Here is a 57,671-nt window from a genome sequence, read left to right on the forward strand (position 1 = left end):
TAAATTTCCAAATGGATGGGGCCACCTTTGATTGGGTATTTACTTTTTTGCCTCTAAACAGGGAAGGTGAGTAAACTGAAAATTATGACACTATTTATGCAACACTAGTGATAATATCTAAATCTATTTCTAGCATTCTTATTTAACAATAAGAACGGGACAGTCCACTCTTTTTACTACCTTATGACTCACGCTACCTAATACCATTTCTTGCAAAGAGTTTAAACCCCGACTACCTATAACGACCAAATCGACTTTTTCTTCATTAGCATATTCAATAATTGTCGGACCAGGATATCCATGTAATATTTTAAGCTCATAGTCTATATTTTTCGATTTTATTTTTTCCTCTACAGGATAGAGTCTTTTGCGACGTGAGTATGCCAATTCTTCTTTTCCTTGCGAATGAAGTATCTCATTCTTGGATTTTGAAAAATCAGCAACATATACGACTTCAATTTTACATTTTGGAATTAAAGAAGCAATTTTCACTGCTTCTTCAGTTGCCCGAATTGAATTCTCAGATCCATCTACAGCCAATAATATTCTTCTGTACATTTTTCTACCTCCAAATTTCATTTAATGTGACGCCTGTTTTGAATTCACATTATTATAAATAGCTAGCTTATCTAAGATTCTTTTGCTGGATGAATCTAACCCTATGATGGTAACAGTATTGTTTTTCTCACGATATTTAATAACAGTTTTATCTACAGCACCTACAGCAGAATCATCCCAAATATGTGCATTTGAAAAATCAATTATTATATCTTTATTCTCAACGCTAAAGTCAAATGACTTTAAAAAGTCTTCAACCGAGGCGAAAAATAGTTGGCCTTCTACTTCAAAAATTATTTTGCTATTTTTGTAATTGCTTCTCACTTTCAAACTTGAGATTTTAGCGACAAAGAAAATGGCACTTAGAATGACACCTGCAATAACTCCTTTTGATAAGTCATGGGTTGCCACAACGATACCAACGGTTATTAACATAACAGCAGCATCCGTTTTTGGTGCTTTTCTAAGATAGGTAAATGAAGACCAATCAAATGTACCAATTGAAACCATAATCATAATTCCTACAAGAACAGGCATTGGTATTTGTACGACTAAATCACCTAATACAATGATTAAAAATATTAAAAACAAACCTGCGATCAAGCTGGATAATCTACCACGTCCACCAGATTTCACATTTATAACGGATTGTCCAATCATTGCACATCCTGCCATTCCACCAAAGAAACCTGTAATGATGTTCGCAATACCTTGTCCTCTTGATTCTTTGTTTTTATCGCTCTCTGTATCTGTCATATCATCTACGATGGAAGCAGTTAGTAATGACTCTAATAATCCGACAATCGCTAATGCGAAAGAAAAGGGAAATACTATTGCTAAAGTTTCAAACGTAAATGGAACGTTTGGTATGAAAAACTCTGGCAGTGTTCTTGTAATGGCTCCTAAATCACCTACTGTCCGCAAATCAAAGTTTGTATAAAGAGCAACTGCTGTCAAGGCAACAATTGCAATTAATGGGGCCGGAACAATCTTGATGAATCTCGGGAGTATATATACTATTACTAAAGTGACTGCTACAAACACATACGTCATATTAGAGATTCCAATAAAATGGGGTACTTGAGCCATAAAAATTAAGATCGCTAACGCATTTACAAAACCAATCATGACTGCTCTAGGTATGAATTTCATTACTTTGGCTACTTTAAAAATGCCAAACAGCACTTGGATTACACCAGTTAAAACCGTTGCTACTAATAGATAATCAAGGCCATGTTCCTTTACTAATGGAACCATTAGCAATGCCATTGCACCTGTTGCAGCTGAAATCATTCCAGGACGTCCACCAACAAAGGCTATGATAACGGCAATACAAAAGGAAGCATACAATCCTACCATAGGATCGACTCCTGCAATAATGGAGAATGCAATTGCTTCAGGAATTAATGCTAACGCAACAACAATTCCAGCAAGGATATCCCCTCTTACATTTGAAAACCATTCTTTTCTAATTTTTTCTACCACTTAAGTCTACACCTCTTCTACATAAAATTTTATGGCTTTTAACTCTCATAAAAGCCGGGTTCGAATAGAATAAAGTCAGTTTATCACTTATCGTCCCAAAATGGAACCTTTTCGGAACGAAAAATGATGAAACTTATGCTATGATATAGGCAAACTTCTTTATATTTAAGGGGTGTCTAATATGTTAATCGGTTATATGAGACCTAATGATGATGATTTAACTTGTGATATACAAATAACGGAATTAAGAAAATTAAAATGCGAAAAAATAATCGCAGAGGAATACTCTTCCGCAAAGAAAAGAACGCAACTGAAAAGCATGATTGATAACCTCAAACCGGGGGACAAAGTAATAATCGCAAAACTCTATTCACTGGCAGATTCAACACGTCATCTAGTGGAGCTATTGCAAGCGATTGAAGAAAAAGGAGCTTGTATCCAATCGATTAAGGAAGGAATCGATACAAGTAATGGAAGTAGGTATCAATTTAGCCATATCGTGAAGCATCTTGTCGAATTTCAAAGCGATGTAATCAGTGAAAAGACTAAAAAGGGGGTACGTAATGCACAGAAAAAAGGCGTTACTACAGGACGTCCAAGAAAACCTGATGAAAATGTACAGCAAGCAATTATCATGTATGAAAGTAAAAAATACAGTTTAGCTGAAATAGGGGTACGACCGAGATACATGTAAAAAAGGGTCATAGTATGGTATTGTTTACCATTTATAACCCTTTCTTGCTCTTTACTTTCTTATATACTATACAGGAATATCTCCCTCGATTGGTTGTGGAATATTTTCTAAATCGATCATATAGTCTCCGAAACGTTTTATATGCCTAGTCAGATAAGGGCTAAGCATGACAATATCTTCTTTTGAAAATACATAGCCTTCTTTAGAAAGTTCCCACAAAATAAGTGTTATATCACATACATTTTGGAATATTACTGCGTTGGCAACTAAATCATTATATTTAATTCGCTTTTCTTGTTCTTCTGGATCATTTTCTGAAATGATCCCATCGCCACCAAAAAATAGCCATTTGGAAAAGCCGTTATATGCTTCGACTTTGTTTGTACTAGCACCAATTTGCTCTCTTAGTTTTATATCAGAAATATATTTAAGCAAAAATACAGTTCTTACAATCCTTCCTAATTCCCTAAAAGCTTGATATAATCGGTTTTTTCTACTATAGTTACTTAGTTTTCTAAGTAGTGTAGAGGGTAATATTTTACCAGCTTTTATAGAAAGAACCACTTGGAGCAGATCTTGCCAGTGTGTTTCAATTAGGTCCCAGTCAACGGTATCACTAAACAACTGATCAATGTGGTGATATTTTGTGTCCTTATCAGCCCTGTAAAATTTTAAATCCTTCCAATTTCGAATACGAGGCATTAAATTAATCCCCAATAAATGTGCAAGTGCAAAAACAGGCGTTGATTGACCTTGCGTATCAGCATGTAACGTATCGGGCTGAATGTCTGATTTATTTTTCAGCAAACCATCAATAATATAAACTGCTTCCCAAACTCCACATGGAATGAAGTGACTAAAGAGTGCAATATAAGTATCTGAAACATGATGATATGCAATCCCCCCATAACCTCCGTATCGAATGTGGTATTCAGAGATTAAGTTTTCTTCGTAGAGATCAAATTTTGTTCCATCTGCAGCAGCCGTTTTTCCATCACCCCATAGTCTAGGCAAACTAAATTGATTGTATTGATTTAAAATATTACGAATAGCTTCGTCTATTTTAGATGCATTAATATGTCGCCGATTTACAAATGAAATCATGTGTGGGGTTACTGCTTTTTTCATGTGCTTAGAAGTCTGTGTTGGTCCTAAATTACATCCGTATCCAAAAGAAGTAATGATATAACGTTCCATTGCATTTTCAAGCTTAGGATCTGAACCAGATAATGGTCCAAAATGCCGTGTCCAATTTGTCCAATGTTCTACATTACAAAGAATATCTAAGACATTTCGTTCAGGTAACCGTTGAGAAATAACTACCTCTAACGCCTTACTTGTCTGAGGTTGTTCTTTTCTCATTATTTTTCTCAACGTTGGTTCTCCATTTTCATTAATGATTACCTGGCCGTTATCAGGGTAGTTTAAATCTACTTTTTGTGCAGTATCTCCTAGCCAGAGCTTTAATTGTTGAACAAAATCCCCTGAATTTGAAGAAAAGCCAAGTTCCTTACAGTATTCATCTACCATAGGTTTACACTCATCCCAAGAAAGGAGCTGTTCACGGTAATCAGCAAAATTCTCTGATCCTTTTACACAAAGGTCTCCCGTTTTTAAATCGCTTGCAAGATAGGAAAAAATACAGATTTCAAGGTGTTTACGATGGATTAAGTTATTTTCTTTAGGTACATAAATCGTTTTTTTCCACTGTTCACTAGCAAATGAAAGATCCAAATCTATTTGTAGATTTTCAATTTTTCGGTTCTCATTATCACGTAAAAATTGTAAAGCTTCTAAAAGTGATTGATCCTGTGTGGTTGAATTAATTTCAATCATACTAATCAATCTAAAAAGAGTTTTCCTGTGGCTTTTATAGAACTTCCATAAAAGAGGAAGGTAGTTATTGCCATTATATGATGAAATTGATTCACAATCTTCTTTTAATGCGTCGATACCACCTCTTCTCCCTAATAACTCCCTTATTTTCTGACCAGTCAAGGTATCGTTCTCATTTATACTTGTGGCATTTAAGACTTCCGCCAAAACAGATATAAGATTTTCAGTTTTTGATCTATGTTTTTCTCGAAGAAGTTCTAGCTCCTCTTTGCCTTTGTTATGTATTGTTCTGACTCTTTTGAGAAACATCTCTACCAAACTATCTATAGCTGAAATTTTTGAGCGATAAATCATACAAAGTAGCAGCATATATCTTTTAGCTAAATTAAAGTCTTTTAATTCTGATGCATCAAGCGCTTTTGCTTCTAAAGCGAAGTGTTTAATTTTTAAATTTGGAATATCCTCTAGTAAGCTATCAATTTCTTCTATAAAATCAGTTAACAGAAGTAACCTATTTTGTATTTCTTTCATATGCGAAAGTGTTGCGCTTTTTGGAATTTCTTTTAATAAGTTATATTCAGAAGTCCGATTATCATTTTTAGTAACTAGTAATTGATCTAATTTTCGCTCAATTTCAGGAGTCAATTTTGAAAATACTGAATTAAATAACTGGTGATTCACTAATGTTCTTATACGACGAGCCAATCGATCTAATGTACTAAAAGCAGGTAATTCACACCTTTCTTTTATTAATATTTCAATGGATACGTTGATAAGATCGGCTGGATTGTCCATTACCTGTGTAGCCTTATAAATTGAAGTAGTTGCAATATGTAAGGCTTCTTTTCCATAAGGACGTACATTGAGGTAATCTCTAATTGCTTTTTGATGTCGGTAAATTGATTTACTATTGTAATTCGGTTCAACACTAGCAGAGAGATTCAAACAGGTCCGAATATGAATCATGATCTCTACAGGAATATCTTTCGGTCGAGGAAAGTAACCAAGTCGTTGGAAAGACTTTAACATAACTAATAGACTTAGAACTGAAACAGGTCCTCTAGCAACTTTATGCGCAAATTGGTTTTCTTCAGGTGTAGGGGAGTAAACATCACGAAGTTCTTTTGAAGTAGGACGTTTTTTAAATCTTGGATAAGCCGTACGTTCTATAGATGCCAAATTACCAACTCCATTCAAATTAAGTTGGGGGTGGTGACAGAGTAGCTGCCCTAGTCCGTCACATAATTCCCTAAAAATATAAGAGATTATTAATTTGCTTCTACTAGTTTTCTTTTATTAATCGCTCGATATAATGATCCCTGTGAAAGTCCTGTACCTTCTACAATTTCTTTTACCGAGTATTCTTTACTGTCATACATCCTCAAGGCTATTTCAATTTTCCCTTGATCCACTTTAGGCCTTCCTAGTTTTTTTCCTCTTCTTTTACTCGCTTCTAACCCTTCTTTAACTCTTTCTACAATTAAATTTCTTTCTAACTCTGCGATGACACACATCATTTGAAACATGGCTTTTCCCGTTGATGTTCTTGTATCCATGTTCTCCTTAATAGAAACGAACTTTACACCAGTATCCTCGAATTGCTGAATAATAGAAAGAATATCAAGTGTTTTTCTCCCTAAGCGTGAAATACTTTCTACTACAACGGTATCACCTTTCCTTATTACATCTAGCAATGAGTTAAGTCCATCTCTATCCTTTGTAGTCCCAGTAAATTTCTCTTGAACCATTTTTTCACAGCCGTACTCAGAAAGTAATATAATTTGTCGGTCTAAATTTTGGTCAACTGTCGAAACTCGAGCATAACCGATTATCATAAAGAAGCCTCCTGCACAATTTAATAATCTAATTGTACAAGAGACATCATTTTTGTAAAAGTATTTGGTAAAACTTTTGGTAATTATTTTTGGTAACCTATAAAATTAGTAAAATCAAGCATCAGTATTTCTCATAAATATTGTTACAAAAAATATGGTTTTTGGTAACAATCTTTTTATTAATACAAAACCAATCAGATATAATTATTTTGATAAACGCTCCATGAGAGTAGCTTTTTCTGCTTCAAAACCAGGTTTGTCAAGTAAAGCAAACATATTCTTCTTGTATGCTTCGACTCCAGGCTGGTCAAATGGGTTAACTCCTAATAGATGGCCACTAATCCCACATGCCTTCTCAAAAAAGTAAACCATCTCACCGTAAGTGTATTCATTCATTTCATCCAGTTCAATCACGAGATTAGGTACTTCTCCATCTATATGGGCCATAAGGGTACCCTGAAATGCACTTTTGTTGACTTCATCCATCGTCTTACCTGCCAGGAAGTTTAATCCATCAATATTTTCTGGATCCTCCTGAATAGTCACTTCAATTCGAGGTTTCTTAATCTGTAAAACCGTTTCTAAAAGGTTTCGTCGACCTTCTTGTACATATTGCCCCATGGAATGCAAATCCGTTGAAAAATCAACGGAAGCAGGGAATAGCCCCTTTTGATCTTTTCCTTCACTTTCCCCAAACAGCTGCTTCCACCATTCCGATACGTAGTGAAGGGAGGGCTCATAGTTAACAAGCACTTCAATTGCTTTTCCCTTATTGTAGAGTACATTTCGGACCGCAGCATACTGATAGCTCTCATTTGTCAATAAATCAGGATTGTTGTATTTACGGGCTGCTGCTGCTGCCCCTTCCATCATATGATCAATATCAAGTCCTGCTACGGCAATTGGTAAGAGACCAACTGCTGTTAGCACAGAATACCTTCCACCTACATCATCCGGAATAACAAACGTTTCATATCCTTCTTTGTCCGCGAGCTTTTTTAATACGCCTTTTTCCTGATCAGTAGTGGCAAAAATACGTTTTCTCGCCTCTTCTTTTCCGTATTTTTTCTCCATATAGTCACGAAAAATACGGAAAGCAAGGGCTGGCTCTGTCGTTGTTCCTGATTTGGAAATGACGTTAACAGAGATATCTTTCCCCTCTAATAGTTCAAATAAATGAGATATATAAGTAGAACTGATATTGTGACCGGCAAAATACACTTTTGTCTTATCGTTCATTTGGTTATGAAAGCTATGGGACAAAGCTTCTATAGCTGATCTTGCACCCAAATACGAACCACCAATACCAATTACAACCATTGCGTCTGAATGTTTCTTGATTCTTTCAGCAGCTTGTTTAATTCTTTCAAATTCACTCTTATCATAGTTTAGTGGCAAATCGACCCAACCAAGATAATCAGAGCCGGGGCCTGTTTTTTCATGTAGCATTTTATGAGCCACTTTTACAAATTCACTTAGATTATCTACTTCACTCTTTTTCATAAATGCTAATGCATTGGAGTAATCAAACGAAATAGTCATACATTACTTCCCCTTTCAATCAAATTTAGCTTAGCTGCTTCAATCGGAGATCCTTCTCCGTAAAAAAGATCTCTCGGCATAGTAAAACGTTTCATGTTAGTGCATTCTCCTTTTCTACAGTATATAAGGGAAGTTTTTAAAAACACATTTAAACTCCCCCTTTTCAATTTTGAAAAATCCTTAGTGGGACCGTGTAATTATCAATAGCGTACATTAAAAGACAGTTAGTATTAAGAAAACTCAATGGTCCCTCTCTACATCGGCACTTAGTATGTCTTCTGTTTTGATTTCAAGTAATATTTCCAAGAATCTTATCGTTCCTAATACTTTTCGAGTGTCTCCCTCATTTTGAACATTCTCCATTTTCTTTTGTTGGATCAGTTCACTTATTACTTGCTTGAAAGCATTGGTTTTTATAAGCCATTCTCCAACCAGTAGCTTAGTTGAGTCTCTCTCGTGTTCGGTTTTGACAGCAAATAAACTTTCGGTATCTGTCTCTCTTAACGTGATTGAATTAAAATCTTCGCTCATTTGAATCCGAAAATAATTCCTTTCACTATCATAATATTTTCCGTCCCTTAGAAGAAAATACTCTATCCCTAATACTATTTCATAAAAGGGCTCATTATCTGATGGAGAATGGAGTTCTTTTACTTCGATATTCTTCACCATGTCTAAATAGGTTTCTAAACCATATTGTGTGTTAATGATTTTTGCATCCAATACGTTCATGATGTCACACCTCAATATTGTTTTATTTTTTTGGCTCTGTTAAACTTGTCTGTTGGCTCCAGGTGCTCGCTTTCCGCGGGCGAGCCGGGAGCCTCCTCGGCGCTGTGCGGCTGCGGGGTCTCCCTTGTCATGTTTTTCCCGCAGGACGTTGAATCATCATCCGTGAATAGGCACCGCACGAGAAAATGTGAATGCATTTTCGAGGAGTCTCGCTCCTTCCGCTTCAATCAACATAGTTAGCACTATCAACGACTTAAGTAAATCTACCAATTTTTGGGATATACCAAACTAAAAATCCAATGAATTTCCGGCTCATTTTAACGAAAGACATATACAGCAGATGACTTTATGATTTTTCCACAGCATGTCCGCCAAATTCATTACGAAGGGAAGCTACCACTTTACCTGTAAATGTATCATTGTCTAATGAACGGTAACGCATTAGTAAAGACATAGCGATAACAGGGGTAGCTGTTTGAAGATCCAAAGCGGTTTCAACTGTCCATTTCCCTTCCCCAGAAGAATGCATAATGCCCTTAATTTCATCTAATTTTGCATCTTTAGAAAATGCGCGTTCTGTCAATTCCATGAGCCATGAGCGGATGACAGAACCGTTATTCCACACCCGTGCCACTTTTTCATAGTCAAAATCGAAATCGCTTTTTTCCAGGACTTCGAATCCTTCACCAATGGCGGCCATCATTCCGTATTCTATTCCATTGTGGACCATTTTTAAGAAGTGGCCACTACCAGATTTCCCAGCATATAAATACCCATTATCTACAGCTGTATCTCTAAAAATCGGCTCGACAATGCTCCATGCTTCAGGATCTCCACCAATCATATAACAAGCACCATAGCGAGCACCTTCCATCCCCCCAGAAGTACCGGCATCCATAAAGCTCACTCCAACTTTCTTCAACTGTTCGTAACGACGAATGGATTCCTTATAATGCGAATTACCAGCTTCAATGACGATATCTCCTTCACTTAGAAATGGTGTGATTTCACTAATAACTGAATCAACGACGGAGTGTGGGACCATTATCCAAACAACTCGTGGCTTTTCTAATGATTGAACAAGATCTTGTAAACTGGATGCTCCTTCAACTCCGTATTTTTTAATTTCTTCAATAGTATTTGTATTTAGATCAAACGCCATTACACGGTGTTTATTGTCAATTAAGTTTTTTCCTAAGTTCATACCCATTTTCCCTAATCCAATTAATCCTACTTTCACTTGAGTTTCCTCCTTTAAATTACAAAAAATAGCCTGTATTATTATGCTACCCATTTGTTGTTCTTCATGGTCTCCTTATGGAACCATAAGGATTCAACAAATACTTTAAGTTCCTTGGGTAAATCGCGTAACAATTATCTGTCAAATCCAACCTCGGTTTGCTCTCTTCATACCAATAGCCTTCCAGGGAGGTGCGGATTAAACTCCCCCCCTAGTTTCCCACCATTTAAAACCATCCTCCTCCAATAATTGCGAAGCAGCTTGTGGCCCCATCGAACCGGCTTGATATAGGTGGAGTGGAAGGGCATTTTCCTCAAACGCCTCTAAAACGGGCTGTACCCATTTCCAAGATAATTCAACTTCGTCCCAATGAGCAAAGAAGGTAGAGTCCCCACGCAGAGCATCAAATATTAAGAGTTCATATGCTTCGGGCACGTCTTTTTTACTCGCTGAAAAATCAACAACAATAGGTTCTAATTTTCCATTTATCGGGTTTTTACTATTTAACTGCAACGAAACACCTTCATTAGGACTTACATTAATAACTAATAGATTGGGTTCAGCATTTTGGATTTCATTGGTATACAAATTCTTTAATGGGTTTTTGAATTCAATCACAATCCGCGTTAATTTTTCCGTCATTCTTTTTCCTGTCCGGATATAGAATGGGACCCCGTCCCAGAAGGAATTATCAATCCATAGACGAGCAGCGACGAATGTATCGTTTTTAGAAGAAGCATCAACGCCAGGTTCTTCTAAGTATCTGACTACTGGTGTACCGTTTATTTCACCTGATCCATATTGGCCACGAACGACGTGGATACCTACAGTATTTTTCTGTAATGGTCGCAGAGATTCCATAACTTTTCTTTTCTCATTACGGATATCTTTTGCACTAATCTGTTTTGGGAGATGCATGGCTGTCATCATCAACAGCTGTAGCATATGATTTTGAACCATATCACGAATAGCGCCTGCTTGGTCATAATAACCAGCCCTCTCTTCTACACCAACCGTTTCACTAGCCGTAATTTGCACATTGGCAATAAACCGATTGTTCCAAAGTGATTGCAGCACAGGATTGGCAAATTCCAAGGCTTCAAGGTTTTGAACCATTGGTTTTCCGAGATAATGGTCAATCCGGAAAATTTCATCTTCTTCAAAAGCTTTGCTTAATTTTTCGTTTAAATCTTCAGCAGATTTTAAGTCATACCCAAATGGTTTTTCGATAATCAATCGTTTCCATCCCTTTGTCGAACCTAAGCCACTCTCCTTTATGTTTAAAGCAATTACATCAAAGAATTCAGGAGCAACAGAAAGATAAAACATTCGATTCTCTTCAATACTCTGGTCTTTTTCATTTTGTTGAACGACTTCAACTAACTTCTTATACCCTTCAGCATTCGTGAAATCTAACTGGCAATAACGAAATGCCTTTACAAACTCTTGTTTTTCGGATTTATCATTTATCAAGTGTCTAGAAAAAGTGTATAGCGAGTCTGTTACATGGTTTTGAAAATCAACATCAGACATTTCGTCTATTCCTACACCAATGATCAAAAAAGAATCTGGTAATTTTTGATTCAAATATAAATTAAACAAGGCAGGGTAGATTTTTCGCTTAGCTAAATCCCCAGTTGCCCCAAATAAGACAAACGTCATAGAATCCACTTTTCATTCCTCCACTTTTTCAAAGCATTTTCAAATAGAAAAATGTCTGATTTTCTTCGTTTCCCCTACAAAACAACAAGGATTTTCGCTATTGCGTTATCCTACTTTTGGATGTAAGTTTCGTTTATTTCTCCCAGCTTGTCCGGTAATAATGATATCTCTTAATTGAGAATGTCCACATTTTGGACAGGTTTCATTATTTATGGTGATGATTAGACATCTTTCACAAACTTTTCGCTGCTTAGTTTTGAACCTTTCCATGCGGATCTCTCCTTTCGTAAAAAGCAACAACATGTATAAATTATTAAATGAAGTTTCACTTCATCTCACCATGCTTGTAGCAGTATTCCCTTAAGGTTTGGTAGTATTCTTTAAGCTCGCTATTACTTGAGCAAAATCAGTATATTACGTATGTTATACTTTTGAAAGTACGCACTTTATTAACATATAGATACATTGGTATAACATAGTGTTAAAAATAATACTATAAACTTGAATCCAATACCAAGAGTGAAAAGCCAAGGACAGCGATTATACAAGATTCGCTGCCCTTGGCTTTTTAGTAACTGATTCTTTTATTAAATGTTGTGTTTTTTCAACCTTTTAAATACGTAGAGATATAAAAAAACACGGACAGCATCTTTATTAAGATAGCTAACCGTGGTTTGTTAGTATATGAACTTTTTTACACTTTTTCGAACCCCTAGGAGAAACTCTTTTTTCTACTGAATAGACGATTTGTTTTCTGTTTCTTTTTCCAATACATTCTCAATATAATCTTTACCCCAGTCATACATAGCTTCCAGAATAGGCATCAGACTTCTTCCATACTCAGTGAGTGAGTATTCAACTTTTGGTGGAACGACAGGATAGACTTCACGATGAACAATCAAATGGTCTTCAAGTTCGCGCAATTGATTAACAAGCATTCTTTGAGTGATACCCGGCATGAGGGCCTTTAGTTCACCAAAACGTTTGGTTCCTTCTTTTCCTAGATGCCACAATACCAACATTTTCCATTTTCCACCAATAATCGAAAGAGTCAATTCTTTTTCACAATTAAACACTTTTTCCCCAAGATTCGGCATTCATTTCACCTCCAACCCTTATTATGTCCCATAGTATACTTTTTGTTACTATATGATAAAAAAGTGCATACTTTTAATTTAGTAACATACCCAGTATACTGAGTATCATACCGTTAGTAAATAGCTATCAATTGGATACAATAACACTGTGCAAAAGAAAGCTATACGGCACAATTATACTATTATATAAGGAGCGAGTAATAAATGAAATTACAATTAGCATTAGATCTTGTAGATATTCCAGGAGCCATTGAATTGGTGAAAGAAGTAGAAAATCATATAGATGTTGTAGAAATCGGCACGCCGGTTGTGATTAATGAAGGCCTTAAAGCAGTAAAGGAAGTGAAAGCTGCCTTCCCTAACTTAACTGTATTAGCTGACCTTAAAATCATGGATGCAGCTGGATATGAAGTTAGCCAAGCATCTGCAGCAGGCGCTGACATCATCACCATTCTTGGTACAGCTGAAGACGAGTCCATTAAAGGTGCTGTAGAAGAAGCAAAAAAACAAGGTAAACAAATCCTTGCTGATATGATCGCAGTTAAAGACATTGAAGGTCGTGCGAAAGAACTGGATGAACTAGGAGTAGATTATATCTGCGTTCACACAGGTTATGACCTTCAAGCTGTAGGAAAAAATTCTTTCGAAGACCTTGCAACCATTAAGAGCGTTGTAAAAAATGCGAAAACTGCTATTGCAGGCGGAATCAAATTAGAAACACTTCCAGATGTGATTAAAGTACAACCAGATCTTGTCATCGTAGGTGGCGGTATCACAAGCAAAGACGATAAAAAAGCAGTTGCAGCTAAAATGCAAGAATTAATTAAACAAGGTTAATTATAACTATGAAAACTACTCAATATTTAGCTGAAGTCGTTCAAGAATTAAGTCGGACAGTCGACTTAATCTCTGACGAAGAAGCAGAGAAGTTGGTTAATAAGATTCTGGAATCCAAAAAAATCTTTGTTGCAGGTGCGGGCAGATCTGGATTTATGGGCAAATCTTTCGTGATGAGAATGATGCACATGGGGATCGATGCTTATGTAGTCGGTGAAACTGTAACAGCAAATTTAGAAAAAGGTGATTTGTTGATCATCGGTTCAGGTTCAGGTGAAACGAAAACCTTGGTTTCAATCGCTGAAAAAGCAAAAAGTTTAGGTGGGACGGTCGCAGCTGTAACGATTTCCCCTGACTCCACGATTGGAAAATTAGCTGATATTATCATTAAATTGCCTGGATCACCGAAAGATCAATCTGAAAGTGAATATAAGACCATACAACCAATGGGGTCACTTTTTGAGCAAACGATGTTATTATTTTATGATGCATTGATCTTGCGTTTTATGGAAAAAAAAGGCTTAGACTCTACTAAAATGTACGGCAAACATGCCAATCTCGAATAGAGTACACTTTAAAAAATATGGAAACATCGTAAAGACCGCATTTATTTCTTTTATGAATTGCGGTCTTTACTGCATATTACAAATAACACAGTCCATACAGGAAAGAAAAAATAGCCTCTGATTCAGTCCCTTCTATGGCCGGATCAGAGATCATTATTGGGTGGGGCACAGCCAAGAATTTAGCCATCACTCACAGTATGAGCCCTATTTGGGTTATCACCAATATTTCACTGGTAGGCCCCATGTCTATATAAGTTTTTTTATGGGAAAATAAAATCCTATTGGCGATGAAAAACGCTTCATAAGTGTAGTAAACAAAACTCTTCGTTTTATAAAACAAAGGAATGAGGTTGAATAAATGGTTCGATTCGGCGTAATCGGTACTAATTGGATTACAGAAAGATTACTTGAAGCAGCAAATGATGTAGAAGATTTTAAACTAACTGCTGTTTATTCTCGCACGATTAGTAGAGCAGAAGAATTTGCAAGTAAATATGGAGTAACAAAAATATTTACAAACCTAAAAGAAATGGCAGTTAGTCAAGAAATTGACGCGGTGTACATTGGCTACTCCCAATTCATATCACGCAGAACAAGCTATTTTATTTTTGCAAAATGGCAAACATGTGTTATGTGAAAAGCCACTGGCTGTTAATGCAACCGAAGTAGCGAGGATGATTCAAGCCGCAAAAGATCATAACGCCCTATTAATGGAAGCAATGAAATCAACCTTACTTCCAAACTTCAAGGTCATTCAAGATAATTTACATAAAATTGGTCCTATCCGTAGATACTTTGCAAGCTATTGTCAGTATTCATCTCGTTATGATAAATACAAAGAAGGAATTGTCCTTAATGCCTTCAATCCAGAGTTTGCGAACGGTTCATTAATGGACCTTGGTGTCTATTGTTTGTATCCACTTATTACATTATTTGGTGAACCAAAAGAAGTGAAGGCAACTGGCATTATGCTTGATTCGGGTGTGGATGGTGAAGGTAGCGTCATCTTAAAATATGATGATAAAGATGCGATTGTGATGTATTCCAAAATAACGAACTCTTATTTACCAAGCGAAATTCAAGGCGAAAAAGGAAGTATCATGATTGATAAGATTCATACGGCTGAAAAAGTAGAAATTCACTACACTGACGGCACGGTTGAACAATTAACAGTCGACCAATCTCATCCAGCTATGTATTACGAAGTGAAAGAATTTATTGAATTAATCAACCGAGGAAAAACAGAGTCTGATACTAACTCATATAAAAATTCATACACCACGATACAAGTGTTGGATAAAGTGAGAGATGAAATAGGTCTTGTATATCAAAGTAATCATAAGTGAAAAAACACAAAAACCCCTACAGCGACTTGTATTATTCTCTTGAGAAATTACGAATCTGGCCTGTTTGTCGAAGAATAAAAGAAATCGTTTTAGAACTTACCTAAACTATTTTGCATCCATTCTTTTTTATAAGAGCATTATAGCATTTTCTACCCGGCTAACAAATTTTAAAGGACTTTTGCTTATTATGCAAAGGTTCAATGCTCATTTTTTAAGATGTGTTTCTTCTTATTAATTTGTGATTTAGTTTAAGTATTCCTTAATAGGAGTAGCGACAATGACACTACCCCTATTAGGATCCTACCAACAACCGCACTTTTCTGACCCCACCCTACCCTACAGAGTAAAAAGGGTTGTAAATGTAAAAAAAATCCATGCTATGACCCTTTTTTACAAGTACCTCGGTCGTACCCCAAATAAGGGATGAAACAGGCATTAGTAAAACGACTTTATATCGATATCTAGAAAACTAAGCAACCATTAATGAACACCATCCGATTTATAGGATGGTGTTCATTAATACTAAAACAATTTGCCGTGTAATCTTTGAACCTGATCTTTTAATTGTTTATTCTCTTCTTCCAATGCCTTTATACGGCTTTTTAAGGTTTTTATTAATATATCCTCTGAACGGGAGCTTTTACTTTGTTTACGGGGAGCTAATTCACTTATTTGCATCCCTCTTAATGTCTCTATTCTAGTTCTAATGTTTTTCTGTTTGTAAAGCCATGACTTTGAAACACTAGCCTTTCTAGAAACAGTATTAAAGTTGATTTTCTCTTTTTTTATTGCCATCTCTGAAATAGCTTTTTCAACTCTAATCCTTGTTTTCTCGGACTTCTCCTTTGAAAGTTGAATTATAGCAGATGTGTTACTCTTTCTGGTCATCTTAATTCGTCTCCTTTAACGAATGAATAATCTGCTCTAGCCTATTTTTAACACGTTCGTTAGTTTCAACCTGACGTTGCCATTGATACTGTTTAGCTCTGTCTAACAATTGTTTAGTGCGTTCTAAATGCTCTTCATGTTCATTTAGAAACTGTTTGCTTGTACAGAAGTTTGTGCAATCTAGACAAGCATTTGCGTGAGGGCAAGGTCCTGCAATTACTGGTAAGCGACAATAGCCATTGGGAAGTGCTTGTGCATTTATATTCTTCTTAAACCATTGAAGATCTGTATTATCAGCTTCATTATCTTCTTCACCTAACTCCAAAATGCTGCCATTATTCGTCACTAAAGTTTCCTTGAATTTAGTAAATTCTTTCTTTAAGGTGTCATCAAAAATATGTGCATATCTCGCCGTCATTTCTGGTGATTCGTGACCTAAAAATTTCTGTACAATATGCTGTGGTACTCCGTTGTTTATCATTCTTGTGCCTACCGTATGCCGAAAGGCATGAGCATGAAACCGAAAAATTTCTCCATTGCTATCCGTTATCTTTTCTTCATAAGCTAATTCATTTAATTTTACCCTAAAGGTATCTTGCTTCAATGGCGAGCCATCTTTTCGAGGAAATACATATACACATCCATCATCGAGGTTATCAGCCACTCTTTGCTCTTGAACTAATATTAATGCAGCAATTTCTTTAGAAATAGGAATGATATGCTCTTTCTTCATTTTCCACTGATAATACTTTAAAAAGCAATCCCCTTCTTTATCGGTTATGACGCTCCCTTTTTTCAATGTACAAAGTTCACTGATACGCATTCCGCATTCTTGAAGTACCATGACCATTGTAGCGATATAAGGTTCCAATTTATCTAATTTCCTATTTAATTGTTCGAGTATATGTTCATCAATATAACGTGGTAGTGCCTTCGGCACTTTAGGATAATCTTCTTGAAAGATAAGGATTTTAGAAGGCGTATCCTTCCAGTCATATCTTTGAATTGTAGTAAAAAAAACGTCTAAAGTAGATATTCGACCGGTTACGGTACTAGGTTTTAAACCTTTTAAATTAATATAATTAAAATATTGCTCGATTTCATTTCTAGTTAATTGATGAATCCTTCGTATACCTTCATAATTTTTGTTCATGAAATTAAAAAATTCTTTTAATTTTGAAGCTATATCTACTACGTGAGAAAAGCTGGCAGTGTTTAACATTAGTTTACAATACAGCTTAACTATTTCTTTAAAATAATTATTTTCAAAACCCTTAAAGTTGATCGTATACTCGTAGGATGTTGGATTTACCTTATCTTCCGGTAACGATAGTTTTCTTCGATTCCAAACATCCTTTTCCCATTCTTCACCATCAAAATAGAAGTCCTCATAGAATTCCATAAACTGCTTAAGATGAGTAACGTAATAGGAGTTCGCATGTACAGTAACTTTCTGCTGATTTACATCAAGTTTGTAATTAGTAGTCGTAGTTTTTATTTTTTGTTCTGCTAAGTAAGTTCGGTATTCTGTCAAAGCCTTTTTTATAGGTACTTCAGTTATCGATGTAATATTAGGGTATTTTAAATTTAAAAATCCCATCATCCGGCTTATCACTGTTCCCTTTCTAATCCAAACGGATTTTGCATTCCAAGCTCCATTATTCAAGTGGAGGTAATAAAAATATTTTAATTCGGTTTTCAACCAGACATTTTCCACCTTATCGAAATTTACCCAACGATTTCTTAGTGATGGATTCTTACTTAACTCAATTGCACTAGGATGCGGACAAATTCTTATATCCCATCTATCTGCTGCCCAAAATCCTTTTAAAAAACTTGTCATATTAGCTATTTTTTTATTAATCTCTGTACTAGCGATAAGCTTTCTATTAGTTGCTACACTTGGAAATTTCATTGTCATGTTTCTCTCCCTTGAAGATACTTTTTATATTCATTTTTCATATCTTGCTTAGAAAGATGAACATACGTATCAAGTGTTGTTTGTACATGGGCATGCCCTAATCTTTTTTGTACGTATGCAGCGTCCCATCCACTTCTAATAAGCTCTGTGGCATGCGTGTGACGTAACATATGGGCATTGAAGGTGATCCCTGTCCGTTTTACCAGTCTTCTTATCAGGTCTAATACACTTTGATATTTTAAGGGATGCCCGAAATAGGAATCTTTAAGATTTATAAATATATAATCGTGTTCTAAATCTTCCCCATATTCATGTACCAGATAATCAGTATATAAAGCCATTAATTCCTTGCTAACATCGATTGTTCGTTCTTTCTTAAGTTTAATATAAGCTCCGTTTTCATTATGATCTCTTGGAGTGATATGAATCTGGTTATCCCACATAGAAATATCTTCGATACGAAGGGATAATACTTCTCCTATCCGAAGTCCCCCTTCATACATAACCATAATAAGTAATTTATCTCTTTTTGTATGACATGCATCAATTATTACCTTGACTTGTTCATGTTCTAATACTTGGACAAGTTTCTTTTTGACTCTAAGCTTTAAAATATTTTTATTATAAGATTTTCCTTTAGTTATATGGTGAAGAAATCCTTTAAAATTTCTTCCCCTTGTCTCTTTAGACATGTCAATAGCCTTAAAATCTCCTGTACGATTTAAATACTCTAAGAAACTAGTTACAGCATTAAGTATGGCATTAACTGATGTTTCTTCTCTTTTAGCCTTCTTTGGTTGTAAGCCTATTACCTTTACATCTCCAGTTGGATTTCTTAACCATCCCACAAAGTTTGTCATTTCCTCAAATTGTAAATCTTCTAATCTAATTCCTCTCTGGCTCATGAATTCATAAAACAACTTAAGATGATAGCAATATGTTTTAATCGTATTTGGAGCTTTCCCCGTATTATCCAGATACTTTATAAATTTCTTAACCAGTTCTACCACTTCAAAGTTTTTATCTAGCAGTATGTATAATGGATATGGTTTTTCCTCCACAATTACTTTTTGAACTTTCATTTTTCTCCCCTCCTTTAAACACTTTAACTACTATGAATAATACCTTTATATATTAAATAGTCAAAGCACTGAAATTAAAAAAACCTAAACTTAGAGTACTTAGAGTACTCTAGTTTAGGTTACTATGTTTAACGGATCTCCGGAAGGATGATTATGCAAAGCAATAATGGATGCTGCTGAACGTTTGAAGGCTTCTTTGAACACCTCCCTTGGGTGAACGATGGAGGCATTTAGACTGCCGATAAAAATCGTTTGCTTGTGGATGACTTGGTTTTTGGTGTTTAAATAGAGGCAGACAAAATGTTCTTGAGAAAGAAATCGCATTTCTTCCATTAGATAATTTGCCCCATCTTCTGGGGATCGAATCACATATCGGTCTTCAAACTGCAGCCTACCAATTCTTCTTCCTAACTCAACAGATGCCATAATTTGAATGGCCTTTGCTGGTCCAATTCCCTTAATACTTGTGATCTCTTCAATGGTAGCCTCTTTAAGGAGTCGTAAACCCTCAAATTGATTTAACAACCGATTTGAGAGCTGTAAGACACTTTCCTCTTTAGTGCCTGTCCGAAGAATAATGGCAAGTAACTCATGATTTGATAGGCTTTCTGGACCCTCAGCCAACATTCTTTCTCGTGGTCTTTCATCAACTGGAAAATCTCGAATCATTAATGAAGAATCCAATACTATTTTCCTCCCTTATAAAAAAAGAAATTGAATAATGCTGGCCAGGGAGTGGTTGAGATCGTTTTTTCTATCTTATAATTGATAGCCTAATTCTTTTAACTCACGAATCGTTCTTGAAACTGGGAGTCCTACAATTGCAAAATAATCACCATTGACTCGCTTCACAAGAGTAGAACCTAATTGCTGAATCCCATATGAACCTGCTTTATCCTTGGGTTCACCTGTTTTTATATAGTCCCAAATTTCAGATTCCGATAGTTCCCAGAAGGTTACATCTGTTTGTTCGAAGAAAGTAATCTGTTTGCCATTATGTAAAATAGCAACCCCTGTAAATACTTGATGCGTCTCGCCAGATAACATATTCAGCATACGGTAAGAATCTTCTTCACTCTTAGGCTTTCCCAAAACCTCATTTTGAAAAACAACAACCGTATCTGAACCGATCACAAATGCATCACGATGTTGACTTGCAACGCCCTCAGCTTTTTGTAATGCCAAGGACATAACAACCTCACCAGGAGACAAGGTAGGATCAACGATTTCCTCGATATCGCTTACCTTGACATCAAACTTTAAATGAAGATTACTTAGAAGCTCTTTTCTACGTGGAGAACCTGAGGCTAAGATGAGGCTTTGTTCCATATAAATCACCCTTTTACTATGTTTTTTCGTATGATTGGAAGATACTCTCTTATCGTACCAAATTACAATCAACTAGACAATTTTGGAAAAATGGTTTTTATCACAATTTCTATCTTAAGTGGGGTAGTACCTTCACAACACTCAAGAATTCTCCGCAAAAAAAAGGAACTTATTATAAGTCCCTATTCGTAGATATTCAAGCTAAGCTTATGAAAGTGAAGCCGTCCATTCTTGATAGAGTTGAAAGGCATTTAGTAATTCCTGTTGTGATTTAAGTAATGTTGCTTGATCAGTTGATTCCTTATATGTGGCCAAATGGTTATAAGCATTAGTTAATGCTGTCGAAAATGATTTCATCCCGTCACTCATTTCCTCGTTCACTTTCCCTTTTATATTCTCCTGTAATGTAGAAATTGACGACCATTGCTCATCAGAAATCGACTTTGATGAAAAAGAATTTGAAGAAAGAGATAATAATTGCGTGAAAAAAGCTTGGGCATCTTTGATATAATTTGCATCATTCTCATTTACCTTAGTAAAGCTACCTCCAGCAACCTCAAAAGACTTATGAAAAGGCTCCTTATTTTCTCTATCTGCATAGAGATTCCCTATTTCTTTTATCATTTCTTTGTCTGTTCCGATTCCAACAATCACTGAGTGAGAACCGTCCATTTCTATCGTTGTAGCTGCAAATCCAGATTGCTTAATAGATTCGACTAATTGATCGACTGCTTCTTTATTTTTATAGACTCCCTCTTGAACATATGCGACATTGATCGGTTCTAGTTTTAACTCTGCCGCTCCAGCACTAGGCTGATTTTCTTTCTCTTCACCCTTGCTACCAGTTGCTGCTCCACCAGTCACGGGTTGAGTTGGACTAGGTGTTCCGACAGCCTGCTCACTCTCCCCAGCTGACATCAAATTCAATATCAATGCACCAAGTCCTAAACCGACAATCACCGCTAAAACTACCGAAACTAGGAAGGTCTTGATAAATGAAGTCTGGATTCTATTAAAGCTAGATTTCTTTTGTTTCGACATAGAGAAATAAGGATTCTCTTTTTTATATTTGTTTCGAACATCCTCAATCTGCACGATTTTTGGAGGAGCTTCATTTCTTGATTGATCATCCTCATTTGGTAATACCCATGAAAATTCATCATTCTCCTCTTCCTTCGCAGCAGCCATTTCTTTCTTATACGAAAATGGTTGAAGGATCTCCTCATCACTAGGTTTACTAGAATTAATAGAATTAGTCGAACCGGCCTTTTCAGAGTCTGTCTCAACACTTTTTTCATTACCATTAATCTTAATTGATATCCGATTACTCCCCTTGTCCATTTCTTCACCACCCTTAAAATACTCTAACACCCACTTCATACTTTCTATCATGCTAGCATACTCAGAAAAAAAAATAACAAGACATTTGTCGACTTGTTGATAAAGGTTTTCGTCAAATTTTTTAAAAGAGTAAAAAAGCACGAAATCAAATGAATGATCTCGTGCTTTCAACTTCTGTTACTCATCGTCTTGTTCAGATGTATTCATAAATAACGGATTCTTCTTCTCACTCGGAGTTGGGAAGTTCACTTTTGGTGCATCCTCAGCAAGCTCTGGATATACAGGCATATAGAAGGTGGATACAGTCACCGTGTAATCTAATGGTGCATCTAAATCCTCTTGATTAATTGAAACAGCCTCTTGTTTACCAGTAAATGAAAGCGAGTCCACCTTTGTAATTCTTGTTTGGTGCTCAATTTGTGATAGAAACCTCTCTAGTTCATCATAGCCTGGTGATTGGACTGAGATGGTCACAGTTACCTGCCTTAACCCTTCTGTGATGGCAGCTGGGTCAATCGTTATTGGTAGTTCTGCAGCTTCTGTTTCCTCTTCTTCCGTCGTTTCTATCGGTTCATTAGTTGGTGCTAGTGTAAAATCACTTTCACTAAAGGACATACTTGTGATTTCACTTCCTGACACATTTTCCGCTTGTTCGATTTCTAGTAATAGCTGTTCAACTAGTGGGATGACAGGAATTTTCTTTTGTATTTCTGTTGAACTAACAACTGGAATATCTGACTCTGTTTGATTTTGCTTCAAGACATCGATAAACTTTTTTTGCATGCTAACATTTGATTCTAGTCTTTCAATTTCGCTTTTAATTGGACTAACTAATAGAAACATCATTAAATAGGTGATACCAGCTAGAACGAAAATACTTAATAATAACGTCACGAGATGCTTTTTTGTAAAACGGAGAGTCACTTAATTCCCCTCCTTTTGAAGCTGCTTCAATTCTTCCTTGTTTATAACTAACTCAAATTGAGCTAAATATCTTGGTAATATGACTTCATCAGTATCTGTTTCTTCTGATGTCTCACCAGCTGGCTGTGATGAAGTAATACTATTCACCCTCGATTCTGTTAAATAGGGTGATTCTTTCAATGCTGCTAAATAGTTAGCAACCTCTGTATTCGTATCAAATTGAACAATATAGCTTACATTTCCTTCACCTGTATAATTGAAGGATTGAATAAAACCACGTGCTGGTAATAGACTAGATAAATGCTGAATCAAAGGAACCGCTTCAACAAAATACTCATCAGCCCACTTCACTGTTTGGTCTAGCTTAATCACACTGTTTGAATCATTCCCTTGCGTAATTGCCTGTTCAAGTGCAATTCTTTCAGCCTCGAGACCTGAAAGAGTAGATGACAAACGCTGTTTTTCAGTGTTCATTCTAGATTGCTCAGTTATGACAAAGACAGTGCATAGCAAAGCTAAGACTAAAATAGTGATAAACACAACAAAACCAGCTCTATTTTTTATTTGTTTTTTTGGTAGTAAATTGATTTCGACTAACATTTACTGCACCTCTTTTAGTGCCAGGCCAAGTGGTAAATAATAATTAGCTGGAAGATTTTCGATTGAATCTATTGTGATTACATCAACTTCATAGCGATCACTGATTCGTGAGTAGACTTCATTTAAATAAGGATGATCACCACTTAGAAGAATCCTCGTCACTGATTCCTGCCCTTTCATTAGTGAATATTGATAGAAATTTAAGACATGATCAATTTCACGGTAGAGTTCTTCAAATATCATTTCTAATGCGCGTTGAGTATTCAACCATTTTATTTCTGCTTTCGTACCAGCTGTACTTTGTTGAATGTCCCAATCATCCATAGTCGTTTCCAATTGGAGATGACGCATAAAAATTGGAATATGTTCATGAAAAATACTTAAGTTCACCGTTTGTAGATCAAACTGAATGAGCAAGGTATGGTCATCAACATTCGTCTTATCGTTATAGTCAAATAAGCGATACATGCATAATGGTGAAATGTCTGCAGCAATTGGTTTTAAAGAGACTTCCTGTAACAATGTTGAATACGAGATCGCAACTTCCTCTGGTGCTGCAAATAACAGGACCTGCTTTTTCTCATTTTGTTCCGGTAATATTTTGATATCAAGAACTGGCTCATCAAATGGCAAGTGAATTGTTGCCCCTAATTCTGTATATAAATAACCGACAATTTCATCATCTCTTATATCTAATGGAACCGTTATTTTACGAATAACAACGGCTGAATCAGGAATCGTAAAGCGAACCTGACGCTTTTTAATTCCCCACTCAGACACACATTCCTCTAGGATTAATTGCAACGTATCTCGTTCAACGATTTTCCCTTCATCAATGACTCCAGAAGGTAAATAGCGTTCACGGTATTTTTGAACAACGATTGGGGAAGACTGTTTCACGCCGACATAACGGATTACATGGTCTTTGATAATGATGTTTGCAATTTGATTGGATGAAAATAACTCAAAAGCCATAGAAATAACCCCTTAATGTGTAAGTATCATGTATAAACAAGTGAAAAGTACCAATTCATGATTTCTAGCCCGAAATAATATGCTAATAGCGTTCCTCCTACAATCGCTGGACCAAATGGCATTGGTTTGCCACGCTTTAGCTTACCTGTAAGTAACCCAATCGCTCCAATTACTGCTCCGATAAGTGTTGCGAGGAAGAAGGATAAGAGAGTTAGCTTCCAGCCAAGAACAAGTCCTACGACTGCATAGAGCTTAATATCGCCTCCGCCCATTCCACCTTTACTAATAATCGCAATGAACAAAAGAAGTGTAAAACCGACAGCACTTCCTAGGAAGGGATCCCACCAAGGATCAAGCGGAATAAAGATTCTCTCAATTAGCACAATTGGAGCAAAAAAGAGGAGGACTTTATCTGGGATAATCATGTATGTAATATCTGAAACAAAGACAATCATAAGTAGTGATACCAATGTCCATGAAACGATCAATTCCTTTGACCATCCCACCAACAATGGTGAAATCGTAAAAAGAATTGCTGTCACCATCTCGACAGATGCATATATAGGTGAAATCCTCACCCCACAGTTTCTGCACTTTCCTTTTTGAAGGAGGTAGGAGAACACTGGGACAAGTTCCTTGGCTGTTAGCTGGTGATTGCAGCTTGGGCATGAGGAACGTGGTTTTATGATTGATTGGCCTGCTGGGATGCGTAAGCCTACTACTATAATAAATGAACCAATTAATAAACCATAAAGTGCAATAATAAAAAAAATCAATTAATCAGCTCCTAAAGTTCTTTAATCCTTAAATTTATAAAGAATATATCCTAGTTCTATATATAAAATAGCAGAACTAGGATTATTTAACCAATCTTTATTGAACAGTGTTTTGAGCTACACCGCTTCTATCAAGATCATTTTCTGGAGTCAAAGGGATATTTCTCTGGCTACCCAAAAGTCTAACACTATATGAGAAATTGTTACCGTCTTTAGTTACTCTTACATAAGACCCTGTAGCTGGCTCACCTTTATTTGCTTTATCTGCAACACCAGTATTATATCCTGCATCAGCAGACCCATCAGGATCTTTAATAGGCTCAATATACCCCTGTGTTTCAAGGTAATTTAAAGAGATAAAAATTGCATCCGTAGCATTATTGGTTGTTGGTTGTAAAGCAGGGTTTCCAGCAACAGCTAACTTAGCAGAACTAATCATCTGTTGTGCATTAGCAACATGTGCGTCTTTTTTCGAGTTATCAATTAACCCACCAATACTTGGAATGGCAATCGCAGCAATAATCCCTAAGATAACAACAACAGCTAGTAATTCAATTAACGTTAACCCTTTTTGATTCTTTAAATGTTTTTTAATCATCCTTTTCTTGCTCCCCTTTAATAAGTTGTTGGTAGTACTAATTTACTATTTTTATTATAATCGGTAAGCCTGCAAATTACATCATTTTTTTACAGGTTTAAGCAATATTTTTTCCTGAAAAGCTAAAGATATTACGGAATATGTCGATATACACTTAATGACCTATTTTTTATTGAATATGATTAAACATATCAAACATCGGCACCATAATCGCTAGGACAATAGTCCCGACAACTCCAGCTAATACAACAATCATTATCGGCTCGATTAATCCCTTTAAAGCATCAGTCGTATTTTCAACATCATCTTCATAAAAATCGGCTACTTTTCCTAGCATTTCATCTAATGAACCCGTATTTTCACCAATAGAAATCATCTGTGTAATTAACGGGGGAAATACCCAGTGCTTTCTCATTGGATCGGTTAATGAATTCCCTTGCTCAAGTGATGTCCTCGCATCTTTTATTACTCGTCCAATCACTTCATTCTCTACAACATTCTCCACAATTACTAAAGCCTGTAGAATTGGTACAGAACTAGTGAGTAGAGAGCTTAACGTTCGCGTCATTCTTGCCAAAGCTGATTTTTGTAACAGCTTACCGAAAATGGGCATTCGAAGGACCAATAGATCCATATAATACCTCGCCTGCTCCTGCTGTCGCATCATGGTTAAGGCTAAAATAATCCCAATTACAATGAACAATAAGAGCCACCAAAAAGCTTGTACAAACTCACTAGCACTTAACACAAATTGGGTTATTCCAGGTAATTCTGCTCCAAAATCAGCAAACATATCAACAAATGTTGGTACAACCCCGATTAGCAAATATATGACAACCGCAACAGTCATAACTCCAATCACAGCTGGATAAGCGAGCGCTGATTTCACTTTTGATTGTGTTTTATGTTGTTTTTCAAAGTGAACGGCTAGACGTTCTAATGTATCGTCTAGACTTCCACCCATTTCTCCGACTCGTACCATATTAATAAATAAATTTGAGAAGATTTTTTTATGTTTACTGACAGCTGTAGAGAGTGAATTCCCCTCTCTTATATCCTCTTCAACATCTCCCAACGCTTTTCTTAAAGCCTTACTACTTGTTTGAGCAGCTAAGATTGAGATCGATTCAACAACCGTTACTCCCGCTTTAATTAAGGTCGCAAATTGTCTTAGAAAAATAACGAATTCCTGGAGCTTGACTGGATTTCCAATCGTAATATCCTTCGTGAATAGTGTTTCCGGTACTTCTTCAATTGATACGACTCGTACGCCACTCTCCCTAAGCTTAACTGCCGCGTCCTTCTTTGTCTTACTTGTTACAACACCAGACCTCTTCCCGGTTTTATCTCTACCTTGATATCTATAACGTGGCATTATTCAATTCTCTCCTGTACAAAGGGTTGTGCAACCTCTTTTGAAATCACCCCTGATTGGACTAACTCTTTTATATTTGTTTCAAGCGTATGCATCCCAAGTGCTTTGCTTGTTTGCATCACATTATACAGTTGATGAATCTTCTCCGTTCGAATTAAATTAGCCACGGCTGGTGTATTCACTAGTATTTCCGTTGCAGCATGACGCCCTGTTTTATCAGATGCAGGAAAGAGTCTTTGTGAGACGACTGATACGAGAACAGATGCGAGCTGTACACGAATCTGTGGCTGCTGCTCTGGCGGAAACACATCAATAATTCGATCAATGGTTGCTGGTGCACTTGATGTATGAAGAGTCGCTAGTACAAGATGTCCTGTTTCAGCAGCTGTAATGGCTGTATGAATGGTTTCAAGATCACGCATTTCCCCAACAAGGATAATATCTGGGTCCTGCCTTAGCGCTGCTCGTAGACCATTTGCAAAAGTTTTCGTATCAAAACCAATTTCTCGTTGATCAATAATACTTGTGTTATGTCGATGCAAATATTCAATCGGATCTTCAAGTGTAATGACATGCTTACTTTTTGTATGATTAATATGATTTATCATTGCTGCTAATGAAGTTGATTTTCCGCTTCCTGTCGGCCCTGTAACAAGAATCAGTCCTTGAGGCTTTTCCATTATCCTTGTGATTACATGTGGTAACCCCAAATCCTCAATCGTCGGAATTTCAGAAGGGATCGCTCGAAACGCCATGGCAATGTTTGCACGTTGTCTGTAAGCATTGACACGAAACCGCGAGACCCGAGGAATACCATAGGAGAAATCAAGCTCTCCTTTTTGAAGAAATTGATCCCACATCCCTTCAGGAATGACCGATTTAGCCATTGCATCAATATCAACAGGGAAGAGCTTATTTTCTCCGTATCGCTTCAAGTCACCATGAATCCGAAATACAGGTGGTACGCCTGGTGTGATATGAATGTCTGATGCCTTCAATTCTGTAGCTGCTCTTAATATATTATTTAGTTTTTCTTCCATCACTTTTCACCTACTCAGCAATTGCTACACGAAGCACTTCTTCTGTCGTCGTAATTCCTTGCTTTACTTTTATTAGTCCATCATCAATTAAGAAAATCGTTCGATTCTTAATTGCAATTTCTCTAAGCTTTGTTAAAGATTCCCCATTCATAATGACTTTTCTCATTTGATCATTCATCTCAAGAAGCTCATGGATCGCCACTCGACCTCTGTAGCCAGTCATGTTACAGGTTCCACAGCCCTTGCCTCGTTTCACTTTTGTGATTTCAATGCCACGTTTCGCAAAAATCTCGAGCTCTCGCTTCGTAGGCTCATGCTCTTCGGCACAGTCTTTACATACTTTGCGAACAAGACGTTGTGCCACGACGCCAGATAATGAGGTCGCAACAAGGAAGGGCTCTACCCCCATATCAATTAATCTAGAAATCGTCCCTAGAGAGTCATTTGTATGTAGTGTACTAAGGACTAAATGTCCAGTTAATGATGCCCTGATTGCTACATTTGCCGTTTCTTGATCTCTAATTTCCCCAACCATGATAACGTTTGGGTCTTGTCTAAGAATGGCACGCAAACCATTTGCAAAGGTCATCCCAACCTGACTATTTACTTGAATTTGGTTAATTCCATCTAGGCGATATTCTACCGGGTCTTCAACAGTAATGATGTTCACATCTTCAGAATTAAGTCGATTTAATGCTGCATAGAGAGTCGATGATTTACCAGATCCAGTTGGTCCTGTAATCAGGACTATCCCAGTTGGACTTTCAATTAACTTTTGGAATCTCTCCAAATTTACTTTGTTAAATCCAAGCTGCTGTAAATCATTAAGTGCTCCACTCAAATCAAGCACACGTAAAACAATTTTTTCCCCATAGACGGTTGGGAGAGTTGATACACGCAAATCGATTGCCTGAAAATCCAAATTCAACTTAATCCGACCATCCTGTGGAACCCGATTCTCTGTAATATTTAAGTTAGCAATGATTTTAATTCTTGCTGTCAAAACACTTTGCATGTTTTTCGGCAAGGTACGTTCTGTTCTAAGTACACCGTCTACACGATATCGTAGAACAACCTTTGTTTCCTGAGGATCAATATGAATATCACTTGCTCGTTGTGAAACTGCATTTTGAAGAATCTGATTAACAAGCTTAACGACTGGTGAATCATCATTTGCCAATGTTTTTTCCTCTTGAACGTCCACTGATGATTCTTCAATGAAGTCCTTCACACCTTCATCTAAGTCGTATATTTTATTGATTGTACGAACAATGTCATCCTTTGAAGCAATCGCTGTTTCGATTTGAAATCCAGTAGCAAGTCGTAAATCCTCTGTCGTATAAAAGTCCATTGGATCAGCCATTGCAACATATAATTTATCCCCTTCTCTTTTCAAAGGGACTAGCAGATTTCTTTGTGCCATCTCTTTTGTGATCAAAGATGTTAAGCTTGTATCAATCGGATAGCGATATAAGCTAACATGTGGAATTCCTAATTGAAACTCAAGAACTTCGATTAATTGCTGCTCTGTTAAATAACCACGTTGTAAAAGTATGTCTCCTAGCTTTTGAGTCGGTCCTTTTTCAGATAGCGCTTGTTGCAGCTGCTCTTCTGAAATAAGACCACCCTCGACAAGTAAATCGCCTAATCGTTTTCTAGTTTTTCGCATATGACCCCACCTCAAAGAAGTTGTTATTTCTCATCTACTCTATCGTCCCAAAACCCCTCATCTTCATCATCTTTATTGTCATCATCATTTTCATTGCCTTCATCGTTATCATCTACAGCCTGATTTGAACCTTCATTTTCACCGGTTCCTGTTTGCGGAGTTTCCCCATCAGTTGTATCTCCTTCAGTTCTGTCGGTAGAAGTATTCTCACCATCTTCATCGATTTCTTCTGATTCGTTTTCTTCCGTCGATTCAGTTGGTGTAACAGGGGTTTTGACTAAGCTTGTCAAAACCACTTTATGAATAGGCTTATAGTAATCCTCTGAAATGACTGTTTCCTCTGCTCTAGTTCCTTGCTCATTCACTCGTATGACTTTAACCATTAATCCACTTTGTCCTGATTCAATCTCTGTTGACGTTCCAAAGCTTAGCTTACTATCATAACGTTGAATGACTCTTGGCTTAACCTCTTCTATATCCCCAAGCTTAATTCGGTAGCTAGTTGGAAGGTCTGGGCCAACTAATTCTGTTTTCATCCCATTTGATGTCCGAGTAAAAATCAGCTTGTACTCGAATGGGTTAGCATTATATAACATTAAATCCTTACTCTCTTTTTCTACACGCGCTTCAAAACCAAGTGTCGCATAGGTAGGTAATTGATCACTAATATGACGCTCAATGATTTCTATATTTGAAGGCAGAATGGTTTGATAAATACTTGTTCCAATAATGCTTAAGCTTTCATTACTAGGGTCTAGACCTAATTCAGAAACAAGCGAAAGGAGTGAGAATGTTTTATGTGGTGCTAACGAAATTTCTTTCACATCTCCCACCCAATTTGATAGTTCTGTTGAGATGCTCTCAAGTTGAACTTCCGATTCAGAAATGACCTTTTGATCACCTACTACTAAATAACTTAACAAATCAATCTTCACTTGATCTGTTACAAGATAAGCCGCACTTTCAATGATGGCTTGATTTAGTTCATTCTCATGAAATGAAGTGATTCTTCTATTTGATAAAGACTCAATTGTATGATTAAGTCTTTCCTGATTTACCTGTATAATCAATGGTGTGCTCTGACCTGAAATAGCTGCTTCAACAGTGTCATGGATCGAAAAATGTAACAACTCATTTTTGGGAACCATTTCATTTTCATTACCGAATGTCAAAGAAATTTGCCCAGTGTTCGTCCATGTCTCAACTTCTGCACTGATTTTTGCTTCGGCATCACTTTTTAATAATCCTCCAACATCAATAGAACCGATTGTTGTTCCTTGTGCAAATTTATCATTTGCTATAAACGCACTATAGGATTTCGTACCTATTTGAGAAATGGTAAACATAAATATCACACATGAAACTAATATCATTGCAAATTTCATTTTAACTTGATTATTCACTCTTGCACCCCTTTCCTCCCGACTTTACTTCTTATTGTCTTGATCTTCAAAAACTATTTCTTGTAATTGTTCAAACCCTGCATTAGGTTTGATCGGATCGATGGTTTCCACAGGTTCGGAGTGCTGACGTTCGTTATCTTCCTGAATATCTATTGAATTAATCCAGTCATTCCTGTCAATCTCTTCCTCCGTTACTGCTACTTCTTCTGATGTGGTCTTACCATATGTATTGACTGGAGGAGTGGAATCCTCTTCTATAAATTCCTCATATTGTTCTACCAGATATGCATCTTGATGATTCTCATCACCAGCTTGATCTAACACAATTATTTTACGATTTTTGGGTCTAACTATTTGTGTATGGGTAGGCAAAGAAGCTTCATCAAAGCCTTCAGAAACACGATTCCCTAATAAAATTACAAGTAATATTGACAAAAGAATTAGTAATGCAGCTACAGCATAAATACTGATAAACTGACTCATAAATACACCCAATAGGGTTAGTAAAAATGCTAACAACAGGACAAGCATTTTTGTTCGAGGCTTAAGACCTAGTGGTACCTTGTTGATCAATGGTACTAAAATTAAGAATGCAATGAATGTAAAGAGATAACCCACAGAGCTTCCACCTTTTTATAGTAATTTAGACCTATTCATTCGACAATGAATAAGAGATTTAATTTTATTTTATAGGATTTTTTAGTAATATAAAAGCTGAATTTTACTGTTTTTGCAATATTAACAGGAATGTTACTTGTATTTTTGAACTTACAAGGTGCATGTGTCTTTTGAACTAGTTAGAAATTCTATGAAATACCAATTCTACTGTTTTTCAGGGAATATCTACCAACTTAATTGACCTTTCAAACTCACTTGCACTGCTTGTATCAAATTTACCACCGAAAAATGGGGTAATCGTACCTTTGACGGTCACAGTATATAGCTTTTCCGTTCCAATGCTACTTTCATTCACTGCTAGACCGACGATTTTAATTTTATAACCATTGTTTGAATCTAATTGTATATTCATCTCTGAAGTTCCTGTTGGAGATAGTTGGTATCTTCCTAATTCAGCACCTATGCAATTCTTATAATCATTGGAATTTTTAGCACCTTCAAGGCATTTTGTGACCGTCGAATTTGCATTTTCACTTGCATTTTGTACGATACGATCAACCACAGATTCGATATACATTTCTCCCATAGATACAAGTTTATCATTTTGCAAATGCTGTGCAGTTAATTCATACTGGCGTGCACTATTGGTAATACTTGACATAATTAGAGGGATAATAATCCCAATAATAACGATGATAACAAGGACTAATAATAGTGCATATCCTTTCTGATTCTTTAAGAGCTTCATAAATCTTTCCTACTTCCTTATTTAAGATACCCATAAATGTGAATGAGAGGTTTTGTAGATGATTGAACATTTTTGTCTGAATATATTTTAATTTGGACTCTAGACAGTCCTAGCTCAAGCTCACTTGGCTTGTGCTCTGCCAAGTTCATTTTAGCAACATAAACAAAATATGATTTTCCATTCATTGTTTCAGTGAAAAGTTCTTCTGGTCTTGGGTTAGGCTGAGATGATGTAGGTAAGGCACTAATTTCCCCATCCTTTACATCTGATAGAACCTTCTCCGCAAGATTAATGACTGTTAATTTGTCTTCTTGCTTGTTAGAAAAAATAAAAAATTGCGAGAATACTGATAGGAAAGATATAATGATGATACTAATAATAACGATTGAGGCAAGTAACTCGATTAATGTTAAACCCTTTTGATTGAAGTAAATAGTGAACTTATTCATATTCTCATCCTTTATTGTCAAAATTCTATATTGTGTGGTGTTAATTATGTTATCAATAAAAAAATATCTCTCCCAGCAGGCTGGTATTACACTAATAGAATTACTAGCAACTATAGCTATTTCATCTATGGTTCTTGGATTAGGCTATAGTGTACTCACTACAACGTTAAAATACAACGATAAAACGCAATCTCATATTAATTTAAGACAAGAGGCTAACCTCATTATTACTCAAATGAGACAACAACATCAAGCTAGAAATGCAATCTGCTATGATCAATTACAAACGGAAGATGACATTACTATAAATGTTAAGCTGAACTCTGAGGCCCTAACTCAAGGGAAATGTTGGGGTCCGATCGCTCCCCAAGCAGACTTACCAGAACTACAGGTTGCCCTTTCTTTAGTCAATACGAAGCATAATGACTCATATTCAATTGATACTGTGTTGGAGGGTAAAGAAGTTAATCAATACTCAATTCCTTTACCAAAAGAGAGCGAGCCACCCATTTATGAGTATATATACAGTAATAATATATTTGTGTATGGGTCTGATTTCGGAATTTCTGGCTCTACCCCTGTAAGAAGTAATGCAAATAATGAAGGCACGCAAGTTGGCGCTGTAGTCATTAACAATCTTAATAAAAAAGATTTAATCTTAGGTGGAAATAATGAAGTCTCTGTTAAAAATATCTACATTGATAAAAAGGGGAATAATGTAACTTTTTCAAGTAGTACAAAATTAGGGATTAAAAATGTAACTGAAATTGTTCGAATTGATGGAAATGTTCAATTGAATAATGGTGGCGCAAGAATCGATAGTGATGTTGTATACATTGATGGGAATGTAACTTTCGGTAGTAGTGCAATCATTGAAGCAAAAAAAGTAATTATCACTGGAAATGTTACATTTAATAATTGGTCAGCTGCAATTATTGCTAAAGAGACTTATATTGGTGGGAGAGTCACTCTAGATCAAACTAACGCCCCTAACATGTCTCAAAGTAATCAAAAAAGATACAATCAATTAAATCTTGAAACCATCCCAAAGATGATTAATATTAAAGTACCTTCATTCCGCGAGGATACTTGGTATAGTAAAAACGGATATCAAGTACGAACAAGTGGGAAATTAACAAATGGCGCAAGAATTTATTCTCGTACTTCCTTCACAGAAAATGATTGGCATGAGAATACTAGGAATGTAGTGATCGTTAGCAAGGGCGATATTACATTAACCAATTTTGGTGGAAGTACACTCTCTGGGATCTTATACGCACCAAATGGCAGAGTTACCTTTAATGGACAAGGCTTTACAGGAATCATTATCACAAGAGACGGATTTTTCACTGGAATGAATCCATCGATTTCATTTGCTGGAATCGATCAATTTATAACAAATCCTGACTTAGTTCCTTTTCAATAAAAGTAATATTTCGTAGAAAAAAAGCACTTCCCTTTTATGGTGAGTGCTTTACTTATTTCACATACATTGCCACTTTATTTCTACCCGCCTGCTTCGCTCCAGTATACATCGCACGGTCTGCATGACGTAATAAATCAAGTGGTCCTTCTGCATCTTCTGGTGCTGTTGCAAATCCGATGCTTGCAGTAATTCTTACCTTAATCTTCTTCCCACCTGCTAGGTCGTCATGAATGGTAAATGGACGGTTTGCAATCATTTGCCGAACGGTTTCTGCAATTAGGTGAGTTGTTTTTTTATCAGTATCAGGTAATACGATGACAAATTCCTCTCCTCCATAGCGAGAAATGGTACCGATATCACCAACGATATTAATCAATCTCATCGCTAATTGGACGAGAATCTCATTACCACTTTGATGACCATACGTATCATTTACTGTTTTGAAATGATCAATATCTAATAAAATCAACGATAATGGCTTTATTTCTTTGTTCGTTTGAATTTTCGCATATTCTAAATCAAGTAGTTCTTCGAGATAGCGGTAGTTATACAAGCCTGTTAATGCACACCGTTCACTCTTCCTTTTTGCTTCTGCATGATGTCGTGCATTTTCAGTTGCAACTCCAAGATAAGATGCCAATATTTCAACAATGCTTAACTGATATTTCTCAAACGCTCTTTTACGATTTGATGCAAATAAAAGAACAGCTACTACACGCTTATGACGGATAACCGGAACACTGATTACACTTTCAACAGTGTCAGGAAGATAGAATTCCCCGATTTCTCTCCATTCTTTCTTTGTTTTATATAAAACCGACTGTTCATTCGCCCATACGGACCCACTTATTCCTTGATTTTTAATGATTGTACGGAATTGTGATTTTTGCTCATTCCCTTTTTCATAATGACGAATCACCTGTAAATATTCATCTCCGACAGTATCTAAAATATAGGCATAATCGACAGGAAGCATTTCTACCGTTTTTTCTATAAATAAATCTACCACTCTGGACACTTCTAATCGACCTGCAAGTTCATGACCCAGCTCACTCGTTTTTTGTAAATAAGAATTAATCCTCTTACTAGAGTAGTATAGTTTTAATATAAGCGATAAACTTACAAGTGGGATCCCAACATATAAGACTGCAACTAAGCCAATTTCGATATAAAGCATAAATAATAAGATTGCTATTGGAAAGTGGAAAAGCTTAGAATAGGCTTCCCACATCAGGTCTTTACTTAAATAAGGACCTTTTACTTTATATACTGATCTTTTAATATAATAGAGTATGGTGTGATTCCCGAAAAATTTCGACAATTCATAACCTAAAATGGTTAATAGTACATGTCCAGATGACATGTCAAGGCTACCATGAGTTCCTCCAAGCAGATAGTATACTCCCCCACCAAAGATAGAAACCCCTAAAAACATTAATGAATTGATTGGAAGTCTATGAAGATCCTTCTTACCTATTTTTATATTCAAAAGTAAAACAAGCATTGCTAATTGGGAGAAGATAATCTCTATAAACAAACCGAAATATAAGAAGACAACAAGGGAGACCCCTTCTATAAATAGAATTGGGGTTCCATTAACGACAATCGGGAGAATGGAAAGGATAATTGTTAATAGTAAGAAGCTAAAGAGATCAACCTCATAACCAAACAAGGTATATTCGGTTTGATTATATATTAACCACATTGTGATTGGAAAAATTAGAATCCATAAAGACCATATGATAGTCTTTGTTTTTCTACTAATATTCAATTACCTTCCCCCCTTTCACCTTTTTATATCTTTTACATTTAATAACAATATCTTACCAAATCTTTCGACAATTGTCACTAAAAACTAGGGTCATCACCCTAAGCGGAAGACACCTCTTAACAAAACTTTTCGAGGATATAAGGACGGACTTCTGATAGAAAATATAACGATCCAGTCACAATTAATACCTCATTTTCAGTTAACTCAGATACCTTCTGATCAATCGCTTCCTTCCACACCTCATTATAATTTCTGAGGATGTGTGTGTTAGTTGATAAATCATATAATGCCTTTGCACTTGATACTCGTGGAAAGTCAAAGCTAGTAAATGTAATAGATGCTGCGATTGTTATTAGAAGCTCAATCATTTCTTCAAGCTTCTTATCCTTCATTGCAGAGAAGATAATATGGACCTTCTTATTCTGTAAATGCACTTGCACAGTTTGAATTAAACTGCGAACACCTTCTGGATTATGAGCTCCATCTAGAATAATAGGTGGGTTGAAAGAAACTTGCTCGAAGCGACCAATCCAAATTGATTGTTTTAACCCGTCTCTTATCGCTTCTTCTGTAACTTGTATATGGTTGTTTTCTGCTAAATACTCAATTACCTTCACGGCTAAAGATGCATTCTTAACTTGATGAGCCCCTTTCATCGTAATTTCTAGCTGGTCGTATTGTTGCTTACTAGTTCTTACTGAGAACTGTTCACCCAATTCTGTTGATTGATGACTCGCTATAAAGTAATCCACTCCCATAATGTAGCTCTGAGAAGCTAACTCATGTGAACGCTCTACAATTACCTCAAGGGCTTCCTTTTGCTCGACACTTGTTATAACTGGGATCCTTGGTTTAATGATCCCTGCTTTTTCAAAGGCAATTTCTCCTAGTGTCTCCCCTAAAAAATCCATATGGTCATAACCAATATTTGTGATGACCGATACCATTGGTACAATAATATTAGTGGAGTCTAATCGACCACCAAGTCCAGTTTCGAAAATCACAAGATCAATTGTCTTATTCTTGTCAAAATAATAGAAAGCCATGGCTGTAATGACTTCAAATTCTGATGGTCCTCCTAAATCTGTTGCTTCAAGCTCCTCAGCTAACGGCTTAATCACATTCACTAGCTCAATGATTTCCTGATTATAAATAGGGATTCCATTCACACTAATTCGCTCATTGAAGATTTCAAAGTAAGGCGAGGTAAATGTCCCTACAGAGTAACCCGCTTGCTCCAGAATATTTCTTACATAACAGACAGTTGATCCTTTTCCATTTGTACCCGCAACATGGATTCCTTTGATTTTCTGTTCTGGATTTCCTAACCGACTCATCATCCATTCCATTCGTTTCAACCCTGGCTTAATGCCTAATCGTAACCGTGAATGAATCCACTCTAATGCATCCTCGTATGTATGAATCATTTTCCTCTCTCCATCCTTCATGCAACTTAATAAAAAGCTGCCGAGTTTGTTCTCAGCAGCTCTTTACATTTATCATTAGCCTTTTAATTCAGTAATACGACTACGAACCGCGTCACGCTTTTCGATATAGTCAGCTTGCTTTGCTTTTTCTTCTTCTATTACTTTTGCTGGAGCTTTCTTCACAAAGCCTTCATTTCCTAACTTCTTCTCCACTCGTTCTACTTCTTTATCAAGTTTTTCGAGCTCTTTTTCAAGACGTGTGATTTCCTCTTCAATGTTGATTAAGCCATGAAGCGGAAGAATTAATTCAGCACCTGTTACAACAGCAGTCATTGCTTTATCGTCAGACTCGATTTCTGTTCCAATTGTTAACTCACTTGGATTACAGAAACGAACAAGGTAGGAACGATTTGTTTCAAGCTGCTTCAAGACTGTTTCGTCTTTTGCTTTTATTTTCAACTCAATTTGTTTGCTCATTGGCGTGTTTACTTCTGCACGTATATTACGAACAGTACGGATAATCTCAACCAATAATTTCATATCACTTGCTGCTTGAGCATCAGACAATTCTGGATTCACTTGTGGCCAGCTAGCAACTGTAATGGACTCACCTTGGTGTGGTAAGCTTTGCCAAATTTCTTCCGTCACAAATGGCATAAATGGATGTAATAATCTCATTGTGTTATCTAATACGTATGCTAGGATTGAACGTGTTGTTTTCTTCGCGGCTTCATCTTCCCCATAAAGTGGAAGCTTCGCCATTTCGATATACCAATCACAGAAATCATCCCAAATAAAGTTATAAAGTAAGCGACCTACTTCACCAAACTCATAACGTTCAGCAAGCTTTGTTACATTCTCAATCGTTTCATTTAGTCTTGTTAAAATCCATTTATCTGCTACTGATTTTTCACCAGTCAGATCAATTTCATCATAGGTGAGGCCATCCATATTCATTAATGCAAATCGAGATGCATTCCAAATTTTATTAATGAAGTTCCAAGTGGATTCTACTTTTTCCATGCTAAAGCGTAAATCCTGACCTGGTGAGCTACCTGTAGATAAGAAGTAACGTAATGAATCGGCACCATATTGCTCGATGACATCCATTGGGTCTACACCATTTCCAAGTGACTTACTCATCTTACGACCTTGCGCATCACGAACAAGTCCGTGAATAAGTACATCCTTAAATGGGCGTTTCCCTGTAAATTCAAGCCCTTGGAAGATCATACGAGATACCCAGAAGAAGATGATATCATACCCAGTGACAAGTACATTTGTAGGATAATATCGCTTATAATCTTCATGATTTGTATCAGGCCACCCCATAGTAGAGAACGGCCATAGTGCAGAACTAAACCATGTATCTAGAACATCATTGTCTTGTGTCCAGTTCTCAATATCTGCAGGCGGTTCATGATTTACATAAACTTCTCCTGTTTCATTATGGTACCAAGCTGGGATACGATGTCCCCACCAAAGTTGACGTGAAATACACCAGTCACGAATATTTTCCATCCAATGAAGGTAGGTTCTTTCAAATCGATCTGGGACAAAATGTACTTTATCCTCTTTAGATTGTAACTCTACTGCTGTATCAGCAAGTGGCTGCATCTTAACGAACCATTGAGTTGAAAGATATGGTTCAACAACTGCACCACTTCGTTCACTATGTCCAACAGAATGTGTATGTTCTTCGATTTTGAAAAGAATGTCAGCTTCTTGAAGATCCTTAACTATTTGTTTACGGCATTCAAATCGATCTAATCCTTGGTACTTTCCTGCATTTGCGTTCATCGTTCCATCTTCGTTCATTACTAAGACACGTTCTAAATCATGACGATTTCCAATTTCAAAGTCATTTGGATCATGAGCTGGTGTTATTTTAACAGCACCTGAACCAAATTCCATATCAACATAGTCGTCACCTACAATTTTTATTTCCCGGCCAATAATAGGAAGGATGACAGTTTTTCCGATTAAATGTTTGTATCGCTCATCCTCTGGATGTACGGCAACTGCTGTATCTCCTAGCATTGTTTCTGGACGGGTAGTTGCTACTTCAATCGTTCCTGATCCATCAGCAAGTGGGTAGCGCATATGATAGAATGCACCTTGAACATCTTGATAGATTACTTCAATGTCTGATAATGCTGTTTTTGTTGCTGGATCCCAGTTAATAATACGCTCTCCGCGATAAATTAATCCTTTGTTATACAGAGAAACAAACACTTCACGAACAGCCTTTGATAAACCTTCATCTAAGGTAAATCGCTCACGGGAATAGTCTAATCCAAGACCAACCTTTGACCATTGTTCACGGATATGGCTTGCATATTCTTCTTTCCACTTCCATGTTTCTTCTAGAAACTTCTCGCGTCCAAGATCATATCGAGTCGTTCCTTCCTCACGAAGCTTTGCTTCAACCTTCGCTTGTGTTGCAATCCCTGCATGGTCCATTCCTGGAAGCCATAGCACGTCATACCCTTGCATTCTTTTAATACGAGTAAGAATGTCTTGTAAGGTTGTATCCCATGCGTGACCAAGGTGAAGCTTACCTGTTACGTTTGGTGGTGGGATGACGATTGTATAAGGCTCTTTCTTCGGGTCTCCAGTTGCTTCAAAGAACTTCCCTTTTAGCCAATATTCATATCGACCTTGTTCTACTGTCTTTGGATCATATTTCGTTGGTAGGTTTAATTCATTTCCTGCCATTTGTGTTTCCTCCTACAATTCAATTGGTATTATCGTTGATACAGCTGCTTTTACACACAAAAAACTCCTTCTAGCCCTGTAAATAAAGGACGAAAAGGAGTTGATTTTCCGCGGTACCACCTTAATTCATAGCTTGTCAAACAATATGTACAAGATCTATGCTCTTAATATCAGATAACGGCTGTCCACCGGCATAAAACTACTAAGACATGCTAGAAAAGCAATAGTCTGTTCATCAAAGCTACTCAAGGGCGACATTCAATCGTACACGATTCCTAAGAAATCTCTCAGCTATTGATTTCTCTCTCTGCAGGTGTTTACGGTCTACTCTTCCCTATCAACGTATTTACTCTAAAATTATAATCTATCTCCTATAGTACAAAAAAATCGTTTTAGACGTCAACATCTTCTCCAAGTTTTTATTAACTTATTCAGTCGCTCGAGAAAATGTATGGGCTTTTTTTACGTAAATTAGCACAATCGTTGGTGGAGAAACATATTTTATTATAAGACACTAACCTACCTAATTGATATTTGATTAATGGGGAATCACCGATTTGGTATTGAGTGGGACATTTTCCGTCCCGATATTGGTGCCTGGCACCAACAAGAAAGGGGAATGTTGAGAATGAGAAAGATTAATCCTTATACGTATCCGCCATGGTTGCGTCAAACAAGAGCGGTATGTGCACAATTTACTCTGCCAATCACAATTGTACAAGGAGTCAGAACGATTTTCCTTCCAACCACTTTTGATGTGATTTTGCTTGCAGTATTTATTATCATTACTTGCGCTTTGAAGCTTGATTGGTTTTAAAAAGGGCAGACAAACGTCAGCCCTTTTTGTTAATCCTTAGGGTCCAGTTCTTCTTCAAATTCCTCAGCTAATTTCTGTTCCTTTTTTTGATGCTCCTGCTGCATCATGTGAGATGCGAGATATTCGATGTTTTTGTTTAACCAATAAGCTTTCGTCAGTTGTTTGACCGACTCCTGCTCACTTCCTTTTGTCTTTCCATTTACATAAGAATCAACTACCCGATACATTGGCTCTGGATATGTTAAATAAGTTAGTAACAATTGGATTTCTTCATCTCTAAGCGGAAAGTGTTCATTATAATAATTATACCATTCAAAGCATTCATCACTTTGAACAGGATATGTTCGGAGTGTACGATAATAAAAAGAAACAAGATCATTAACAGGCGAGGCATGTTTTAGTTTCTCTGGACTCAATAAATAGCCCTTGTTATTTGAATCGTATAAGAAATGCTTGATTGAGATTTTCCCGTGTGTGAAGGCCGTTCGAAATGACTTAACCTCTTTCATCAGCCCATACCATTCATCTAACCTTGCACGCGCAAACTGACAAGCCTGCATCATTTCTGTGAAATATGAAGCAAATTGCAGCTCAAACGGAGACATATATAATTGATTTTCACAACGATCAACATAGCCTTCAAGAAATTTGTTTCTGTTCTCCCACTTCTCTTTTAAGCCTGTGTAATACTGTTTCACATCTTCTTCATCGAAATTCAATTCTTTCCTTGTCACTGTGTGCAAACGAGCTACCTGTCTAAACATTTGCTGATATCTTTCACTCCGTTCAAGAGACGATTCATTATTTAGCCATGGCATTAAATAGTAAAATTTATTTGCGCGTTCAACCACAAATTGTCCATTGATTGTTTTGAAGATAGGAATGACTCTTGTATAGCCTTGACTGTATAGCTCTCCAATATGATAAATGAAACGCAAATCTTGATTCTTTGAGATTGATTTCAGCGCATATTGACCTTGCTTTGTATGAATCTTCAATACATTCCTACTGTGCTCTTCAATTTGATCAACCTGTAATTGGTATGCTTTCAGAATCTCTCCATAATCAAGTTTCTCCATAACGGCCATTTACTCGATTCACCCTCTTTCTATGGTGAAAAAATAAAACAGGTGAGGCCATTAGACCTCACTCATCTGTTTTGCTTAGCTTATTTAGAGACTGGAATATACAACAACTGTCCATCATTAATATGAATGTCTTCTGATAATTGATTTACTCTAAGTAACGCCTGTACAGACACCTCATAGCGTTCTGAAATGGTTTCTAGTGAATCATTATGTTGAGCAATACAGATTTTCATCTTTGTGAAATCTTCTTCATCTTCACGAGTAAATATCTTTGTTAAGGAAAGCGCATTTTCACTTCGTTTCACAGGTTCTTCTTGTCCCTGTCCGACTTCTCTTTCCTCAACAGCAGCTACCGCTTTTGAATTGCTTTTTGATTCACCAAAATGATACTTTTCCTCAGGTCTACCTTTAAACTCCACCTGTAATTGTGGCTGCTTCACTGGTTCTGGTTCTAGCTCTGGTTCTGGCTCTTGAACCTCTAGCACTTCAGGCGCAGGTACTTCTTCTTCAAACTGAGTTAGAGCATCTGGGACGAATTCGTCAGGAGCTGGTGTATTCTCCTCAACCACTTCCTCTTCTACCTCAGAATAAATTTCTTTCCTTGCTTCGACTTCAAAAGGAGTGTATAGATCTTCTTCTTTGTCATCACTTGAGTGATCAGGAATAGAATAAAGGTCCATATTAACTGTCTCTACCTCTGTAGAATCATCTTCATTCAGAAGTGATCTTGGTGAGAAGTCCTCGTCTTCCTTCGTAAATACGTCATTACTGTTAAAGGTAACTTCTGGCTGTTTAACTACCGGCTCATCTTCCTGACTGGCACGAAAAGCGAGTTCGGGCTCTTTCTCGGCTTCTTCAACAGGTGAGGCTACTGATTCAGTGACGTCAACAGTTTCTGGTGAATAACTAGCAGGGTAGTTAAGCTCTACGGGCCGAGCCTCCTCCTGAGTCTCCTCTACAGATGGGACGCTTTGTTGGTTGCCGTAGATTCCACTAATTGATAAATCAGCAACTAGCTCCAGACAGCCTCTTTTTGGTAACTCATAATCAAATGACTCAATCGCTACGTACACATCATCCAAGTTTTGTATACGATTCTTTGGAATGGTGATGTCTACGGGAAAGTTATGAGAGAGTACACTAACTCCATCCTCACGAGTAACCACTTCATTTACGACACGAACGGATGTGAAATCACGGTCATCATCTTCTGAAGTATTTTCCTCTATACGATACTCTCCTGTTAGCTGTAATGCACCACGAATAGACACGTATTGATCATGTTCTTGAATAACGATATTTGGATCTAATGAGATGGACACTAACTCAGAGACTTCCTGTCCCTTTTGAAACCACACAGACTCTTCTACTGAAAATCGTAAATACGATTTGTTCTCTGATGACAATATCAACTCCTCCTTTCAATACCTGCAAAACTTTTACCTATGACAATACAGATTTATGTTTGAACAAGAGGAATTATGATAGTTGTTTTAGGAATATTGAATTTTGAAGATACAAAAAAGGATGTATACACATCCTTTTTTAAATAAATCTATATGTAATGGGACAAATTTCATCCCACTTTTGGTGGCAGTCACCAATTGTTGGTTATGCTCGTAGTTTTGAAAAAGCTACTTCTGCAGCTGCAATTGTTTTTTCAATGTCTTCAGCAGTGTGCGAAGTTGATAAGAATAATCCTTCAAATTGTGATGGTGGTAGGAAAATCCCTTGGTCTGCCATATCACGATAGAAGCTTGCGAAAAATTCTAAGTTTGATGTCTTCGCTTGATCATAATTAGTCACTTCTTCTGATGTAAAGAAGAATCCAACCATTGAACCAGCACGATTTAATCTGTGCGGGATGTCGTACTTCTGTGCAGCAGCACCTAAGCCTTCTACTAATCGATCCGCTTTCTTACCAAATTCCAGATAACTTTCTGGCGTTAATTGAATCAATGTCTCATATCCAGCTGTCATTGCAAGTGGATTTCCAGATAAAGTACCTGCTTGATAAATTGGACCACTTGGTGCAATTTGATCCATGATTTCCGCTTTCCCACCATAAGCTCCAACTGGAAGACCACCACCGATTACTTTCCCTAGACATGTTAAGTCAGGTGTTACCCCATAGAAGCCTTGGGCACAATGATAATCGACACGGAAGCCAGTCATAACCTCGTCAAAAATTAATAGTGTACCGTATTCTGACGTGATCTCACGTAAGCCTTCTAAGAATCCTGGTTGTGGAGGAACAACTCCCATATTTCCTGCTACTGGTTCAACGATAATAGCAGCTAGGTCTTCACCGAATTGTTCAAATGCATAGCGGACACTCTCTAAATCATTATATGGCACTGTAATCGTGTTTTTGGCGATGCTTTCTGGTACACCTGGGCTATCAGGTAAGCCTAATGTAGCAACCCCTGAACCTGCCTTAATAAGTAAAGAATCCCCATGACCATGGTAGCATCCTTCAAATTTCATGATTTTGTTCCGACCAGTATATCCTCGTGCAAGACGAAGGGCACTCATCGTTGCTTCAGTTCCTGAGCTAACCATACGCACTACTTCAATCGATGGAACACGTTCAATGACAAGATTCGCTAGTTTTGTTTCTACAAGTGTTGGTGCACCAAAGCTTGTTCCTGACTCTGTTACTTTTTTAATCGCTTCTACGACTCTGTCATCAGCGTGACCATGGATAAGTGGTCCCCATGATAGGACATAGTCAATGTATTCGTTTCCGTCAATATCATAGATTTTGGAGCCTTTTCCTCTTTCCATAAATATTGGGTCCATATTAACTGATTTAAATGCACGGACAGGGCTATTTACGCCCCCTGGCATAATTTTCTTTGCTTCTGCAAATGCTTCAGTAGACTTTTGATAACTACGCATGAACGAACAAATCCTTTCTATCTTGGTTTTTATGTATACTGCTTTATATAATAATGTGTTAAAACCCGCAGTCTGAATACACTCCGCGTCCTGCGGGGTAACCGGTGAGCCTCCTCGTCGCTTTAGCTCCTGCGGGGTCTCACTTTGGCTACTAATCCCGCGGGAGTCTACGTGTATTCAGCCTGCTAGTAGTCCATCTCTATTACTATGTAAAATAAATCAAAATTCCTATATACAACAAAAGGAGTCATTAGCAGTATGGTTGCTTTCTCTTAAAGCTTTCCTCAAAAGTATCTGCAAATAACTCCTTTCATCCTTTTTATTTATCTTCAGCTAACCAACGTGCAACGTCTTTTGAGAAATACGTAATAATTAAATCTGTGCCAGCTCGCTTCATGCTCGTCAGCATTTCCATCACGATTTCTTTTTCATTGATCCAGCCATTCGCGGCAGCTGCTTTCACCATTGAATACTCACCACTAACATTATAAGCAACAACAGGAACATTGAAGTTATTCTTCACATCACGAATAATATCCAAATAAGATAGGGCTGGCTTTACAATCATGAAATCTGCACCCTCCTGAAGATCACTTTCAGCTTCTCTTATAGCTTCCAAACGGTTCGCAGGGTCCATTTGATAGGTTTTACGATCTCCAAATTGTGGAGTGCTATGTGCCGCATCACGGAATGGGCCATAAAATGCTGAAGAATACTTCACACCATAAGACATAATTGGAATATGACCAAATCCTGCTTCATCTAATCCGTAACGAATTGCAGCAACGAAGCCATCCATCATATTAGAAGGAGCAATAATATCAGCCCCAGCCTTCGCTTGGCTTACAGCTGTTTTTGCTAATAAATCTAATGTTGGGTCATTAAGAACCTGTCCACCCTCAACAATGCCACAATGACCATGTGAAGTATATTGGCATAGACATGTATCTGCAATAATAACAAGCTCTGGATAATGCTCTTTTACCACTCGAGTTGCTTGTTGAACGATACCATTATCATGATAAGCTTGAGTTCCCAGCTCATCCTTGTGATCTGGCACACCAAACAGAATCACAGACTTAATACCTAAGCTGACCACTTCATCTATTTCTTTCACTAACAAGTCTAATGATAAATGAAACACACCTGGCATAGATGGTACTTCATTTCGTTTATTTTCACCTTCGACAACAAAGATTGGGTAGATTAAATCATCCACACTAAGATGTGTTTCACGAACTAATGAACGTAAATTGGCCGAATGACGTAGTCGTCGATGACGATTAAATTGTAACTCTTGCATTTTGTATTCCTCCTCTATTTTTCGTAAAACCGAACCAGCTCTGATAACATCTCTTTCGTTGTATACACAGCAGGACAAACGTGAACATCTATCTCAGCCTTAATAAGAGCGTTTTCTGTAATTGGACCTATACAGGCAATTTTAACCTCTTTCAACCACTCTCTCCAAGGGTGTCCTTCTACCAACTTCAAGAAGTTTACAACTGTTGATGGACTAGTAAATGTAATCACATCTACTTGCTTCTCTCTTAATATCTCGATAAGCCTATCCTTTTCACTTTCATTTTCTCTATTTTCGTAAATAATTAAATCATCAACGACTCCACCAGCTGCTTGCAATTCAGTTGGGATATGAGATCTTGATAAATTCCCTCTTGCAAGTAAAAATCTTTCACCAGGTTTTATCATTGGTTTTAGAGCAGCAGTTAAGCCTTCTCCCACAAAATCAGTAGGAATGACATCGGCTTGATATCCTTTTTTCATCAATGCTTCATTCGTCTTTGTACCAACCACTGCTATTTTAGGTAAAGCAGATTGATGAACTACCATTGCCTCAAAAAAGAAATCAACCCCATTTTTACTAGTAAAAATGAGCCAATCATATGTATCTAGCTTAGCAACTTTTTCTCTGATATCTGCATTACTTTCCGGATATGTAAAGGCGATAAGAGGAACTTCAATTGGAATTCCTCCTAGTTCTTTTATTTGTGTAGAAAATTCATTTGCCTGGTCTTTTCCTCTCGTCACTAAAATACGTGTACCAGAAAGAGGAAGACGTTCGCCCATTACTGATCAAGCTCCTGTTTCACACGATCTATTAAATCCTTCGCACCTAATTCAGATAGCTTAGCAGCTGCCTCATGTCCTACCTCCATCGCATCAGTACCGCGAACGATTTCTTTGTAAATTGTTTTTCCATCCGGAGAGCCAACAAGGACAGTTAATGCTACTTCGTCTTGGGTAAGTTCAGCAAACCCAGCGATTGGCACCTGACAACCACCTTCCATTTTGTGAAGGAATGCACGCTCAGCAGTGACGGTCTTTGAAGTTACGAGGTCATTAAGCAATGCTAACGCATCTAAGAGCTCATGATCATCCTCACGACATTCGATTGACAATGCGCCTTGACCTACTGCTGGTAAACACACATCTGGATCTAAATAGTCTGTCACAACATCCTTAGACCAGCCCATACGAGCCAACCCAGCCGCTGCTAAGACGATGGCATCATATTCATCATTTTCAAGCTTAGCAAGTCTTGTGTCGATGTTTCCACGAATCCATTTAATTTCTAAGTCTGGTCGTGTCGCCAGTAATTGAGCACTTCTTCTTAAGCTACTCGTTCCAACTACTGACCCACTTGGCAATTCACTAAATGGCACATGGCCCTTTGAAATAATGACATCGCGATGATCCTCACGGTGTGGGATACAGCCAATTGTTAAGCCTGCAGGTAGAACGGCAGGCATGTCTTTCATACTATGTACAGCCATATCAATTTCCTTGTTTAGCATAGCTTGTTCAATTTCTTTTACAAATAAGCCTTTGCCACCAACTTTTGATAAGGTTACATCAAGGATTTGATCACCCTTTGTTACGATTTCCTTCACTTCAAACTCAAATGGTGCACCTAATTTTTTCAGTTGATCAATTACCCAATTTGTTTGTGTAAGTGCAAGCTTACTTCTTCTTGAGCCAACAATAATTTTCCGCATAGTAGCCTCCTGCTATAAATTCCAGAAATGAAAGCGTGATAAACTTCCAAATAGAAAAAAGTTAATTAATAAAATTAAAAACGATCCTATATTTAATAATGCAATGGATTTCCCTTGAAGTCCAATGACAACTTTTTTATAAATATAAAAGCTGTATGCTAAGAGTACCATAAATGACCCTAATACCTTAACATCATACCAAGGTAATGTGTTAATAGAAATATATGCCCACAGTACTCCTAAAAGGAGCGACAGTAAGAGCATCGGTACTCCGATTACATTTAATACATATGACATATGATCTAGTTTTGACAAATCTTCCAATCTTAACAGGAGTTTCCCCCATTTTTTCTTTTTCAATAGATTATATTGAATCAGGTACAGCATTGAAAAAACAAAGGATAGTGAAAAAGCACCATAAGATAAGATCGCCATTGTAATATGTATCATTAATAACTCTGAAACAAGCTGTCCAGATTCAACTGCTGAGCCTCCATGCTGATTTGGTGCAAAGGTATGTATCGCCATTACTGAAAAACCAATGATATTGGTAAAAAAGACGGTGAAATCAACTCGTAATAACCGATTTATGATTAAAGAGAGAGAAACTAACACCCATGCAAAGAAATATAATCCCTCTATTAAACTTAGAATCGGAAATCTGCCTGTCTCAATGATTCTAAAGACTAAAAAGGCTGTTTGTAAAAGCCATACAAATGCAAGTAACCAGAAGGCAGCTGTGTTTGCCTTCCGGTTATTATGAAGAAAATCTATAAAGTATAAAAGAACACAGATTGCATATAAGATTACCGTCAATTCATGCAGTCTTGTCAGATTCATCTCCATTTTAGAATTCCTCTCCTATGACTGTAGAGAAGGCTCTTTTAATGGACCTAGCACAGATTGCTCCACAACGTCTTTCCGCTGGGATTGCGCTTCTCGTTCAGCTTCTACTGCATCTTCAATATCAAATATCTTCATAAATAGCTCTAATGATTCATCTGCATTTGTATCTGCCGCAAGTTCTTTCACTTTCAAAATCGGATCTTTTAGTAATTGGTTGATAATACTCTTTGTATGTTTGTTTAAGAGCTTTTTCTCACGGTCAGTTAAATTAGGCATTTTGCGTTCAATGCTTTCCATCGTTTCTGCTTGAACAGCTAACGCTTTTTTACGAAGAGCAGAAATCACAGGAACCACACCTAGTGTTCCTAACCATTGTTTGAATTCAACCATTTCTGCTTCAATCATTAGTTCAATCGCTTCAGCAGCTTTTCTACGTTCCTGCATATTTGCTTCTACAATACCTTCTAAATCATCGATATCGTATAAGAATACACTCTCTAGCTCAGAAAGCTCAGGATCTAAGTCCCGTGGAACCGCTATATCAACCATAAACAATGGACGACCTTTTCTCATTCGCTCTACAGTTTCCATCATGTCCTTTGTAATGACATATCCTTTTGCACCCGTTGAGCTAATCATTATATCAGCTTCCATTAACGCGCATTGAAGCTCTTCTAACCTCTTCGGATCTCCATCAAACTTCTTTGCTAACTCCCTAGCTTTTTCAAATGTTCGATTGATAACAGTTACTTTCTTCACTCCACTACCATGAAGATTTTGAACAGCTAACTCACCCATTTTTCCTGCACCAAGTATGAGTACATGCTTATTAGCAATGTTTCCGAAGATCTTCTTTGCAAGCTCAACAGCAGCATAGCTTACTGATACTGCATTTGCACCAATATCCGTTTCAGCATGTGCACGCTTAGCAAGAGTCACTGCTTGTTTGAAAAGCTGGTTAAACACTGTACCAATCGTATTTTCTTGCTGTGCTAATAGGAAGCTTGAGCGAACCTGTCCAAGGATTTGTGTCTCTCCAACTACCATTGAATTAAGTCCGCACGTTACATTAAATAAATGCTCAATTGCTCCATCATTCTCATAGATGTTCAAGAATGGTGTGAATTCAGCTTTCTCAATTCCGAACCAATCAGCTAAAAAAGATTTAATAAAATGTCGTCCTGTATGCAACTGATCAACAACCGCATAGATTTCTGTACGGTTACATGTCGATATGATGATATTCTCTAAAATGCTTTTTCTTGCTTTGAGCTGTTTCATCGCATCTGCTAGATCAGTCGTATTAAATGATAGTTTCTCACGTATTTCTACAGGGGCCGTTTTATAATTTAATCCGACAACTATGACATGCATTCGATGACACCCCCAAAATTTAATTTATAAGTTAAGTAATAGCAATATAGTATAAAACCAATAAGGTCAAAAATATCCAATAAATCCTAATGATATTATAACATGTCTTTATTTTTCCATTCAAAAAAAATGTGAACAGAATGTGAATCTCTATGGTAAGATTTACATAAGAATGATTACATATTAAGAAAAAATGCCCGTCTCCTGTTAAACTTACAAAGAGTACAATACCAAAAAAAACTTTGTTAATCAAGTATTCAATACTACCATATTGGAGGTACATGGTTTTGAAAAAACATAGCATCTTTCCTGGTATCATCTTAATTGGAATAGGTACCTACTTTCTTTTGCAACAGCTAAGCATCACACTCTTTACGGGCTTCTTTTCATGGTCAACTTTGGTGATGATTATTGGGATTGCCTTACTAGTACAAGCCTATAGTGCAAATGACCACAGTCAAATATTACCAGGAGTGATCTTAACCGGATTTGGCTTTCATTTTCATCCAATGAATACTTTGTCCATTTGGCCAGATCATTTTGGAATGCTGGTGTTTATTGTGGCTCTCGGGTTTATCTTGCGATCACTTAAGACGAAGGTTGAGTATTCACAAGGATTTATTTTGATGGCATTTGCTTTATTACTATTAAACTATGATGCTTTTATCAATCAACTTGGAGCATTAGGATCAGGCCTATCCTTGATCACCCGCTTCTGGCCAGTCATCCTCATCGGAATTGGCTTTTATCTATTATTTATTAAGAAGAAATAACAAAAAGAGACTTTTTTGAAGTCTCTTTTTGTTTGATCCAGCACTCTATTAGCCCGCAGCCTGAATACACTCCGCGTCCTGCGGGGTGCCCGGTGAGCCTCCTCGTCACTACGTTCCTGTGGGGTCTCACTTTTGGTCACTCATCCCGCGGGAGTCTCCGTATATTCAGTCTGCTCAGCAGTTTACAAATGCTCTTAAATTACATAAAACTCTTCAAGGCTGCCCACGCTTGGTCTTTTCCTAATCCTGTTTCTGAGGAGAAGACGACGATTTGGTCATTTGGGTCAAAGTTAAGTGTTTGTTTTACAACCTTTAAATGCTTTTCCCATTTCCCTTTAGGAATTTTATCCGCCTTTGTCGCAATAACAATGACAGGAATATTATGATGCTTCACAAAATCATACATCATCACATCATCACTAGATGGCGCATGGCGAAGGTCAACAATTTGAACAACAGCTCTTAGCTGATCTCTTCTTGTTAAGTACGTCTCAATCATCTTCCCCCATGCTGCTCTTTCTGTTTTTGACACCTTGGCATACCCATAACCAGGAACATCGACGAAATGAAGCATTTCGTTAATTAAATAGAAATTCAATGTTTGTGTCTTTCCTGGCTTTGAGGATGTTCTTGCTAATGCTTTACGTGCAATCATCTTATTGATAAAAGAAGATTTCCCAACATTTGAACGACCAGCTAACGCAAATTCTGGTAGGTCTGTATCAGGGTATTGTTCTGGCTTGACCGCACTTATAATTATTTCTGCTTGTGTTACTTTCATTTAATTTACACCTACTAATGCATGTTCTAATACTTCATCTAAGTGTGAAACAAGGACAAACTCTAATCCGCTTCGAACACTTTCTGGAATATCGTCTAAATCTTTTTCATTTTCTTTAGGTACAATCACCTTCGTTAAGCCTGCTCTGTGAGCACTTAACGATTTTTCCTTTAGTCCCCCAATTGGTAACACTCTACCTCTTAAGGTAATTTCTCCTGTCATCCCTACTTCTTTTCGAACAGGGCGACCTGTTAAGGCTGAGATTAATGCTGTTGCAATTGTAATCCCAGCTGACGGACCATCCTTAGGAACAGCACCTTCTGGAACGTGAATATGAATATCATTTTTCTCATGAAAATTAGCATCTATATTCAGTTCATCTGCTTTAGAACGGATATAACTAAATGCCGCTTGAGCAGATTCCTTCATCACATCACCAAGCTTACCAGTAAGAACTAGTTTTCCTTTTCCAGGAGCAAGGGCGACTTCAATCGATAATGTATCTCCACCAAACGCCGTATAAGCAAGACCTGTTGATACACCAATTTGGTCTTCGACTTCCGCTTGACCATAACGGAATTTAGGTTTCCCTAAGAATTCCTCGAGGTTTTTATCTGTGATTACAATTCGCTTACGGTCCTCAGACACAATGATCTTTGCAGCCTTACGACAAATGGTAGCGAGCTGTCGTTCTAGTCCACGCACACCTGCTTCTCGTGTATAATAGCGTATCACATTTTGAATAGCTTCATCACGCATCTGTAATTTACCTTTTTGTAATCCATGCTCATCAATTTGCTTTTGAAGCAAATGATCTTTGGCGATATGAATTTTTTCAAGCTCTGTATAACCTGCAATCGTAATGATTTCCATTCGATCTAGTAAAGGTCCAGGAATCGTTCCTAAATTATTCGCCGTTGCAATAAACATTACTTTCGAAAGATCATAAGGCTCTTCAATGAAGTGATCACTAAACGTACTGTTTTGTTCAGGATCTAATACTTCAAGCAAAGCTGCAGATGGATCTCCTCTGAAATCACTCGACATTTTATCAATTTCATCTAATAAAAAGACAGGATTGACCGTGTTTGCTTTCTTCATTCCTTGAATAATTCGACCTGGCATTGCACCTACATACGTTCTACGATGTCCTCTAATTTCTGATTCATCACGTACTCCACCAAGGGAAATACGAACAAAGTTACGACCTAATGATTTAGCTACTGAACGAGCAAGTGACGTTTTTCCAACTCCAGGAGGTCCAGCTAAACAAAGAATTGGACCTTTTAAAGATTGTGTAAGCTGTTGGACAGCTAGATATTCTAATACACGCTCTTTTACTTTTTCTAATCCATAGTGATCTTTTTCTAGTATTTCTTCTGCACGATGAATATCAAGCTGATCCTCTGTTGCATTCGTCCATGGAAGTGCTAATAGCCACTCAATATAATTTCGAATGACTGCACTCTCAGCAGACGTTTGTGGAATTTTTTCATAGCGATCTAATTCTTTCAAAGCAATTTTTTCAACATTCTCAGGCATTCCGGCAGCTTCAATCTTCTCTTTCAGAGTGGCTACTTCACCTGTCTTACCTTCTTTATCACCGAGTTCCTTTTGGATCGCCTTCATTTGTTCACGGAGATAGTACTCTTTTTGAGTTCTTTCCATTGAACGCTTCACTCGCTGACCAATTTTCTTCTCTAAGGTCAATACCTCTTTTTCGTTATTAATAATTGAGATGATTTTGTTAACGCGTTCTTTCACATCTAATGTTTCTAGAATCTCTTGTTTTTCTTTCAACTTAAGTGGCAAGTGTGAAGCGATAATATCTGCCATTCTACCTGGCTCTTCAATATCTGTCACACTTGAATAGGTTTCAGATGATATTTTCTTAGAAATTTTTATGTATTGTTCAAAGTACTCAAGCATTGTTCTCATCAATGCTTCACTTTCTATATCCTTTGAAGGGTCATCTTCATACGGCTTCACTTTGACAGAAGCGTAATTCTCCTGATCAAGAAAGTCTACAATTTCTGCTCGCGTGAGCCCTTCTACTAATACTCTGATTGTACCATTAGGTAGCTTCAGCATTTGCTTTACCTTTGTTAATGTTCCAACCTTATAGATATCTTCAAGTCCTGGGTCATCTACAGATAGGTCTGTTTGGGTCGTTAAAAAGATGATATGATCTTCTACCATGGCTTTTTCTAAAGCCTGAACTGACCTTTCACGACCAACATCTAAATGTAAAACCATTGTTGGATAAACTAATAAGCCTCTAAGTGGTAAGAGAGGAACAATGATTTCATTTTCCATTGCCAACACCCCAAAATCCATTTATTATAAAAAAATATGTATTATTGCTATTGAAAAGAATTACTTTATCACCTTTGTATCATTCTATCTTATTTGAATAAACGTGTCTATTCGGGTGATTCCATCCGTTATAAAACGAATAGGCTTACATAAGGCTGTCCATCTATTCATACTTTTGGACAGCCTACGCCTTTTTCTCTTTAGACAGATTCTTTTGCAGTTAATGCTGTAGCTGATGCTGACACCGCGTCATTCTCTCCCATATTGATCGTACTACGGGATAGAGCTATTTCGAATACCTCTTCCAAATGGGTAACTGGAATAATCTCAATACCGTCAATTTCTTTTAAGATATTTTGCATATTCTCTTTGGGAATAATTACTTTTTCAACTCCCGCTTGTTTTGCTGCCTTCACCTTCGCAACAACCCCACCAATTGGTTTCACGCCTCCATGAATGCTTATCTCACCTGTCATCGCAATTTTGTGATCAACGGGAAGCTTATGGATGGCTGAATAAATCCCTGTTGCCATTGCAATTCCAGCTGAAGGACCATCGATTGGAACACCACCAGGGAAATTCACATGAATATCATAATTAGCTGCTGGAACCCCCATGGACCTTAATACAGTTATCACGTTTTCAATTGAGCCTTTCGCCATACTTTTTCTTCTAACTGACTTCCCACGATCTCCTATACTTTCTTCTTCAACTATCCCTGTAATATTGATAGACCCTTTATCTTTTTCAGTTGGAATCACTGTCACTTCAATATCCAGTAATGAGCCTGTATTTGGTCCATACACAGCTAGACCATTAACAAGCCCTACCTTAGATTGTTCACCGATTTTCTTCTCTTGTCGTGGAGAAAGCTGGCTTGAATGAATAACCCATTCAATATCGTCTTCTTTAATATCAACGCGATCTTCTGATATCGCAAGTCCAGCAGCAATCTGAACCATATTCACCACTTCACGGCCGTTGCGGCAGTATCCTGCAAGCATTGAGATGCCTTTTTCAGTTGCTCTCATGCCAACCTTTTCAATGGCATTTTCCACGACCTTTTTCAGTTCATCCTGATCAAGCTCTCGAAAGAAAACTTCTAAACATCTTGATCTAATCGCTGGAGGAATCTCATTTGGTGTTCTTGTTGTAGCACCAATTAGACGAAAATCAGCTGGAAGACCATTTTTGAAGATATCATGAATATGTGTTGGGATTTGTGAATTCTCTTCATTATAATAAGCACTTTCTAAAAATACCTTGCGATCCTCCAATACCTTTAGCATTTTGTTCATTTGTATTGGATGAAGCTCACCGATTTCATCGATAAATAATACCCCACCATGCGCATGAGTCACAGCCCCCTGCTTTGGTTGAGGAATCCCAGCCTGACCCATTGCTCCTGCTCCTTGGTAAATCGGATCATGTACTGAGCCAATTAATGGGTCTGCAATGCCTCGTTCATCAAAACGTGCTGTTGTCGCATCTAATTCAACAAATACTGCTGAGTTCTTAAATGGAGATTTCCCATTTCTCTTTGCTTCTTCTAACACTAATCTTGCAGCTGCTGTTTTCCCAACTCCTGGTGGTCCGTAAATAATGACGTGTTGTGGATTAGGACCACATAACGCTGCTTTTAATGACTTTATTCCATCCTCTTGGCCGACAATATCGTCAAAGCTTCTTGGTCGTACTTTTTCAGCCAGAGGCTCTGTTAAAGAGATTGACCTCATTTTTCTTAGCTGCTCCATCTCTTTTCTTGATTCCTTATCGATGGATACCTTCTGTGTACGTTGATTTTTAAGTAAATTCCAAAAATAGAGACCAATAATAATCCCGAAAAACAGTTGTACAAATAATGCGATTCCTGTCCAACTCATAACATACCTCCTGCACTCTGGTTGTATTAGATTTTCTCCTAGCAGAGTGATCACTTCCCCCTAGGAAAGCTCTATCTCTTTGTATCTTCCAACTCAATCCTGTATGTATTGGAAAAATTGTAATTTGGAAGGTTCATTTTTCTAGTATCTCCTGCCTAGAGATGGAATAAACAGAAAAATAGGGATTATCTTCTTAGCAACCACATAAAAAAGCCCGAAAGTGGTGGATTCAACAACCACTTTCGGGCTTTCATTTATTCTTTATTAAGCTGATGTTTTTTCAGAATCGTCATCCTCAATCACTGTTCCATCTTCAAGAAGCAGCTTTGGCGAAAGATTATCTGAAACTGTTTCACTCGTAATAATACATTTCTTAATATCATCTCGAGATGGTAAATCAAACATTACATCACGAGTAATGGATTCAATAATCGAGCGTAAACCACGTGCTCCTGTTTTTCGTTCAATGGCTTTCTTTGCAATTTCTAAGAGTGCTCCATCTTCGAATTCTAATTCAACTTCGTCTAATTCAAGCATCTTTTGATATTGCTTTACAAGGGCATTTTTTGGTTTTGTTAATATTTCAACTAGTGCATCTTCATCTAATGGTTCTAGACTAGCAATAACAGGTAGACGACCAATAAATTCAGGAATTAAACCGAATTTTAATAAATCCTCAGGTAATGCCTTAGATAATAACTCTTTTTGAGATAAATCTTCCTGTTTAAGCTCTGAACCAAAACCAATTACTTTTTTACCTAGGCGTCGCTTAACGATTTGTTCAATTCCATCAAATGCGCCACCTACAATGAATAGGATATTGGTTGTATCAATTTGAATAAACTCTTGATGTGGATGCTTACGTCCACCTTGAGGTGGAACACTCGCAACTGTACCTTCAAGAATTTTCAATAACGCTTGTTGTACACCTTCACCAGAAACATCACGTGTAATCGAAGGGTTTTCAGACTTACGGGCAACTTTATCAATTTCATCAATGTAAATGATACCTTTTTCTGCTTTTTCTACGTCATAATCTGCAGCTTGAATCAGTTTCAGAAGGATATTCTCAACGTCTTCACCAACATATCCCGCTTCAGTTAATGATGTTGCATCTGCAATTGCAAATGGCACATTAAGTATGCGAGCTAGCGTTTGAGCTAGTAATGTTTTACCACTACCAGTAGGTCCAATCATGACGATATTACTCTTAGAAAGCTCTACATCATCAATCTTACTATTTGAGTTGATACGCTTATAATGGTTGTAAACAGCTACAGAAAGAGATTTTTTTGCAGCTTCTTGACCGATGACATATTCATCTAATATCCCAAGGATCTCTTTAGGCTTCGGAACATCCTTGAATT

48 protein-coding genes, 2 pseudogenes and 1 other annotated feature (1 of these 51 running past the window's edge) are annotated in these 57,671 nt (G+C 37.1%); of the genes and pseudogenes, 7 read left to right on the forward strand and 43 right to left on the reverse strand.

What is annotated here, in order from left to right:
- Positions 1 to 138: 138 nt before the first annotated feature.
- Both F7888_RS07545 and F7888_RS07550 read right to left on the reverse strand, forming a co-directional pair.
- Complete coding sequence (locus tag F7888_RS07545; protein ID WP_191778580.1) at positions 139 to 558, reverse strand: universal stress protein; 420 nt, start codon at positions 556 to 558, stop codon at positions 139 to 141.
- Between the two features lie 21 nt (positions 559 to 579).
- Entirely contained in the window at positions 580 to 2,043 is a 1,464-nt protein-coding gene (locus F7888_RS07550; protein WP_191778581.1) for a SulP family inorganic anion transporter, read from the reverse strand.
- 181 nt (positions 2,044 to 2,224) lie between these two features.
- Here F7888_RS07550 and F7888_RS07555 point away from each other — a divergent pair, with 181 nt between their 5' ends.
- Complete coding sequence (locus F7888_RS07555) at positions 2,225 to 2,737, forward strand: recombinase family protein (RefSeq protein WP_191778582.1); 513 nt, start codon at positions 2,225 to 2,227, stop codon at positions 2,735 to 2,737.
- Positions 2,738 to 2,803: 66 nt separating this feature from the next.
- Here the strand turns inward: F7888_RS07555 and F7888_RS07560 are convergent, their stop codons facing one another.
- From F7888_RS07560 to F7888_RS07595, 8 genes are all read right to left on the reverse strand, one after another.
- The gene (locus tag F7888_RS07560) at positions 2,804 to 5,752 is read right to left on the reverse strand and encodes a Tn3 family transposase (RefSeq protein ID WP_066194381.1); all 2,949 of its coding nucleotides are present in this window, start codon (positions 5,750 to 5,752) and stop codon (positions 2,804 to 2,806) included.
- Positions 5,753 to 5,841: 89 nt separating this feature from the next.
- Positions 5,842 to 6,408: a recombinase family protein gene (locus tag F7888_RS07565; RefSeq protein WP_066154495.1), complete on the reverse strand. Its 567-nt coding sequence runs from the start codon at positions 6,406 to 6,408 to the stop codon at positions 5,842 to 5,844.
- Between the two features lie 204 nt (positions 6,409 to 6,612).
- Positions 6,613 to 7,950, reverse strand: a complete 1,338-nt coding sequence (locus F7888_RS07570) for a glucose-6-phosphate isomerase (RefSeq protein ID WP_066154493.1) — start codon at positions 7,948 to 7,950, stop codon at positions 6,613 to 6,615.
- Positions 7,951 to 8,190: 240 nt separating this feature from the next.
- On the reverse strand, positions 8,191 to 8,682 hold the full coding sequence (locus F7888_RS07575) for a hypothetical protein (protein ID WP_031538332.1): 492 nt from the start codon (positions 8,680 to 8,682) through the stop codon (positions 8,191 to 8,193).
- Positions 8,683 to 9,028: 346 nt separating this feature from the next.
- Positions 9,029 to 9,922 (reverse strand): phosphogluconate dehydrogenase (NAD(+)-dependent, decarboxylating), encoded by an 894-nt coding sequence (gene gnd, locus F7888_RS07580; protein ID WP_031538333.1) that lies wholly within the window; start codon positions 9,920 to 9,922, stop codon positions 9,029 to 9,031.
- A gap of 198 nt (positions 9,923 to 10,120) precedes the next feature.
- On the reverse strand, positions 10,121 to 11,593 hold the full coding sequence (zwf, locus tag F7888_RS07585; protein WP_066194379.1) for a glucose-6-phosphate dehydrogenase: 1,473 nt from the start codon (positions 11,591 to 11,593) through the stop codon (positions 10,121 to 10,123).
- Between the two features lie 96 nt (positions 11,594 to 11,689).
- A complete protein-coding gene (locus F7888_RS07590) occupies positions 11,690 to 11,854 on the reverse strand; it encodes a hypothetical protein (protein WP_155986760.1) in 165 nt (54 codons plus the stop codon).
- Positions 11,855 to 12,315: 461 nt separating this feature from the next.
- Positions 12,316 to 12,681 (reverse strand): winged helix-turn-helix transcriptional regulator, encoded by a 366-nt coding sequence (locus tag F7888_RS07595; protein WP_066194376.1) that lies wholly within the window; start codon positions 12,679 to 12,681, stop codon positions 12,316 to 12,318.
- 204 nt (positions 12,682 to 12,885) lie between these two features.
- Here F7888_RS07595 and hxlA point away from each other — a divergent pair, with 204 nt between their 5' ends.
- The 3 genes and pseudogenes from hxlA (at position 12,886) to F7888_RS07610 (ending at position 15,430) form a co-directional block, all read left to right on the forward strand.
- Complete coding sequence (gene hxlA / locus F7888_RS07600; RefSeq protein ID WP_031538336.1) at positions 12,886 to 13,518, forward strand: 3-hexulose-6-phosphate synthase; 633 nt, start codon at positions 12,886 to 12,888, stop codon at positions 13,516 to 13,518.
- Positions 13,519 to 13,526: 8 nt separating this feature from the next.
- Positions 13,527 to 14,084 carry a 6-phospho-3-hexuloisomerase gene (gene hxlB, locus F7888_RS07605; protein WP_031538337.1) on the forward strand — a complete coding sequence of 186 codons (558 nt, stop codon included), beginning with the start codon at positions 13,527 to 13,529 and terminating at the stop codon, positions 14,082 to 14,084.
- A 358-nt stretch (positions 14,085 to 14,442) separates the two neighbouring features.
- A pseudogene (locus tag F7888_RS07610) lies at positions 14,443 to 15,430 on the forward strand (Gfo/Idh/MocA family protein).
- 522 nt (positions 15,431 to 15,952) lie between these two features.
- Here the strand turns inward: F7888_RS07610 and F7888_RS07615 are convergent.
- The 18 genes and pseudogenes from F7888_RS07615 to F7888_RS07700 form a co-directional block, all read right to left on the reverse strand.
- Complete coding sequence (locus F7888_RS07615) at positions 15,953 to 16,318, reverse strand: DUF6262 family protein (RefSeq protein ID WP_191778583.1); 366 nt, start codon at positions 16,316 to 16,318, stop codon at positions 15,953 to 15,955.
- Position 16,319: 1 nt separating this feature from the next.
- Positions 16,320 to 18,233 (reverse strand): tyrosine-type recombinase/integrase, encoded by a 1,914-nt coding sequence (locus F7888_RS07620; protein ID WP_191778856.1) that lies wholly within the window; start codon positions 18,231 to 18,233, stop codon positions 16,320 to 16,322.
- 2 nt (positions 18,234 to 18,235) lie between these two features.
- The gene (locus tag F7888_RS07625; protein WP_191778584.1) at positions 18,236 to 19,321 is read right to left on the reverse strand and encodes a tyrosine-type recombinase/integrase; all 1,086 of its coding nucleotides are present in this window, start codon (positions 19,319 to 19,321) and stop codon (positions 18,236 to 18,238) included.
- Between the two features lie 132 nt (positions 19,322 to 19,453).
- A pseudogene (radC, locus tag F7888_RS07630) lies at positions 19,454 to 19,990 on the reverse strand (RadC family protein); the annotation flags it as partial.
- A gap of 90 nt (positions 19,991 to 20,080) precedes the next feature.
- On the reverse strand, positions 20,081 to 20,650 hold the full coding sequence (locus tag F7888_RS07635) for a Maf family protein (protein WP_191778585.1): 570 nt from the start codon (positions 20,648 to 20,650) through the stop codon (positions 20,081 to 20,083).
- A 207-nt stretch (positions 20,651 to 20,857) separates the two neighbouring features.
- Positions 20,858 to 22,042: an SPOR domain-containing protein gene (locus tag F7888_RS07640; RefSeq protein ID WP_191778586.1), complete on the reverse strand. Its 1,185-nt coding sequence runs from the start codon at positions 22,040 to 22,042 to the stop codon at positions 20,858 to 20,860.
- Between the two features lie 126 nt (positions 22,043 to 22,168).
- Positions 22,169 to 22,915 carry a GspMb/PilO family protein gene (locus F7888_RS07645; protein WP_191778587.1) on the reverse strand — a complete coding sequence of 249 codons (747 nt, stop codon included), beginning with the start codon at positions 22,913 to 22,915 and terminating at the stop codon, positions 22,169 to 22,171.
- Entirely contained in the window at positions 22,916 to 23,515 is a 600-nt protein-coding gene (locus tag F7888_RS07650) for a PilN domain-containing protein (protein ID WP_191778588.1), read from the reverse strand.
- The gene (gene pilM, locus F7888_RS07655; protein ID WP_191778589.1) at positions 23,516 to 24,490 is read right to left on the reverse strand and encodes a type IV pilus biogenesis protein PilM; all 975 of its coding nucleotides are present in this window, start codon (positions 24,488 to 24,490) and stop codon (positions 23,516 to 23,518) included. It lies immediately after the preceding gene.
- Positions 24,491 to 24,516: 26 nt separating this feature from the next.
- Positions 24,517 to 25,266: a prepilin peptidase gene (locus tag F7888_RS07660; RefSeq protein WP_191778590.1), complete on the reverse strand. Its 750-nt coding sequence runs from the start codon at positions 25,264 to 25,266 to the stop codon at positions 24,517 to 24,519.
- A 97-nt stretch (positions 25,267 to 25,363) separates the two neighbouring features.
- Complete coding sequence (locus tag F7888_RS07665) at positions 25,364 to 25,864, reverse strand: type II secretion system protein (RefSeq protein WP_191778591.1); 501 nt, start codon at positions 25,862 to 25,864, stop codon at positions 25,364 to 25,366.
- A 169-nt stretch (positions 25,865 to 26,033) separates the two neighbouring features.
- Positions 26,034 to 27,239 carry a type II secretion system F family protein gene (locus F7888_RS07670; RefSeq protein WP_191778592.1) on the reverse strand — a complete coding sequence of 402 codons (1,206 nt, stop codon included), beginning with the start codon at positions 27,237 to 27,239 and terminating at the stop codon, positions 26,034 to 26,036.
- Positions 27,239 to 28,279: a type IV pilus twitching motility protein PilT gene (locus F7888_RS07675; protein WP_191778593.1), complete on the reverse strand. Its 1,041-nt coding sequence runs from the start codon at positions 28,277 to 28,279 to the stop codon at positions 27,239 to 27,241. The genes F7888_RS07670 and F7888_RS07675 overlap by 1 nt, the downstream gene beginning before the upstream one ends.
- Before the next feature lie 10 nt (positions 28,280 to 28,289).
- The gene (locus F7888_RS07680) at positions 28,290 to 29,948 is read right to left on the reverse strand and encodes a GspE/PulE family protein (protein WP_191778594.1); all 1,659 of its coding nucleotides are present in this window, start codon (positions 29,946 to 29,948) and stop codon (positions 28,290 to 28,292) included.
- Positions 29,949 to 29,971: 23 nt separating this feature from the next.
- The gene (locus F7888_RS22910) at positions 29,972 to 31,351 is read right to left on the reverse strand and encodes a G5 domain-containing protein (RefSeq protein WP_191778595.1); all 1,380 of its coding nucleotides are present in this window, start codon (positions 31,349 to 31,351) and stop codon (positions 29,972 to 29,974) included.
- Positions 31,352 to 31,375: 24 nt separating this feature from the next.
- Positions 31,376 to 31,969, reverse strand: coding sequence for a hypothetical protein (locus F7888_RS07690; protein WP_191778596.1), 594 nt, complete (start codon positions 31,967 to 31,969; stop codon positions 31,376 to 31,378).
- A 214-nt stretch (positions 31,970 to 32,183) separates the two neighbouring features.
- Entirely contained in the window at positions 32,184 to 32,717 is a 534-nt protein-coding gene (locus F7888_RS07695) for a hypothetical protein (RefSeq protein WP_191778597.1), read from the reverse strand.
- Positions 32,718 to 32,734: 17 nt separating this feature from the next.
- Positions 32,735 to 33,166: a prepilin-type N-terminal cleavage/methylation domain-containing protein gene (locus F7888_RS07700; protein ID WP_191778598.1), complete on the reverse strand. Its 432-nt coding sequence runs from the start codon at positions 33,164 to 33,166 to the stop codon at positions 32,735 to 32,737.
- Between the two features lie 46 nt (positions 33,167 to 33,212).
- Between F7888_RS07700 and F7888_RS07705 the strand changes: the two genes are divergently transcribed.
- Complete coding sequence (locus F7888_RS07705; protein WP_191778599.1) at positions 33,213 to 34,592, forward strand: PulJ/GspJ family protein; 1,380 nt, start codon at positions 33,213 to 33,215, stop codon at positions 34,590 to 34,592.
- A 52-nt stretch (positions 34,593 to 34,644) separates the two neighbouring features.
- On the opposite strand, the gene F7888_RS07710 is transcribed toward F7888_RS07705, so the two are convergent.
- The 3 genes from F7888_RS07710 to F7888_RS07720 all read right to left on the reverse strand — a co-directional run bounded on the left by F7888_RS07710 (position 34,645) and on the right by F7888_RS07720 (position 40,508).
- Positions 34,645 to 36,363: a sensor domain-containing diguanylate cyclase gene (locus F7888_RS07710; protein ID WP_225228664.1), complete on the reverse strand. Its 1,719-nt coding sequence runs from the start codon at positions 36,361 to 36,363 to the stop codon at positions 34,645 to 34,647.
- Positions 36,364 to 36,479: 116 nt separating this feature from the next.
- The gene (locus F7888_RS07715; RefSeq protein ID WP_191778600.1) at positions 36,480 to 37,790 is read right to left on the reverse strand and encodes a bifunctional folylpolyglutamate synthase/dihydrofolate synthase; all 1,311 of its coding nucleotides are present in this window, start codon (positions 37,788 to 37,790) and stop codon (positions 36,480 to 36,482) included.
- A 75-nt stretch (positions 37,791 to 37,865) separates the two neighbouring features.
- On the reverse strand, positions 37,866 to 40,508 hold the full coding sequence (locus F7888_RS07720; protein WP_191778601.1) for a valine--tRNA ligase: 2,643 nt from the start codon (positions 40,506 to 40,508) through the stop codon (positions 37,866 to 37,868).
- A gap of 82 nt (positions 40,509 to 40,590) precedes the next feature.
- Positions 40,591 to 40,858, reverse strand: a binding site (T-box leader).
- 278 nt (positions 40,859 to 41,136) lie between these two features.
- Between F7888_RS07720 and F7888_RS07725 the strand changes: the two genes are divergently transcribed.
- The gene (locus F7888_RS07725; protein WP_191778602.1) at positions 41,137 to 41,325 is read left to right on the forward strand and encodes a hypothetical protein; all 189 of its coding nucleotides are present in this window, start codon (positions 41,137 to 41,139) and stop codon (positions 41,323 to 41,325) included.
- A 29-nt stretch (positions 41,326 to 41,354) separates the two neighbouring features.
- Here F7888_RS07725 and ysxE read toward each other — a convergent pair whose 3' ends face one another.
- The 8 genes from ysxE to hemA form a co-directional block, all read right to left on the reverse strand.
- On the reverse strand, positions 41,355 to 42,413 hold the full coding sequence (gene ysxE, locus F7888_RS07730) for a spore coat protein YsxE (RefSeq protein WP_191778603.1): 1,059 nt from the start codon (positions 42,411 to 42,413) through the stop codon (positions 41,355 to 41,357).
- An 80-nt stretch (positions 42,414 to 42,493) separates the two neighbouring features.
- Positions 42,494 to 43,819, reverse strand: coding sequence for a stage VI sporulation protein D (gene spoVID / locus F7888_RS07735; protein ID WP_191778604.1), 1,326 nt, complete (start codon positions 43,817 to 43,819; stop codon positions 42,494 to 42,496).
- 205 nt (positions 43,820 to 44,024) lie between these two features.
- Entirely contained in the window at positions 44,025 to 45,314 is a 1,290-nt protein-coding gene (gene hemL, locus F7888_RS07740; RefSeq protein WP_191778605.1) for a glutamate-1-semialdehyde 2,1-aminomutase, read from the reverse strand.
- A 319-nt stretch (positions 45,315 to 45,633) separates the two neighbouring features.
- Positions 45,634 to 46,617 carry a porphobilinogen synthase gene (gene hemB, locus F7888_RS07745; RefSeq protein WP_191778606.1) on the reverse strand — a complete coding sequence of 328 codons (984 nt, stop codon included), beginning with the start codon at positions 46,615 to 46,617 and terminating at the stop codon, positions 45,634 to 45,636.
- A gap of 14 nt (positions 46,618 to 46,631) precedes the next feature.
- Complete coding sequence (locus tag F7888_RS07750) at positions 46,632 to 47,402, reverse strand: uroporphyrinogen-III synthase (protein WP_191778607.1); 771 nt, start codon at positions 47,400 to 47,402, stop codon at positions 46,632 to 46,634.
- On the reverse strand, positions 47,402 to 48,331 hold the full coding sequence (gene hemC, locus F7888_RS07755; RefSeq protein ID WP_191778608.1) for a hydroxymethylbilane synthase: 930 nt from the start codon (positions 48,329 to 48,331) through the stop codon (positions 47,402 to 47,404). Before hemC ends, F7888_RS07750 begins: the two co-directional genes overlap by 1 nt.
- 12 nt (positions 48,332 to 48,343) lie before the next feature.
- Positions 48,344 to 49,177 (reverse strand): cytochrome c biogenesis protein, encoded by an 834-nt coding sequence (locus F7888_RS07760; RefSeq protein ID WP_191778609.1) that lies wholly within the window; start codon positions 49,175 to 49,177, stop codon positions 48,344 to 48,346.
- Positions 49,178 to 49,192: 15 nt separating this feature from the next.
- Positions 49,193 to 50,551, reverse strand: coding sequence for a glutamyl-tRNA reductase (gene hemA / locus F7888_RS07765; RefSeq protein ID WP_191778610.1), 1,359 nt, complete (start codon positions 50,549 to 50,551; stop codon positions 49,193 to 49,195).
- 281 nt (positions 50,552 to 50,832) lie between these two features.
- On the opposite strand from hemA, the gene F7888_RS07770 reads away from it, so the two are divergent.
- Complete coding sequence (locus F7888_RS07770) at positions 50,833 to 51,324, forward strand: LiaI-LiaF-like domain-containing protein (RefSeq protein ID WP_318246249.1); 492 nt, start codon at positions 50,833 to 50,835, stop codon at positions 51,322 to 51,324.
- 199 nt (positions 51,325 to 51,523) lie between these two features.
- Here F7888_RS07770 and yihA read toward each other — a convergent pair whose 3' ends face one another.
- The 4 genes from yihA to clpX all read right to left on the reverse strand — a co-directional run.
- On the reverse strand, positions 51,524 to 52,105 hold the full coding sequence (gene yihA / locus F7888_RS07775; protein WP_191778612.1) for a ribosome biogenesis GTP-binding protein YihA/YsxC: 582 nt from the start codon (positions 52,103 to 52,105) through the stop codon (positions 51,524 to 51,526).
- Positions 52,106 to 54,421: an endopeptidase La gene (gene lon / locus F7888_RS07780; protein ID WP_412095986.1), complete on the reverse strand. Its 2,316-nt coding sequence runs from the start codon at positions 54,419 to 54,421 to the stop codon at positions 52,106 to 52,108.
- Positions 54,422 to 54,621: 200 nt separating this feature from the next.
- Complete coding sequence (lonB, locus tag F7888_RS07785; protein ID WP_191778614.1) at positions 54,622 to 56,304, reverse strand: ATP-dependent protease LonB; 1,683 nt, start codon at positions 56,302 to 56,304, stop codon at positions 54,622 to 54,624.
- Positions 56,305 to 56,568: 264 nt separating this feature from the next.
- A protein-coding gene (gene clpX / locus F7888_RS07790) for an ATP-dependent protease ATP-binding subunit ClpX (protein WP_191778615.1) crosses the window boundary here: on the reverse strand, positions 56,569 to 57,671 show its 3' portion. It continues 169 nt past the right edge of the window; the window shows 1,103 of its 1,272 coding nt (coding positions 170–1,272); the start codon falls outside the window, past its right edge; its stop codon occupies positions 56,569 to 56,571.

It is taken from the genome of Litchfieldia stipae (assembly GCF_014837155.1).
GTDB lineage: Bacteria > Bacillota > Bacilli > Bacillales > Bacillaceae_L > Litchfieldia.

Bases quoted from the DNA above. Each gene is read 5' to 3' on its own strand.
- hxlA (WP_031538336.1), top strand. From the start codon at position 12,886: ATGAAATTACAATTAGCATTAGATCTTGTAGATATTCCAGGAGCCATT.
- F7888_RS07570 (WP_066154493.1), bottom strand. From the start codon at position 7,950: ATGACTATTTCGTTTGATTACTCCAATGCATTAGCATTTATGAAAAAG.
- hemC (WP_191778608.1), bottom strand. From the start codon at position 48,331: ATGCGGAAAATTATTGTTGGCTCAAGAAGAAGTAAGCTTGCACTTACA.
- pilM (WP_191778589.1), bottom strand. From the start codon at position 24,490: ATGGCTTTTGAGTTATTTTCATCCAATCAAATTGCAAACATCATTATC.
- F7888_RS07595 (WP_066194376.1), bottom strand. From the start codon at position 12,681: ATGCCGAATCTTGGGGAAAAAGTGTTTAATTGTGAAAAAGAATTGACT.
- F7888_RS07705 (WP_191778599.1), top strand. From the start codon at position 33,213: ATGTTATCAATAAAAAAATATCTCTCCCAGCAGGCTGGTATTACACTA.
- F7888_RS07590 (WP_155986760.1), bottom strand. From the start codon at position 11,854: ATGGAAAGGTTCAAAACTAAGCAGCGAAAAGTTTGTGAAAGATGTCTA.
- F7888_RS07640 (WP_191778586.1), bottom strand. From the start codon at position 22,042: ATGATAGAAAGTATGAAGTGGGTGTTAGAGTATTTTAAGGGTGGTGAA.
- hxlB (WP_031538337.1), top strand. From the start codon at position 13,527: ATGAAAACTACTCAATATTTAGCTGAAGTCGTTCAAGAATTAAGTCGG.
- F7888_RS07720 (WP_191778601.1), bottom strand. From the start codon at position 40,508: ATGGCAGGAAATGAATTAAACCTACCAACGAAATATGATCCAAAGACA.
- F7888_RS07750 (WP_191778607.1), bottom strand. From the start codon at position 47,402: ATGGGCGAACGTCTTCCTCTTTCTGGTACACGTATTTTAGTGACGAGA.
- F7888_RS07545 (WP_191778580.1), bottom strand. From the start codon at position 558: ATGTACAGAAGAATATTATTGGCTGTAGATGGATCTGAGAATTCAATT.
- F7888_RS07680 (WP_191778594.1), bottom strand. From the start codon at position 29,948: ATGCGAAAAACTAGAAAACGATTAGGCGATTTACTTGTCGAGGGTGGT.
- F7888_RS07670 (WP_191778592.1), bottom strand. From the start codon at position 27,239: ATGCCACGTTATAGATATCAAGGTAGAGATAAAACCGGGAAGAGGTCT.
- lonB (WP_191778614.1), bottom strand. From the start codon at position 56,304: ATGAGTTGGACAGGAATCGCATTATTTGTACAACTGTTTTTCGGGATT.
- F7888_RS07635 (WP_191778585.1), bottom strand. From the start codon at position 20,650: ATGGAACAAAGCCTCATCTTAGCCTCAGGTTCTCCACGTAGAAAAGAG.
- F7888_RS07615 (WP_191778583.1), bottom strand. From the start codon at position 16,318: ATGACCAGAAAGAGTAACACATCTGCTATAATTCAACTTTCAAAGGAG.
- F7888_RS07725 (WP_191778602.1), top strand. From the start codon at position 41,137: ATGAGAAAGATTAATCCTTATACGTATCCGCCATGGTTGCGTCAAACA.
- hemA (WP_191778610.1), bottom strand. From the start codon at position 50,551: ATGCATGTCATAGTTGTCGGATTAAATTATAAAACGGCCCCTGTAGAA.
- hemB (WP_191778606.1), bottom strand. From the start codon at position 46,617: ATGCAAGAGTTACAATTTAATCGTCATCGACGACTACGTCATTCGGCC.
- ysxE (WP_191778603.1), bottom strand. From the start codon at position 42,413: ATGGCCGTTATGGAGAAACTTGATTATGGAGAGATTCTGAAAGCATAC.
- F7888_RS07620 (WP_191778856.1), bottom strand. From the start codon at position 18,233: ATGAAATTTCCAAGTGTAGCAACTAATAGAAAGCTTATCGCTAGTACA.
- F7888_RS07700 (WP_191778598.1), bottom strand. From the start codon at position 33,166: ATGAATAAGTTCACTATTTACTTCAATCAAAAGGGTTTAACATTAATC.
- F7888_RS07625 (WP_191778584.1), bottom strand. From the start codon at position 19,321: ATGAAAGTTCAAAAAGTAATTGTGGAGGAAAAACCATATCCATTATAC.
- F7888_RS07575 (WP_031538332.1), bottom strand. From the start codon at position 8,682: ATGAACGTATTGGATGCAAAAATCATTAACACACAATATGGTTTAGAA.
- F7888_RS07715 (WP_191778600.1), bottom strand. From the start codon at position 37,790: ATGATTCATACATACGAGGATGCATTAGAGTGGATTCATTCACGGTTA.
- F7888_RS07665 (WP_191778591.1), bottom strand. From the start codon at position 25,864: ATGATTAAAAAACATTTAAAGAATCAAAAAGGGTTAACGTTAATTGAA.
- yihA (WP_191778612.1), bottom strand. From the start codon at position 52,105: ATGAAAGTAACACAAGCAGAAATAATTATAAGTGCGGTCAAGCCAGAA.
- lon (WP_412095986.1), bottom strand. From the start codon at position 54,421: ATGGAAAATGAAATCATTGTTCCTCTCTTACCACTTAGAGGCTTATTA.
- F7888_RS07695 (WP_191778597.1), bottom strand. From the start codon at position 32,717: ATGAAGCTCTTAAAGAATCAGAAAGGATATGCACTATTATTAGTCCTT.
- F7888_RS07650 (WP_191778588.1), bottom strand. From the start codon at position 23,515: ATGTTAGTCGAAATCAATTTACTACCAAAAAAACAAATAAAAAATAGA.
- hemL (WP_191778605.1), bottom strand. From the start codon at position 45,314: ATGCGTAGTTATCAAAAGTCTACTGAAGCATTTGCAGAAGCAAAGAAA.
- F7888_RS07760 (WP_191778609.1), bottom strand. From the start codon at position 49,177: ATGGAGATGAATCTGACAAGACTGCATGAATTGACGGTAATCTTATAT.
- F7888_RS07675 (WP_191778593.1), bottom strand. From the start codon at position 28,279: ATGGAAGAAAAACTAAATAATATATTAAGAGCAGCTACAGAATTGAAG.
- F7888_RS07565 (WP_066154495.1), bottom strand. From the start codon at position 6,408: ATGATAATCGGTTATGCTCGAGTTTCGACAGTTGACCAAAATTTAGAC.
- F7888_RS07555 (WP_191778582.1), top strand. From the start codon at position 2,225: ATGTTAATCGGTTATATGAGACCTAATGATGATGATTTAACTTGTGAT.
- F7888_RS07770 (WP_318246249.1), top strand. From the start codon at position 50,833: ATGGTTTTGAAAAAACATAGCATCTTTCCTGGTATCATCTTAATTGGA.